Raw genomic sequence first — 57,671 nt, forward strand, 5'->3', positions numbered from 1 at the left:
CACGGATTTTCAGGTGAAGGTGCGGGGGCAGCGGGTGGAGTTGGGTGAGGTGGAGGCGGTGTTGGCTGCTCAGGTGGCGGTGGCTGGTGCGGTGGTGGTGTTGCGGTCGGGTGTGGGTGGGGATTTTTTGGTGGGGTTTGTGGTGGGTGAGGTGGGTGTGGTGGTCGATGAGGTGGTGGTGTTGGAGGGGGTGCGGAGGTCTCTTCCGGGGTTCATGGTGCCGTCGGTGGTGGTGGTGTTGGGGGAGTTTCCGGTGACGGTGCATGGGAAGTTGGACCGTAAAGCCCTCCCGGACACTACTTTTACAGCCGCGGACTATCGGACGCCGAGCACACGAGCCGAAGTTATGGTCGCTCGAGCCATCGCCGAGGTGCTCGATCTCGACCAGGTGGGCGCCGACGACAATTTCTTCGAATTGGGTGGAGACTCGCTCAGCGCCACTCGCGTCGCAGCGCGCATCAGATCCGAATCGAGCACGAATGTCGGTGTGAAGGCCCTGTTCGACACTCCCGTGGTCGCTGATCTGGCGGCATCGATCGATCAGCTACAAGCTGTGCTGCGAGGTTCGGGGCCGGAAGGTTCGGGGCCGGAAGGTTCGAGGATTTCAGAAATCGCGGGTAAGACCCGGCCAGAACATATTCCGCTATCGCTCTCACAGGCGCGCATGTGGTTCGTCAACCAGTTCGACACCTCGTCTCCGCTTTACAACATCCCCGTCGCACTACAACTGGACGGCTTCCTGGATTCGGGTGCGCTCCAAGCCGCACTGGGTGATGTGGTGGAACGGCACGAAACCCTTCGAACGATCTTCCCGACGTCCGCGAACGGGCCTCACCAGGTGATCGCCGAACCAGCGCTCGCTGCTCCTCGAATCCACCCCGTCCCGATTTCCGGTGAGCGGCTTTTTACGGATTTGCACGCGTTCTTCGACGTCGGATTCGATGTGGCCGAAGAGTTCCCGCTGCACGTGAGGTTACTCCGAATCGGGCCGGAGCAGCATGTTCTTGCGATCGTCGTCCACCACATCGCCGCGGACGGTTTCTCGATGGCGCCACTGGCACGTGACCTGATGCGCGCCTATACATCCCGTGCTCAGGAGCAGAATCCGGACTGGGAGCCACTGCCCATCCAGTATGCCGACTACAGCCTGTGGCAGCGGGAGATCCTCGACGCAGAAGTTGGTCCGGGAACGTCGACGTCGGATGAATTCGATTACTGGACAGCGAAGCTGTCGGATATTCCAGAAGTCTTGCCGCTCCCTCTCGATCGACCACGAACGCCGAAACGGTCTACCGAGGGCGCGGTGGTTTCGATGGACTTCTCACCCGAGATCCATCGAGTTTTGACCGACCTCGCACACCAGAATGGTGCGTCCCTGTTCATGGTGATGCATGCGGCGCTCGCGGTGTTGCTGGCACGGCTTTCGGCGTCGGACGACGTAGTGATCGGCACTCCGGTCGCAGGGCGCGGTGCTTCGGTGTTCGACGATGTGGTCGGGATGTTCGTCAATACGCTCGTGCTTCGCACACCCGTCGAATCCGGAGCAACCTTTGCCGAGGTGTTGGCCGCGGTGCGGTCAACGGATCTCGGTGCACTCGACCATGCAGACATTCCCTTCGAGAGGTTGGTGGATCACCTCTCGCCCGACCGTTCCACCGCGCATTCACCCCTCTTTCAAGTACTCCTCGAATTCCAGACCGATACGGGACTGCGCTTCGAATTGCCGGAACTGACGGCTCGCTCGCTCGACATCGATCTCGCGGTTGCGAAATTCGATCTACAACTGAGTGTGATGGAACACGTCGACGAGCACGGTGGGCCGGCCGGTATCAGCGCCGGTTTCCGTTATGCAACAGATATTTTCGATCGAGTATCGGTGACGCGCATCGCGGAGCGCTTCGAGAGAGTGATCGGCGCCGTGATCGAGGATCCGTCGGCAGTCGTCGGCGACATCGACATACTTCTGGCCGGCGAATACAGCGAGATGCTGGTTGCGCCATCGGCCTCGGCCTCAGGCTCGGCCTCGGTCTCGGGCGTCGGAACCCACGAGGGTTCGCTGTCGGATCTCTTCGATCGTGCGGTGCTGACGTCCGGTGATGCCGTGGCGGTGCGCTGCGACGGATTGTCCGTCACCTACCGCGAACTCGACGAGCGAGCAAACCGCCTCGCTCGACTGTTGGTGGCTCAGGGTGTGGTGCCGGAAACCCTGGTGGCAGTCGCGATGACCCGCTCGATCGACCTGGTGGTGGCATTGCTGGCGGTGGTGAAGGCGGGTGGCGGCTACCTACCGGTGGACCTGACTTCTCCGGTCGACCGGGTGGACTTCGTGCTGCGTGACTCCGCGCCGAAGTGTGTGCTGACCACTGGGGCCGACGGCGACGACATACGAGACAGTGACGCAATCGCAGACAACGAGATTCCAGTGATTTCCGTGGACGACCCGGCGATTCTCGAAGCGCTGCGTAGGAGTTCTCCGTTTCCGGTGACCGACCAAGACCGACTGCTACCGCTCCGACCCGATTCGGTGGCCTACGTGATTTACACCTCGGGGTCTACTGGGCGTCCGAAGGGAGTGCAGGTTTCCCACCGCAGTGTCGTGACGTTGCTGGCAAACACCGGAGCGCTCTTCGGCTGCGGCAGCGGCGATGTGTGGACGATGTTCCATTCCGAGGCATTCGACTTCTCGGTCTGGGAAATGTGGGGCGCACTCGCACACGGTGGCCGGCTGGTACTGGTCGACTACTTCACGGCCCGTTCACCAGAGGCATTCCTCGAATTGCTGCGGCACGAACGTGTCACGGTGCTCAATCAAACTCCCACTGCCTTCTATCAATTGGCGGAAGCCGACCGGCGTACCGGGGGTGCGTCCCTGTCATTGCGCTACGTGATCTTCGGTGGAGAAGCCCTCGACTTCGGGCAGTTGACGCGCTGGTACGCCCGCCGCGGGACTTCGTCACCAGATCTGGTCAACATGTACGGCATCACGGAGACCACGGTGCACGTCAGCCACCTACCGCTCGATCGTGAGCTGGCGCGTGACGGATCGGCCTCGGTGATCGGTCGGGCGTTGCCCGGATTGCGTGTGTATGTGTTGGATCAGCGGTTGCACCCGGTGCCGCCCGGTGTGGTGGGTGAACTGTATGTCTGCGGCGATCAGGTGTCACGCGGATACCTCGGCCGGTTCGGTCTGACCTCCGCGCGGTTCATTCCCGACCTCACCGTCAGCGGGGCGCGTATGTATCGATCCGGTGACCTGGGGCGCTGGAACGACAGCGGGCAGCTGGAGTACCTCGGACGAAACGATCTGCAGGTGCAGGTAAAGGGGTACCGAATCGAACTCGGCGAGGTGGAGGCTGCGCTGCTCTCCGGAGTGGGCGTGTCTCAGGCGGCGGTCGTGGCCCGCAGAGACCGGTTGGTGGGCTACGTGGTGCCGGAGGCCGTTGCCACTGTCTCTCCGGCGGCGTTGCTCGAGTATCTCTCACAGAGGTTGGCGGCACACATGGTCCCCGCTGTCGTGACGGTTCTCGAGGCGTTGCCGCTGACGGTGAACGGCAAACTCGACCGGAAAGCGTTGCCTGAACCTGACTTCGGGCTACAGACAACCGTGAGTCGTGGCCCCGCCTCCGAGACGGAAAGCATCCTTGCGGGCCTGTTCGCCGAGGTTCTGGGACTCGACGAGGTGGGGGTCGACGATTCGTTCTTCACTCTCGGCGGTGACTCGATCATGTCCATCCAGTTGGTGACGCGAGCCAAGTCTGCCGGAGTTTTGATCTCACCGCGCGAGGTATTCGAACGCAAAACCGTTGCGGCGCTGTCCGAGACGGCCGGTACGTCTGGCGGTCACGCTGTTCTCGACGAGTTGCCCGGTGGCGGCGTCGGGGAGATCGAGTTGACACCGATCGCGGAATGGATGCTCGATCGCGGCGGAGATTTTCGGCGGTACTCACAATCTGTTCTCCTCGCGGTTCCTGCCACGCTCGACGAGGTCACGCTGACACAGGCGATGCAGGCCGTGCTGGACCACCACGACATCCTCCGCGCGGGCATCCGGGCGACGCTGCATCCTGAATCCGCTCGGCGGATGGACGTTGCGCCAGCAGGTACGGTGCGGGCGGAGACCGTCGTACGCCACGCGAGCCTAGAGGGTGCTGCCGCGGAGACGGTCCCGGCAGAACTCGACGCAGCTCTGGGGCGGCTCGACCCGGAGACAGGTGTGATGGTGCAGGCAGTCCTGCTCGACACCGACGGACAGATTCAAAAGGAAGGACAGCGCCAGAAACGGTTGCTACTGGTAGCGCACCATCTGGTGACGGACGGTGTTTCCTGGCGAATCCTGATCCCCGATCTTGCACTTGCTTGTGCGCAGGTGCAATCAGGCGTCGACCCGTCACTGGCTCCGGTCGGGACCTCGATGCGTCGATGGGCACGTGGCCTCGTCGACGCCGCGCGCGAGCCGGATCGGGTTGCTGAACTCGACTATTGGCGAGAGGTGCTCGAGGGTCCCGATCCGACTCTGGGTGTGCGCGCCCTGACGAAGAGGGACACCGCCTCGGCCACCACCGACATCGAAGTACGAGTTCCCACGGCATTGACCGAGGCCGTGTCGACGACAGTGCCGCAGGCGATTCACGGGAGCGTCGAGGACGGGTTGTTGACGGCTTTGGCACTTGCGATGGTCCGCTGGCGCATGGACCGCGGGATCGACAATCCGGAGACATTGATCAGTCTCGAGGGGCACGGACGCGAGGAACAGGTGGTTCCCGGGGCAGATCTTGCTCGCACGGTGGGATGGTTCACGTCGATCTTCCCGGTGCGGATCGATCTGAGCAGAGTGGATCCGAGCGACGCCTTCGCCGGCGGCCCGGCTGCGGGCGTCGCTGCCAAGGCCGTCAAGGAACAACTCCGGGCGGTGCCGGACCGCGGCATCGGCTTCGGGTTGCTGCGCTATCTGAACCGCGAAACGGCACACACACTTTCGCAACTTCCGGAGCCCCAGATCAGTTTCAACTACCTCGGACGCGTCGGTGGATCCGAGGCCGACGCTACAGCGGGATGGGTACCGATCCGCGACGAGGACTTGCGGACGGTTACGGCCGTCGATCTCCCACTCGCCGGCGTCCTCGAGGTCAACGTGATGACCGTCGACGACAGCTACACCGACAACAGTGACACCGACGACGGCCCGCAGCTCGTTGCCAGCTGGACGTTCCCACCGGACATTCTGGGCGCGGACGATGCTCGGCACCTGGCGCAATGGTGGCTCGACGCATTGGCCGGGCTCGGAGAGTACGCGGCAGGCGGCGGCGGATTCACACCCTCGGACTTCGACCTGGTCGATCTTCGACAGGACGCGGTCGACGACCTCGAAAGTCGGTGCCCCGACCTGACCGACGTCTGGTCGCTCTCTCCATTGCAGGCGGGGTTGTTGTTCCATGCCGAACTGGCCGAACGATCGGTCGACGCATACCTCGTACAAGTGGCTCTCGATCTTGCCGGCGCAGTCGATTCGGAGCGCCTGCGTCGCGCCGCCGACGCGCTGCTCCGCAGGCATGAGAACCTGCGTACCGCCTTCCTTCACGGCGCGGACGGCCGTGCCGTCCAGGTGGTCCGAAGCGCCGTGGCAGCGCCGTGGCAGGAAATCGACCTCACTGGTGCAACAGATCAGGATCTTGATCGAGCACTGGCGGAGGACCGAGCGCGCCCGTTCGACATGGCGCAGGCGCCGTTGATCAGATTCACCCTGATTGCTCTCGCCCCCGAAAAGTTCACGCTGGTGCTCACCAACCATCACATCCTTCTGGACGGCTGGTCCATGCCACTGCTGATCCGGGAGTTGGCGACGCTCTATGCCGCTGGCGGTGAAGTTCCGCCCTTGCCTCACGCGCGCGCGTATCGCGACTATCTGACCTGGATGAGCCGCCGCGATCAGCAAGCTTCTCGAGCTGTATGGGCGAGGACGCTGAGCGGAGTCGAAGGACCGACGCTGTTGGCTCCGGCGGTTCGATCTCGTCGACTCTCCACCATGGCGGCCGAGTGGGTGTTCGATCTGGACGAGGAGTTCACAACCTCACTTCGCGGGATGGCGCGTGAACTCGGGCTGACGATCAACACAATTGTTCAGGCATCGTGGGGGATCGTCCTCGCTGCACTGACCGGGAGAGACGATGTGGTGTTCGGAGCGACGGTGTCGGGTCGACCCCCCGAGCTGACTGGGATCGAAACCATGATCGGGCTTTTCATCAACACAATTCCGGTCCGAATCACTCTGCGCCCGAGAGAAAGTATCGGCACACTCCTCGCGCGGATCCAGGCCGAGCAAGCAGAGCTGTCGGATCATCACTATCTCGGGCTTTCCGAGATCCAAGTAGCCACGGGGCCGGAGACCGGGTTCGACACGTTGACTGTCTTCGAATCGTATCCCGTTGACCGTCAGGGCCTTTCGTCCGATACCGATATTGCGGGGATCCGGATCGCCGATGTCGAAGCCAAGGACGCTGCTCACTACCCGCTCAGCCTGGTGGCATCGGTCGACACCAGACTCCGCCTGAAATTCGAGTACCTACCCGAGGTTTTCGGTGCCGCCGACATCGAAGAGATCGCCGGACGACTGCATCGCGTACTCGAAGCGTGTGCCCAGCCGGATCGCCCCTTGGCTGTGGTGTCGGTGCTCGCCCCGTCCGAACGTGCCGAATTGGTGCCGGCCCGTGGCACGGCTGGTGGGTCGTCGCGCGTCTTCCCGGAGATCTTCGACGCGGCAGCCCAGCGTGATCCGAACGCGCTCGCCGTGGAATCGGCGGACGGCAGCCTGACCTACGGCGAGCTGGACATCCTCTCCAATCGCATTGCTCGCGTGCTTGTCTCGCGAGGACTGGGGACCGAGGACTACGTAGCAGTCGGTGTCCCACGTTCTCTCACGTCCGTGGTGTCGATACTTGCCGTCGCCAAGACGGGCGCTGCATTCGTGCCGATCGATCCCGCCTATCCCGACGAGCGGATCAATCACATGCTGATCGATTCGAAGGTCAGCTTCGGATTGACCACCACCGCGGGCCGAGATCGACTGCCCGATATCGCGGAGTGGCTGATTCTCGACGATCCGCATGTCACGAAGAAGTGCGAGGAATTCTCGGGGAGCCCACTGACCGACAACGACCGACTCCGTCCGATCGGGTTGGATTCAGCTGCCTACGTGGTCTACACCTCGGGGTCGACCGGCGTCCCCAAGGGAGTCGTGGTCACACAGCGAGGGCTCGACAACTTCGCCCGAGACCAGGTCGAACGCTACGGCGCAACTCCACAATCACGCACGCTGCACTTCTCCACTCCGAGTTTCGACGGGTCGCTCTTCGAATATCTGCAGGCTTTCGGTGCCGGGGCGACGATGGTTATCGCTCCACCCGGGATCTACGGGGGCGAGGACCTGGCGCAGCTTCTGGCCGAGCACGCCGTCACGCACGCGTTCATCACCACGGCGGCATTGGCAACGGTGGACCCGGCTGGGCTGGAACAACTTTCGGAAGTCGTATTCGGGGGCGAGGCGTGCCCACCCGATCTCGTTGCTCGCTGGGCACCTGGCCGCCGCCTGTACAACGCGTACGGACCGACCGAAGCAACGATCATGTCGAACGTCAGTCCGCCGATGACCGCCGGGGAGCGCATCACGATCGGTGGACCTGTCAGTGGCGTCAGCGAACTGGTGCTCGACGCTCGACTTCAAGCGGTTCCCGTCGGGGTCCCCGGCGAGCTGTATCTGGCCGGACCAGGCGTGGCGCGGGGATATCACCGAAGGCCGGGGTTGACGGCAGAGCGCTTTGTTGCCAATCCGGCCGACCCAGGAACGCGGATGTACCGCACCGGCGACATCGTGCGATGGACGGCGGACATGTGTGTCGAGTACGTCGGGCGAAGCGACTTCCAGGTCAAGGTTCGAGGCTTCCGTGTCGAACTCGGTGAGATCGACAGTGTGCTGATGGCGGAGCCCAACGTCGGATTTGCCGTTACGGTTGCCGATTCCGCCCCCACCGGAGACACCCGACTCGTGTCGTACGTCGTGCCCACCGCGGGTCGACTGGACACCAGGCTCCTGATTCGCGCCGTGGCCCGGCGCTTGCCTTCGCACATGGTGCCTGCCGTTCTCACGGTGCTGGAGAACATACCATTGACCACTGTCGGAAAAGTTGACCGTTCGGCATTGCCCAGCCCCGAAATCGAGACGACCACAGGGGATTTCCGTCCCCCTGTCGGCCCGGTCCAACAGGCAGTGTCGGACGTGTTCGCCGAGGTGCTCGGCCTCGAACGAGTCGGTACCGACATCAGTTTCTTCGAGCTCGGTGGAAATTCTCTGAGCGCCACTTCGGTCGCGGCGAGGCTACGGGCGGTGCTCGGAGCTACCGTCGGCGTGCGGGACCTGTTCGAGACGCCGACGGTGGCCGAGTTGGCTACGGTGATCGACCAGTCGGTCGCCGAACGGTCGGAGCGACTGGAACCGCGCCCCCGACCCGACAACATCCCCTTGTCGTTTGCTCAGCAGCGGATGTGGTTCGTCAATCAACTCGACACCAGTTCTCCTGCATACAACATTCCGCTCGTGGTGCGGTTGAGCGGTGAACTCGACAAACCGGCCTTGAGATCAGCGATGTCCGATGTCATCGCCCGCCACGAATCGCTGCGAACGATGTTCCCGGTCCACGGCGACGGACCGGTCCAGCACATCGTGCCCACCGAAAGCGCCGCGCTGCCACAACTGGCCGAGACATCGGTGACCGACGAACATCATCTCCGTGACGAGCTTGCCCGAATGGTCTCGGCCGGTTTCGACGTCGCCGCACGAATTCCCCTGCGGGCAGCGTTGTTCACCATCGATGAGCGCGAACACGTACTTGCCGTAGTGGTGCACCACATCTCGGCTGACGGCTTCTCGATGTCTCCACTGACCCGAGACGTGATGATTGCATACGAGGCCCACGCGTACGGCAGGGAACCCCAGTGGACGCCGCTTCCAGTCCAGTACGCCGACTTTGCGCTCTGGCAACGGGAGATTCTGGGCTCCGGCGACGACCCTGGGTCGGTGATCACCGAGCAGTTGGCTTACTGGCGACGCGCACTGTCAGGCGCTCCCGACCTCTTGGAACTTCCCCTCGATCGAGACCGGCCGACACAACAGAGTTTTCACGGCTCGCGGATTCACTTCTCGATCAGCAGTGATCTTCACCGCCGTATCCGAGACGTGTCGAGGCAGCAAGAGTCCACTGCATTCATGACTGTGCATGCAGCGCTCGCGCTCTTGCTGGCACGTTTGGGCAGCACCGACGACATCGTGATCGGAACGCCGATCGCCGGCCGGGGAGATCGTGCCCTCGATGATCTGGTCGGCATGTTCGTCGGCACGCTCGCACTGCGCACACAGGTCGACCCGGCTCAATCGTTCCGGGAGTTGGTTGCGCATTGCCGCGAAGTCGACCTCGCCGCGTTCGCGCATTCCGACGTTCCCTTCGAGCGGGTAGTGGACGCGGTCGGGCCGAAACGGTCGAGCGCCTATGCACCGATTTCCTCGGTGTCGCTGGAATTCCAGAACAACGATCGGCCGATTCTGAAGCTGGCGGGACTGGAAGTCCGCGGGATCGACCCAGAACTCGAGGTAGTGAAGGTAGACCTGGAATTCCTCCTCGCCGAAGAGTACGACGATCGCGGTGCACCGGGAGGAATGAGCGGAGCCGTCGACTTTGCCACCGATCTCTTCGACCCCGGTACGGTCAGCGGGTTTGCCGACATGTTCGTTCGTGTACTCGAGGCCGTGACCCGGAATCCGCAGGTACCGATCGGTGACATCGATCTACTCGGCGATCTTGAACGTCGCGAGTTGACGCCGGCGCATGGGCTCCCCGAAGTACCTCCGAAATTGTGGCCTGAGTTGTTGGCGGACGCCGTGGCGATCGATCCGGACTCGGTGGCCCTGTCGCTCGAGAACCGGCAGCTCAGTTATCGCGACCTGGACGAGTGGTCGAATCGTGTTGCCCGGGAGTTGTGCGGTCGCGGTGTGGGCCCGGAGACCTTCGTGGCACTGGGAATGCCTCGCTCGATCGAATCGGTGGTGGCGATCTGGTCGGTGACCAAAGCCGGAGCGGCTTTTGTGCCTGTCGATCCGGCCTATCCGCGCGAGCGCGTCGAATACATGCTCGCCGATTGCCGAGCCTCGCTCGGTTTGACCGTTCAGTCCAGCCGAACTCACCTACCCGACGTTGTTCCCTGGCTGGAACTCGACGACCCACAATTCGCCCGGCGGGTAGCCGCGCTGTCGCCGGAACCGATCACCGATGACGATCGAACCGGTGAACTGAACCTCGATCATCCGGCCTACCTGATCTACACCTCGGGATCTACGGGGAAACCCAAGGGAGTGAACATTACTCATCGAGGTTTGGCGAGCTTCACGGCCGAAACTCGTGAGAGGTTCGAGGTCACTCACGACTCTCATGTCTCACAGTTGGCATCGCCGAGTTTCGACGCTTCCATCTTCGAGTTGACGATGGCATTCAGCGCCTCGGCGCAAGTCGTGATCGTTCCGCCTGCTGTGTACGGTGGCGCCGAATTGGCCGATGTTTTCCGGCGCGAGCAGGTCACTCATGCCACCATTACACCGACCGCGCTGGCGGCGTTGGGGGACAACGGTTTCGAGGCGCTCCGTGTTCTCGATCTGGTGGGCGAGGCCTGCCCGCCGGAGGTCGTCGCGCAATGGGCGCCGGGTCGGAGGCTGCACAACGGCTACGGCCCGACTGAAACCACCGTGCAGGCGAGTGTCAGCGATTCGATGAAACCCGGTGCGGGAGTGAACATCGGCTCGCCGGCAGTGGGCTTCGGCTTCCTGGTGCTGGACGAGCGTTTGCAGCCCGTACCGGTGGGCGTGCCGGGGGAGTTGTACATCATCGGCCCAGGTATGGCACGTGGGTACCATAATCGGGCGTCGCTCACGTCGGAACGATTTGTCGCTTGCTTGTACGGGTCGCCGGGGCGCCGGATGTACCGCACCGGAGATGTCGTGCGTTGGCGTGAATCCGGCGGTGACAGTGCCAAAATCGTTGGTTCCGGCGATGGAGTGCATCACACACTCGAATACATCGGGCGCAGCGACTTCCAGGTCAAGGTCCGTGGTTTTCGGATCGAACTCGGGGAAATCGATGCAGTTCTCTCACGCCATCCGTCGGTGGACTTCGCCGCAACTGTCGGCTACACGGGACCGTCGGGTGAAACGGTCCTGGTGTCGTACGTGCGTACGTCAGCTGCCGACGCCTCGAACAGCGACGAGATACGGGCGTACGCAGCCGACCGCCTTCCCTCGCACATGGTTCCGTCGGCAGTGGTATTTCTCGAGCGGATTCCGATGACACCGGTGGGCAAGCTCGACCGAAAGGCTCTACCGGAACCCGAATTCAGTTCGGTTGCAGCCGAGTTCCGCGAGCCGGTCACCGACACCGAGCGCGCCGTGGTCGACTCGTTTGTCGAGGTTCTGGGTGTCAGCCGGGTGAGCACTACCGACAGCTTCTTCGACCTGGGCGGGTCCTCCCTGGTAGCCACCCGAATCGTCAGCGCACTGCACTCCCGTTTCCAACGCAGAATTCCGCTTCAGTGGATGTTCCTCGACCCGACACCCGCTGGAATCGCTCGACGCCTCGACATGCCGACAGTGGACGCCGGCATGGAAGAGCTTCTCGCCGTGGTTGTTCCGCTGCGGACAGAAGGAAGTGGGAGACCGCTGTTCTGTGTGCACCCTGGTATCGGCCTGTCACGGGGGTACGCCGGCTTGGTGCGGTATCTGCCCGAGGACCGACCGGTGTACGGACTTCAGCTCCCCGCACTCAGCGACGACGGTGACTATCAGTCGATCGAACAGTTGGCGCATCGCTACGTCGAAGAGATGGAAGCCGTTTCGCCGGACGGGCCGTACGACTTGCTCGGTTGGTCCCTCGGCGGAGTCATCGCGCACGCCATGGCCGTCGAACTGCAATCGTCCGGCCGCGAAGTTGCCACACTGACGATGATGGACAGCTACCCCGACAACGGCGATGCCTCTGCGTCAGCCGCACTCGACGTCCGAGACCTACTGCGAGGACTCGGCCTCGAGATCGAGACCGACCGAGATCTGACCTTCGACGAGGCGGCGGCCGTGCTGGCCCGGAGGCTCGGGCCCGAGACGGGAGTCGACGGTCGGGACCTCGAGCGGATTGCCAGAGGGTACGAGACTTCGCAGAGAATCACGCACCAGTTCGTTCCCCAGATCTACGAGGGAGACCTGCTGATCTTCCCGGCTGACGGAAAAGACGACAGGATTCCGCGGGAGAGGTCGCCACAGGAATGGCGTCCGCTCGTGACAGGCCGGATCGTGGAGGTACCGGTGCGATGCGGACACAACGAGATGATCGAGGCACCGGCCATGGCGGTCATCGGACCGGAGATGGCTCGGGTGCTCTCGATGTTTTCCGGATACTCCGAACGGGCATGACAACTTGAAGCCACCGAGCCGCACGCCCGTGAAGCGAGCGCCACCGAGCTGTTGCCGGGCACCGCAATCGAGCACGAGGAGCGGCAATGAGAAGGATCGGACGTACTCGGGCGATACTGGTCGTCGCCCTCGTCGCATGGACGGGATTGTTCGGTGAAGCGGCGCTTGCCTCGGCTGATCAGGCGCGAACATCCCCTCCAGACAGTTCAGCTCTCGATCACGTCGAGGAAATCAACGCCCGTCAGCTGACGATGTACGTCTACTCCGCTGCAATGGACAAGGTGATCCCACTCGAGGTGATTCGGCCGGCAGACACGAGTGCGCCCCGGCCGACTCTCTACCTGCTCAACGGCGCGGGCGGAGGCGAGGACACGGCGACGTGGCAGACACGCACAGACGTCGTCGACTTCTTCGGCGACAAGAACGTCAACGTCGTCAACCCGATCGGCGGTGCCTACAGCTACTACACCGACTGGGAGAAGCCCGATCCTGTTCTCGGGCTGAACAAGTGGACCACGTTCCTCACCGAGGAGTTGCCACCGATCGTCGATGCCACGCTCGGGACTACGGGTGTGAATGCCGTTGCCGGATTGTCGATGGCAGGTACCTCGGTTCTGAGCCTGGCCGAGGCGGCGCCATCCGTTTACCGTGCCGTCGGTGCTTTCAGCGGGTGCGCCGAGACGAGTACTCAACCCGGTCAGGACTACGTGAGATTCGTGGTCGGATTCCGCGGCGGCAACGTGGACAACATGTGGGGTCCTCCCGGCGGTCCGGGCTGGGTAGCCAACGATCCTGTGGTCAACGCCGAGAGATTGCGGGGGGTCGACCTCTACATCAGCAATGGATCGGGCCTGCCCGGCCCACACGAGAATCTGGGGGGACCGATGGTCAACGGCGACCTCGGCGTTCTGGCGAACCAGGTGATCGTGGGTGGAGTCATCGAGGCCGGGACGAACCAGTGCACCCAGCGTTTGGCCGAGCGGCTCGACTCCCTGGGCATCCCGGCCACCTATGATTTCCGGGCAACTGGCACTCACTCCTGGGGTTATTGGCAGGACGATCTTCACAACTCGTGGTCGATGATTGCCGAGTCGATCGGTGCGCGTTAGCCGGTGAACCCGAGGATCGGCGGCTGAGTTGTTTCTCACTTCGGGGCCCGCTCGCCCCACCTAGCCGACCGAACTGCAGGTCAGCGGCGTTATAGTCGCCCTATGAGTTCAGAAACACTCGCGCCCCTCGACACCGATGTACTTGCGCGCAGGTTTGCGTGCCTTGGTGATCCGACGCGGCTGCGAGTGCTCCGACTCGCTGCCGGCGGTCCGATCGACGTCGACACGATTGCACACGCCGCATCACTCGAGCCGTCGGCGCTGAGTGCTCACCTCGAGGCCTTGATCGAGGTCGGTTTTGTCGAGGCTTCGGTGCGTGAAGGCACTTCGGTTGTCAGTGTTGCCGGAACGGCATACTCCGATCTGATGGCAGCGGCCGCCGTTGTGGCTGCGCGTGGCCCGGTCGAAGACACACTGGGAGTTCTTCCCGACGATGTGGTGCTTCGCCGCATGGAATCCGGCGACTGGGATGCCGTGCGCTCGATCTACCGAGAAGGAATCGACACCGGAACCGCGACGTTCACCACGTCGGTGCCGTCAGCCGAGAAGCTCGACGCGCAATGGTTGCCCGATCATCGATGGGTCGCCGAGATCGACGGCCGAGTCGAAGGCTGGGCGAGCCTGAGCCCGGTGTCCTCGCGTGATTGCTACCGAGGGGTCGCCGAGAACTCCATCTACATCGGTAGCGGTGCTCGCGGGCGCGGCGTAGGCAAGCTGCTGCTTCGCCGACAGGTGCAAGCCGCCGACGCCAGTGAGATCTGGACGGTGCAGTCGTCGATCTTCCCGGAGAACCGGGCGAGTGTCGCCTTGCATCAGGCCGTCGGATTCCGAATCGTCGGCACTCGCTCGCGTATCGCTCAACTCGGTGGCAGGTGGCGTGACACGTTGTTCCTCGAACGTCGCAGCGAGGATGCTGACATTGAGGATGCTGACATTTGATAAGAGACGCTCAGCCCTTGGCAGCGCTGATTCCCGCGCGTCGCCCGTAGAAGCTGCCGTCACCGAGGGACGTTCCGGAGGCGTATCCACCGGCGCAGACGCCGGCGGTGCAGCGTCCAGCGGCAAACAAACCCGGGATCGGTTCGCCGGAGACGTGGATGACCTCCGAGTTGATCGACGTGCGCAGGCCGCCGAGCGTGAATCCGGCGGTGAAATTGCGAAGGTCGAGCGCAGCGACGGGTGAGCCGATCGGCTTGACCCACTCCTTCTTCTTACCGAGTACCGGGTCTTCACCACGGGCGGCGTGCCGGTTGTAGACCTCGACGGTCGACTGAAGGGTGCCTTCCGGCAGGCCCATGTCGGATTCGAGTTCCTCGACGGTCTCGGCCACCCACTTGGGCTGGAATCTGAAGAACGGTGTGGAACTGTCGGCGGCGCAGCCCTCTTCGTAGGAAGCTTCGTCGATGATCAGGTAGGCCTGATTCTCGTTGCGCAGCAGCGTCTCCTGGCCGATTCTTCCCGGGTACGTGTCTTCGTTGACGTAGCGCTGGCCGCGTCCGTTGACCAGGATGCCGCGGATCATCAACTGGGGGTCGCCGAAGAATGCGACCTCGGTTGCGTCCATGTGTGCGAGGTCGGCGCCGAGTGCCTGCGCCATCTGGATGGCCTTGCCGTCGTGCTCTTCGATAGCCGCACCGGGGCGCCCGATCAGCCGTGGGGCGTACGACTGGATCATCGCTTCGTTGTAGGCGAAGCTTCCCGTCGCCAATACGACACCCGTGCGTGCTCGAACTGCCACTTCCTTGCCGTACTGCTTGGCGATGATGCCGACTACTCGATCTCCGTCGACGACCAGGCGCTGGACTCGCATGTCGTATTCTGCTCGTACGCCGAGGATTTCGGCCGTCTCGATCAGTGGCTTCATCAACATGAAACCACCGCCCTTCTCCCCGGTGCGCTTGCCGCTCATCTGCGGCACGTGCCCGCGAGGGGCCGGTGTCGCGATCGTGTTGAACGGTGCCGAGTTCTCGCCGCCGGAATACATGAGTCCGTCGTCGAAGGGTGTTTCCCAGCCGGGTTGGCCGTAGAAACTTTCCTTGAACGGCACACCGTTGTCGACGAGCCAGTTGTAGTGCTCGACGCTGCCTTCGCAGTAGTCGGTGATCTTCTCCTCGTCGGCGCCGGGCCCGAGTGCGGCCATCATGAATGATTTCATGTTGGCGGGGGAGTCCTCGAACCCGAGTGCCTGCTGCAACGGGGTCCCGCCGCCCAGATAGATGAATCCACCTGCCAGCGCCGCAGCGCCGCCCCAGCCGCTCGTGCGCTCGAGCACCAATACGTCGGCGCCCGCTCGCGCGGCCTCGATCGAAGCACTCACTCCGGCAATGCCGTAGCCGGCGACGACGACGTCAGCCTCGAAGTCCCACTGCTCGATGCTTGCGGCGGACTGCGGACGGATTGAGCTGGCCTCGGCCATGAATTCGGATCCTTCGTTCTTCTGGTTGGTTGGTGGGGGAATCGGTGGGTGTGATTGATGCCCTGATGGCAGTATCTCGACCGAAAGTCAGTCGGTGTCCGTTTTCGCGGAATCGGCCGCGGCCTTCTCCTTGGCGCGCGCGGCTTTACGTCTGTCGGCCTTCACGGCGATCAGCGCATTGTTGAGTCCGGTGGCCAGTGGCCAGCCGACGTAGTGGCACAGGAAGATCGCGGCCTCTTCGAACTGCTGCTCGGTCAACTCCTCGTTGTGGAGAGCAGCGTTGATCTGGATCTTTGCCACATCGTTCTGCCCCTGGGCGGTGATGGCACCGATCAGGAGTAGTCGTCGGTCACGCACCGACAGTCCCGGTCGCGTCCAGATGTCGGCAAAGAGGTGGTCGGCGGTGACCGCGAAGAAGTCGCCGGGAACGTCGGCGGGAAGCTCCCAGCCGTACACCTCGTTCATCTTCGCGACGCCACGAGCGCGGGCCTCGGAGATGCGGCTTTCGTCGGTTCCACCGGCATCGGTCATGTGAGTGGTGTCGGTCATGCGTGCTCCCGAGTAGTAGATGCCGAAGACGCCGTTGAAGGTTCGGCCGGCCTGTCTTCGCTGTCATTCCCGACGCCCAGACCGGCACCGAGTCCGGCGAGCGCAAGGTGCGCGAGCGGCAGGTCGAGATTCAGCCGATCACCGAGGTTGATGGCCAAGGCCAAGTCCTTCTCCCCGAGATTGCGAACATGCCGCAGTATCGAGAACCACGGGTCGTCCTCCGAGACCGGTGCGGTGGTGTCACGGAGCATGATCGCGCCCGCGCCACCAGTGATCGCATCGGTGTGCCTGACGACCTTTCCGAGCGTGCGGAGATCGAGTCCTGCTGCTTCGGCGAGTCGCGCGGCCTCGGTCGTGGCGGTGAACGAGACGAAGTGAAGAAGGTTGCGTGCGAGCTTCATTCGCGTTCCCGCGCCGACGTCACCGGCGTGAACCACCAGCTCGGCCCAGGATCCGAAGGGCTCGCGGACGGCTTCGAACGCAGCGTCGGAGCCGCCGATCATCACTGCCAGCCTGCCCTGCGCTGCGCCGCCGGCACCGCCACTGATCGGCGCGTCGACCAGCAGAACACCACGCTGTTGACAGATGTCAGCGAGTTCCACCGCCGTGGTGTCCGAGATAGTGGAGTGAATCGCGACGACAGTGCCTGGCTGTGCGGTCGACAGGATCCCGTGCGGCCCGCACACAACCTCGCGTACCTGCGCGTCGTCGAGCACCGTGACGGAGATGATGCTCGCCTGCGCTGCAACGTCGGCGGGCGTCGATGCCGCGCTCGCGCCCGCAGTGGTGAACGGTTCGAGCGCTTCTGCGCGGGCATCACACACCACCAGTCCTCCCGGCCAGTCCAGGAGGCGCTGCGCCATCGGCGCGCCCATGTTGCCTAGGCCGATGTATCCCAGTCTGGTTTTCGAAGCGCTGGCTTTCGGCGCCGATTCCGTCATGACCGGTACACCTGGCCTCCGTCGACGTTGAAGATCTGCCCGGTCACCCAGCCTGCGTCGTCGGAGAGAAGGAACAGGCACATGCCGACGAGATCCTCCGGCGTTCCCATGCGCTGCAACGGGATTCGCTTCACCATGTCCTTGACGATGTTGCCGGGGGTGACGGTTCGAGTCGCCTCCGTGTCGATGGGACCGGGAGCGATGGCGTTGATCCGGATGTTCGACCAGCCGAGTTCGGTCGCGAGTTGTTGTGTCAGGCTGTTGACGCCGGCTTTCGCGAGTCCGTAGTAATTCGAGTACAGCCAGGCTGCTGTGGAGGACTGGTTGACGATCGAACCGCCCTTCGCGCGCATATGAGGTACGACCGCCCGGCACACGTGCAATGCGCCGTCCATGTTGACGCTCATGAACTTTCGGTAGTAGTCCCAGTCCACCGTCAACAGGGAATCGATCTTCATTCCGCCGTAGATGGCAGCGTTGTTCACCAGATGCTCGATGCTACCGAACTGCTCGATCGTGAAGTCGGCAAGTGCCGCAGTCGACTGCCCGTCGGCGACGTCGACGTCCTTGAACACGGCACTTCCACCGTCCGCCGTGATCTGCTTGGCGACAGCTTCACCGAGTTCGCGATTGAGGTCCGCCACGACCACGTTGGCCCCCTCTGCAGCCAGAGCGCGGGCATATGCCTCTCCGATACCCTGCGCTGCTCCGGTGACTATCGCGGTGCGACCGTCGAAACGTCCCATGTCGACCTACTTTCGTGGTGATGATTCTGTGGTGAAGGTGTGGGGGTGAGGGTGTGGAATGTCAGGAAGGTGAAGCGACGAGCTTGGTTTCGAGGTATTCCTCGAAACCGGCGAGGCCCATTTCGCGGCCGATCCCGGATTGTTTGTAGCCGCCGAACGGTGCGTCGGCCGAATACCAGACGCCGCCGTTGACGCTCAGCGTTCCGGTTCTGACACCGGCAACGACGTGCGCGACGCGATCGGGATCGGCGCCCCACACCGACCCGGACAGGCCGTAGGGGGAATCGTTGGCAATCCGGATAGCGTCGTCGTCGTTGTCGTACGGAATGATCACGAGAACGGGCCCGAAAATCTCCTCCTGCGCTACGCGAGACGAGTTGTCCAGCCCGGCAATGAGAGTGGGTTCGACGAAGAAGCCGCTCTGGTGATCGTCGGGTCGGCCTCCACCCGTCACGATCGTGCCGCCCTCTTCGACCGCGAGGGCGAGGTAGCTCTCCACCCTGGTGCGCTGTCGCGCGGAGATGACCGGACCACACACCGTTCCGCGCGCGCTGGGGTCACCGGCTCGGATACCCGCCATCGCGGCGCAGGCCGCGGCCAGAGCATCTTCGTACCGAGCGCGCGGCACGAGAAGTCTGGTACTGAGTGCGCATCCCTGACCGGCATGAACGCACACGGAGAACGCGGCAACCGAGCATGCACCCTTGATGTCCGCGTCGTCGAGGACGATGAATGCGGACTTGCCCCCGAGTTCGAGGAAGACCTTCTTGAGGGTTTGCGCGGCCGTGGCCATCACCGTGCGTCCGGTGGCGGTGGAACCGGTGAAGGACACGAGATCGACGCGCGGATCGCTGCACAGCTGCGCGCCGAGAGAGTGATCTGTCGACGTCACCACGTTGACGACGCCCGCCGGGATCTCGGTTTCTTCTGCAATCACCTTGGCGACCAGCGCGGCGCACCAGGGCGTGTCCGGCGCGGGTTTGAGAACGATGGTGTTGCCGGCCGCGAGGGCGGGGCCGAGTTTGGCGAAATTGATCTGGTGCGGGAAGTTCCACGGTGTGATTGCGCCGACGACGCCGACCGCTTCCTTGAGCAGTCGGCGATGGGTCGGAATCCCCATGGGTGACGCGTGCCCGAGATCTTGTTCCCACGAATAGGTTTCGATCAGGTCAGCCCAGTAGCGAAGATCTTCGATCGGGCCTTCGAGTTGCGGACCGCTCGTCAGCATGACGGGTGCGCCGACCTCGGCGACGGTGATCTCACGCAACTCCTCGATGTGGGACTGGAGTGCGTCGCACAGTTGGCGCAGGCAGCGAGCGCGAAACCCGTGATCGCGTGCCCATTCGGTCTCGTCGAACGCACGGCGCGCCGCGGCAATGGCCGCGTCCATGTCCGCGGTGGTGCCTTCGGCCGCACGGCCGATCAGTTCCTCGGTGGCCGGGTTGAAAACTTCGAAGGTTCCACCGGATCCGGGAACCAGCTTTCCGTCGACGAGAAGTGCAGAACTGTCTGCGGGTCGAAGCGTCATAACGCGAACCCTCTCTTTCTGGACATGTGTCTGGACTCTAGTTCACACTCGTGGTTGAGGCAATGGTTTCTGGGGCATAAGAGATTTCGAGAGCGTCTCGGGATCTGGTTCGGTGAAAAGCGCCTCGTGTCCGGGGCGGCGCGGCTACGGTTCACCGCACATTCACAACCACGCCTTCACATCCACGCTTTCACATGCACGCCTTCACATACACGCCTTCACGTACACGGGAGAGAGGTCGAAATGAACAGAGTTGACGGAAAAGTGGTGCTGGTGACCGGTGCTGCTCGAGGTCAGGGGCGCAGTCATGCCGTTCATCTCGCACGGGAGGGCGCGCACATCATCGCCTTCGATCTGTGCGCAGACATCGCCAGCAACGAATACCCGCTCGCCAGTCCTGCCGATCTCGAGGAAACGGCTCGACTGGTGAAAGAGACCGGACAGCAGGTGGTGACGGCACGTGTCGACGTCCGCGATCGCGCCGGACTCGAAACGGCACTTGCCGAGGCGGTAGGTCAGTTGGGCGGATTGCATGTCGTCGTGGCGAACGCCGGTATCTGTCCGCTCGGCAAGCACGTGTCGACTGCCGGTTTCGTCGACGCGTTCGATGTGAACTTTCTCGGTGTCGTCAATACAGTGCACGCGTCGATGGAATACCTCGGCGAAGGGGGTTCGATCATCGCGATCGGCTCTGTTGCCGGTCTGGTGCCACAGACCGGATTCAACGGGCAGCAGGCGCTCCAGGGTCCGGGTGGCGACGGATACGGACTGGCCAAGAAGCTGATTCAGGCATATACCAGTTCGTTGGCACTGACTCTCGGGCCGAGTTCCATTCGCGTCAACGCGATTCATCCGACCAACGTGAACACCGACATGTTGCAGAGCATGCCGATGTACCGCACGTTCCGTCCCGACCTCGAGAATCCGACCGCCGAGGATGCGGCAGCGACGTTCCCGTTCATGCAGGCGATGCCGACCCCGTGGGTCGAGCCCGCGGACATCTCGCATGCGGTCGTGTACCTGTCCTCGGACGAGTCGCGATTCGTCACCGGCCAGCAACTGCGCGTGGACGCTGGTGCCGGGATGAAGATCGGTCTGTAGTAGAACTTTTCGCTTCGTGGCTGCCTGTGAGTGGTGAATTTTCGAAGTTTCCCCATTTCGTTGCCCTGGACAGGGTGCTGTAGTAACGTCCAGACACGTGTCCAGCAAACGGGGCGATTCAAGTGGCGGGGGATCGATTGTCTATGAATCCACTCGCAGGCGCCTCACGGGCAAACAGGCGGAAACTGTGGCCAGGCTTGCCGAAGCAACAGTGAAAGTTCTACGCAAACAAGAGTTTTCCGGACTGACTGTCCGTTCGGTTGCGGCCGAAGCGGGTGTAGGAACTGCGACCGCCTACACGTATTTCGCGTCCAAGGAGCATCTGGTCGCAGAGGTTTTCTGGCGAAGACTTCAGAACTCGTCGGCGCCTGATGGCTCAGGGTTGGATCGCACCGCGCACGTGCTGTCTGTACTTCGAAACATCGCGCTGCTTCTCGCGGACGAACCGGAGGTATCGGCCGCCGTGACCAATGCACTGCTCGGATCCGATCCTGAAGTGGAACATCTTCGCGGGCGGATCGGACTCGAGATCCATCAACGACTCGCTTCGGCGCTGGATCCGAATGGCGAACCCGAAGTGTTGGAAGCGCTCGAAATGCTTTATGCCGGGGCGCTTCTGCGAGCAGGGATCGGCTACGGAACCTACGCGCAAATCGCTGGACGCCTCGAGGCCTCAGCTCTACTGATCCTGGAGAAATCATGACAGAAGCTTTGATCGATCCGGTGGTCTTCAATCCGTACGACTACCACTTTCACGACGATCCGTATCCGACGTACAAGCGTCTGCGCGAAGAATCACCGTTGTATCACAATCCGGACGTTGGCTTTTGGGCGTTGTCGCGATATGCGGACGTGGTCGACGGATTCAAGGACAACAAGCGTCTCTCGAGCGCCAACGGGGTATCGCTCGACCCCGCAGCCTACGGTCCACACGCGCATTATGTGATGTCGTTTCTCGCGATGGACGATCCCCGCCATATGCGGTTGCGCCAGTTGGTTTCTCGCGGATTCACGCCGCGACGGGTTGCGGAGCTCGCCGGCCGGATCCTCGAACTCACGAAGCAACATCTGGTACCTGCGTTGGGCGCGGGGGAGTTCGACTGGATTACGGAGGTGGCGGGAAAGCTGCCGATGGACGTCATCTCCGAACTCATGGGGGTCCCCGAACCCGACAGAGCCGAACTGCGGCGCAAGGCGGATCTGGTGGTGCATCGAGAGGCGGGTGTTCTCGACGTGCCGCAACCTGCGGTGGAGGCTTCGATCAGTTTGATGGGCTACTACAAGGAGATGATCGCGCAGCGTCGCCGATCGCGGACGGACGATCTGACCTCGGCCTTGCTCGATGCCGAGATCGACGGAGACAAACTCTCGGACCAGGAGATCCTCGGATTCATGTTTCTGATGGTCGTGGCCGGAAACGAGACCACGACCAAGCTTCTCGGAAACGCTCTGTACTGGGGTTCGCACCACAGGGAGCAGATCACACCGGTTCTCGACGATCCCGAACGAGCCTCGGAATGGGTGGAAGAGACTCTTCGCTACGACACGTCGAGCCAGATCGTGGCTCGGACTTCGGTTGTCGACCTCGAATATCACGGACGCACCATTCCGGCGGGGCAGAAGGTCCTGCTCCTGATCGGATCGGCCAACCGAGACGCCGACGTCTTCGAGGATGCCGACAGCTTCCAGATCGGCCGGAGTTCGTCGGGAAAACTCGCGAGTTTCGGTGGTGGCGTGCACTTCTGTCTCGGTGCCCACCTTGCCAAGCTCGAAGCCAAGATCGCCCTCGCAGAGTTCGGGCGTCGGGTCAGCGACTACGAAGTCGACGAGTCCGGAATCGAGCGTGTTCATTCGACAAACGTCCGGGGCTTTGCGGCCCTGCCGGTGAAAGTGCAGGTGCGCTGATGCCTCGTTTCGAACCCAATCCAGTTTGCCGGCCGGCATTGATCAGTGGTGCATCGTCGGGAATCGGCACCGCTACTGCGTATGCCCTGGCCGAACTCGGCCATCCGGTTGCGCTCGGTGCGCGTCGAGTCACCGAATGCGAAGCCATCGCCGAGAAGATCCGCAGCAATGGTGGTGAAGCGTTTGCCCACTTCCTCGACGTCACGGACGGTGATTCGGTCGACGGATTCGTCTCGGCCGCAGAGGCAGTCCACGGTCCCACCGAAATGGTCGTCTCCGGTGCCGGTGACCTCGAATTCGGGGCTGCGGACGAGATGGATCCAGAGGCGTTTTCACGGCAGATCCAAGTCCACCTCGTTGGTGCGCAGCGATTGGCGCATCGCGTACTCCCCGGCATGAGGCAACGACAGCGCGGTGACTTCGTACTGATCGGCTCGGATTGTGCCGAGCGCCAGCGTCCACTCATGGGTGCTTACGACGCGGCCAAGGCCGGGCTCGAAGCAATGGGGCGCCAGATGCGAATGGAGCTCGAAGGAACAGGCATTCGTGCGTCGATCGTGCGACCCGGGCCGACACTGACCGGCATGGGGATGGACACGACGCCGGAGATCATCGGACCGGTTGGGGAATCGTGGAGTAAGTGGGGGTTCGCCCGCCATGGTTACTTTCTGCGCGCCTCGGACATCGCCAATGCCATTGTCGCCGTTGTGTCGGCGCCGCGAGGAGCACACATCGTGCTCGTCGAAGTTCAGCCCGAGGCACCACTGGACAAACTTCCCACTGCGAACTCACAGGAGACGACATGACGCACGGAGTGCAGGAGACGTCGCGAACACTGCCCGAGCCGCCGCGGGTGTCCGGCGGGGATCTCCCGCACGGGCATCTCGAGGAACTGCGAACCAACCCGATAGCGCTCATGCGCCGGGTGCGTGAGGAATGTGGTGACGTCGGCGCCTTTCAACTTGCCGACCGCACAGTGATCCTGCTGTCCGGAGCTGAGGCAAACGAGTTCTTCTTCCGCTCCACCGACGAGGATCTCGACCAACAAGCGGCTTACCCCTTCATGAAGCCGATATTCGGTGAAGGCGTCGTCTTCGATGCCAGCCCGGAGCGGCGTAAGGAGATGCTCCACAACTCGGCTCTGCGCGGCGAACAGATGCGCGGGCACGCCGCCACGATCGGCCGCGAGGTCGAGGCGATGGTCGCGCAGTGGGGAGACGAAGGCGAGATCGATCTGCTCGACTTCTTCGCCGAGCTGACCATCTACACCTCGTCGGCGTGCCTGATCGGCAAGAAGTTCCGCGACGAACTGGACGATAGCTTCGCCAAGCTGTATCACGAACTCGAACAGGGAACGGATGCATTGGCTTTCGTGGATCCGTACGCGCCGATCGAGAGTTTCCGCCGCCGCGACGAGGCCCGGTTGGCGTTGGTCGCTCTGGTACAGGACATCATGAACGGGCGCATCGCGAATCCTCCGCAGGGCAAGGAGGACCGCGACATGTTGGACGTGTTGGTCTCGGTCAAGGACGAGAACGGCGACCTCCGGTTCAGTGCCGACGAGATCACCGGCATCTTCATCTCGATGATGTTCGCCGGCCACCACACGACTTCCGGCACGGCAGCGTGGTCGCTGATCGAGATGTTGCGGCATCCCGACACCATGACGGACGTCGTCGACGAACTCGACAATCTGTACTCCGACGGCGCCGACATCAGTTTTCATGCCCTGCGCCAGATTCCGGTTCTCGAGGCCGTGGTCAAGGAAACCCTTCGACTGCATCCGCCGTTGATCATCCTGTTGCGGGTGGCACGTGGAGATTTCGAAGTGGGCGGCTTCGAGATCCGAGAGGGCCATCTTGTCGCTGCGACGCCCGCGATCTCCAATCGAATCGCCGAGGACTTCCCCCGACCGGACACCTTCGATCCCGGGAGGTACATCGACCCGAATCAAGAGGACATCGTCAACCGCTGGACGTGGATTCCGTTCGGAGCCGGCCGGCATCGCTGCGTCGGTGCTGCATTCGCCCAGATGCAGCTCAAAGCGATCTTCTCGATCCTGCTGCGGGACTTCGAGTTCGAGATGGCGCAGCCGTCGGAGTCCTACCGAAACGACCACAGCAAGATGGTCGTCCAGTTGCAGCAGCCGTGCGCGGTGAGGTACCGGCGCAGAACACGTCCCGGGCGTGAGGGGTGATCATGCACGTCGAAGTAGACCTCGACCTGTGCCAAGGCCATGCGGCGTGTGAGCTCGAGGCACCGGAGATCTTTGTCGTCCCGAAGCGGGGGAAGGTCAGTCTTCTGGACTCGGACCCACCTGAGTCGCTCCGCGGTGAAGCCGAGCTGGCGGTCAGGTACTGCCCGACCGGCGCCCTGAGAATTGTCGACTGATTACAGCGGATTGTCGATTGATTGCAGCGAATTCAAGTACTCGAGGGAGGAAGTTCAGATGACGGGTTTCGACCGCGCAGAGCTCGACGAGATGGTCCAACGCTGGATCGAGGCGAACAAGAAGGCCGAAGCCGCCGGTGATTGGAAACCGTTGGCGGACATGTACACCGAGGACGCCACGTACGGGTGGAACTACGGTCCCAAGCAGGATTTCATGGCAGTGGGGCGCGAGGAGATTCGCGAAGTCGCGCTCGGCCTCGAGATGAAGGGCCTCGAAGGTTGGGAGTACCCGTATCAAGACTTTGTGATCGACGAACGTAGCGGAAACGTGATCGGCTTGTGGAAGCAGATTTCCGATGCCAAGCGTGAGGACGGGAGCAACTACTCCGTCTACGGTATCGGCGGTAGTTGGTTCCGTTACGGCGGGGACTTCCAATGGTCCTGGCAGCGTGACTTCTTCGACTTCGGGAACGTGTCGGCACTGTTCATGGAGATGATCGGCAACAACGCTCTCTCGAAGGGGATGCAGGGCCGGATCCAGCGATCGATCTCGGGCGACCCGCTACCGGGCTGGTATCCGGTGGGCACCGCGCCGGTCCCGCTGTGGTGAGTCCGATGACGGTACGCGATTCCTTCGAGACACTCTCGCAGCGCGACCTTGCCGTGTTGGTGCCCGAGTTGCTCCTGTGTGGGCAGCTGATCGATCGCTCGGGCATGGCGCATCTGATCGTCGAATTCGGACGCGAGGGTATGGCGCAGGTGGCCGTCGAGGAGTGGGAATCGGCCAGCCCCTGGTACACCCGCCGCATGCAGAAGGCTCTCGGATACGAGGGCGACGACGTCGTGACGATCTTCAAAGGGTTACAACTCGACATCGGCGCTCCGCCACAGTTCATGGACTTTCGATACCGGGTCGACGATCCGCTGCACGGTGAATTCTGGCTCGATCATTGCGGAGCACTCATGGACGTCGAGCCGTTGGGCGATGAGTTCGTGACCTCGATGTGTCACGACATCGAGGATCCGACTTTCGATGCGACGGCCATCGCGACCAACCCGCACGCCCAGATCCGGCCGATTCACCGACCACCGCGCAGGCCCGCGGACCGACATCCGCACTGCGCCTGGACCGTTTCCATCGACCCGTCGCACACGCCTCCCGTGATGACCGCGCACACCGAGCAGATCGGACGCACCGCCGCGGTGACGGTCGAGCTGAGCCCGATCGATCACGGTGGGGACGGTAAGGCGGACTACTCGGGTCCGTTGTTGTCCGACCTGAGATTTTCCGACTTCTCGCGATCGGCCTTGGTTCGTATCGCAGAGGAGATCTGCGTGCAGCATCATCTGTTGGCGTTGGGCTTTCTGGCAGCGGTTCGCCGCCGTGCCGACGAAGACAAGGCGCGCGAGATCACGCGAAAGCAATTGACCGGAATCGCGGGAGTTGCGGCACAGCGTATTCGAGATGCGCTCGGGCTTCCTTCGACTCTGGAATCGTTGGCATTGGTCCTGTCCGTGCATCCCTTGCTGAATCCGAAGCAGTATGTGGAGAGTGAGATCCGACCGGACGGCGGTGCTCTGGAGCTGTGGATCTCGCGAGACGCTCTTGTCGACCGTGACGGCGGTTGGCCGACCTTGCTCGGCAGCGAGCACCTCGATCCCCTCCAGGCTTTGGTCCGCGGCGTGAATCCGCACTTCACCGTGAGAGTGGTGGCCGAAGATGCCGCGGGGCTCCTTCTGGCCGTCGACATCACCGAAGCTCCCGCTCCGGAATGCGTCGAAGTCGCCATTACGAAGGTCAGTACCGGCGCGGCATTCGTATTCGAAGATCGCGGAATCCCTTTGCCTCTCTTCGTCGTCTGACCGGCCGAACCCGAAGGACTCAACCTATGGCGTACACGTTTGCAGACCTGTTCGAGCATTCCGTCGATGTGATGCCCGATCGCCTCGCGCTGATCGTTTCCGGCGAGGAGGTGACATACCGTGAGCTCGACGAGCGGGCCAACCGATTGGCGCATTACTTCCAGTCCGTCGGGTTGGGTGTCGGTTCGCACATCGGTATTCAACTGCACAACTCGATCGAGGCGATGGTTGCTGTCCTCGCGGCCTTCAAGATCCGCGGCGTTCCCGTCACGGTGAACTACCGCTACACGAGCGACGAATTGGTTTACCTGTACGAGAATGCGGATCTCACGGCGTTGGTTTTCCATCGTGGTTTCGCTGAGCGGGTCGCCGAGGCGTTGGTGTCCGCGCCGCGGGTCAAGTACGTGATCGAGGCGGCGGACGAACTCGCTCTCGGGAACGAACCGTCGATTCCGGGGGCAGTGGCGTACGAGGATGCGCTCGGCAACCAATCCCCGCTGCGCGTAGGTGAACATGCTTTTCCCGAGCGTTCCGGCGATGACGTCTACGTTCTCTACACCGGCGGAACAACCGGACGACCGAAAGGCGTCGTCTGGCGGCAGGAAGACATCTGGCGCGTGTTGGCCGGCGGTTACGACTTCTATTCGGGTGAGCCGATCGCCGACGAGTACCAGCAGTCGCGCGGTGGCGCCGCGGCAGCCGAACCGATGCGGTGGTGCATGCTTCCACCGCTGATCCACACCTCGGCACTGATGCCGACGTTCAACGCTCTGTTCTCCGGAAACACCGTCATCTTCGAACCGAAGTTCGATGCGGCACAGGTCTGGAAAGTCGTCGCCGAATATCGCCCGCAGGTCATGGTCATCACCGGCGACGCCATGGGCCGTCCACTGGTCGAAGCCCATCACGAATTGCAACCGGATGCGTCGAGCCTGGCCGTGCTCGCCTCCGGCGCTGCGCTCTTCTCCGGATCGGTCAAAGACGCGTTCTTCGACGTCTTTCCGAATCTGATGATCTCCGATTCGGTTGGATCGTCCGAAACAGGCTTCGGCGGAATCGGATTCGCAACCAAAGGGCTCGAGCAGCGTGGCGGACCCAAAGTGGGCGCCAACAGATTCACGGTCGTCGTCGACGACGACAACCGTGTGTTGGAGCCGGGTTCGGGGGCCGAAGGATGGTTGGCGAAACTCGGCAACGTCCCACTGGGCTACTACAACGATCCGGTGAAGTCGGCGGAGATATTCCGAGAGGTGAACGGCGCGCGGGCAGTGGTGACCGGAGACCGAGCGCGGATCGAGGACGACGGCTCGGTCACTCTCCTCGGCCGGGGAAACATGGTGGTCAACACCGGCGGTGAGAAAGTCTTCGTGGAAGAGGTCGAAGCCGTGGTGAAGGCCCATCCCGACATCTACGACGCAACAGTGATCGGCATTGCCGACGAGCGGTGGGGCAATCGGGTGGCGGCGGTGCTCCGCGTCCGCGATGGTGTGGAACCGGATTTCGATTCCATCGAAAAACACACCCGCACTCAGCTTGCCGGCTACAAGATTCCGCGTTCCTTCTGGATCGCCGACGAGGTCGTTCGAGCGCCGAGCGGCAAGCCGGACTACCGCTGGGCCAAGGAGTTCTCACAGAACAGCGACCCGGTCCACCGGATCGAATAGCGCTCACACGCAACACCCGGCACCCGGCACCCATCCGTAAAGGAGCATCTGCAATGCCTGAGATCGACCTTCCCGACGGGTTCGACGTGACCGACCCGCATCTGTACGGCGAGCGCGTCCCGCTTGCCGAGTTCGCCGAACTACGACGATGCGCTCCGGTCTGGTGGAACGCCCAGGAACCGGGTACCGGCGGATTTCACGACGGTGGTTGTTGGGTTGTCTCCCGCCACGCAGACGTCCGCGACGTCTCGTTGCGCAGCGAGGAGTTCTCGAGCAACGTCAACGGCTGCATTCCGCGGCATGAAGACAACATCTCGGCGGAGGAGTTGGAGGCGACAAAACACGTCCTCATCAACAAGGACGCCCCTGAGCACACACAGCTGCGCAAGTTGGTGGCGCGCTTGTTCACTCCGCGGTCGGTGGAAGCGATGCGGGCCGGGCTGGAAGCGCGGGCAGAAGACATAGCGTCGGCTGCCGTGGCGGAAGGTAGCGGTGATTTTGTCAGCCAGGTCGCCAGCGAGTTACCGATGCAGGCGATCTCGGATCTGATCGGTGTACCGCAGGACGGGCGCCGTCAGCTGTACGAATGGTCGAATCAGATGACGGGATACGACGACGAGTCGCTCGCCGGCGAGTCTCGGATGGCGTCGGCGCAGATCCTGGGCTACGCCTATCAACTGGCCGAGGCGAGACGGGAGGAACCGCTCGACGACATCATCTCGCGCTTGGTGCATGCCGACATCGACGGACAGAAACTCACCCCGGAACAGTTCGGTTTCTTCGTCATCATGTTGGCTGTCGCGGGCAACGAAACGACGCGCAACGCAACGACACTCGGCATGATGGCATTTCTCGAGCATCCGGATCAGTGGGAACTGTACAAGCGTGAGCGTCCGCGCACCGCCGCGGACGAGATCATCCGCTGGGCTTCGCCACTGACGTCCATGCAACGAACAGCATTGGTGGACACACAGATTGCCGGCACTGCGATTGCGAAGGGGCAGCGTGTCGTACTGCTCTACGGCTCGGCGAACTTCGACGAAACCGTCTTCGAGAACCCCGACGTCTTCGACATCACCCGAGACCCGAACCCGCACCTCGCGTTCGGAGGAACCGGACCGCACTACTGCGTCGGCGCCAACCTGGCCAGAATGGAGGTCGATCTGATCTTCGGCAAGATCGCCGATCACATGCCCGACATCAGCAAGCTCGGCGATCCGAGCAGGCTCTCGTCCGGTTGGCTCAATGGGATCAAGGAATTCAAGGTCGACTACGGCAACTCCACGTCATGTCCTTCGGGGCATTGACGTGTACAGCGGAAGAGTTGCACTTGCGGGCCCGATGCGCGAACTCGGCCAGTTCTACCGGATGGGCGCCGATGTCGCAGTGGGCTTGTTCCGCACCCGCTTTCAGGTGCAGGAGTTTCTCGAGCAGAGTTGGATGATCGCCCGGGTGTCGATCGTGCCGACAGTGTTGGTAGCCGTGCCGTTCACGGTCCTGGTGAGTTTCACCCTCAACATCCTTCTCCGCGAGATCGGTGCCGCCGACCTCAGCGGCGCCGGGGCCGCGCTCGGTGCCGTGACTCAGGTCGGTCCGGTGGTGACGGTGCTGATCGTGGCAGGTGCGGGCGCGACAGCCATCGCCGCCGATCTGGGATCGAGAACGATTCGTGAAGAGATCGACGCCATGGAGGTGCTCGGGATCGATCCGATCAATCGGTTGGTGATTCCGCGGGTGGTCGCGTCGACCGTGGTGGCTTTGCTGCTCAACGGACTCGTCTGCGTCATCGGCATCGCCGGCGGTTACGCCTTCTCGGTGTTTCTCCAGGGCGTGAACCCTGGCGCCTTCGTCGAGGGAATCACGTTGCTGACCGGCCTGCCCGAGGTGGCGTTGTCGATGGTCAAAGCTGCACTGTTCGGGATGCTGGCGGGATTGGTGGCCTGCTATCGCGGACTGTCGGTACGGGGTGGGCCGAAAGGCGTGGGGGAGGCCGTCAACGAAACGGTGGTGTACGCATTCATGGCGTTGTTCGTCGTCAACACCATCGTCACCGCGGTAGGCATCCGATTGACGGCGGGGTGATCGAGGTGACGCTGTCGGATTCGCTGGCACAAATCGGCAAGTTCGGACGCACGCGGGCGCGGGTGGCTCGAACGTCACGCTCGATCGACGATGTCGGGCGACAAGCTGTCTTCTTCGCGCGCGCCATCGCTCACATCCCGTGGGCAATTCGCAAACACCCGAAAGAAGTGTTGAGGCTGGTAGCCGAGATCAGCATGGGCACCGGAGCTTTGGCAGTGATCGGCGGCACGGTTGCGGTCGTAGGTTTTCTGACTCTAGCCTCGGGCGGCACCATTGCGATCCAAGGCTTCAGCTCGCTGGGAAATATCGGAGTCGAAGCGCTCACCGGATTCTTCTCCGCCTTCATCAACGTTCGTATCGCTGCGCCGGTCATCGCGGGAATCGGCCTGTCGGCCACGATCGGAGCAGGTTCGACCGCGCAGATCGGTGCCATGCGCATCAGTGAGGAAATCGACGCCCTCGAATCGATGGCGATCAGTTCGGTCCCGTACGTCGTCAGCACCCGCGTCACCGCAGGGATGATCGCGATCTTGCCGCTGTACTCACTGGCGCTCGTAGGATCATTTCTGGCCGGACGATTCACCACGGTCGTGCTGTTCGGTCAGTCCTCCGGTCTTTACGACCACTACTTCACGACGTTCCTCGATCCGGTCGACGTCGCATGGTCCTTCGTTCAAGTGCTCGTGATGGCACTACTGGTGATGCTGATCCACACGTACTACGGATACAACGCGTCCGGGGGACCGTCGGGCGTGGGAACTGCAGTGGGCCGCGGGGTTCGGCTCTCGCTGATCTGCGTCGTGGCGGTGACCCTGCTCGTCTCACTCGCGCTCTACGGCGGTTCCGGCAACTTCAATCTGTCCGGTTAGGGGGACTGCGTGCACAGATACGGCTACAAGTTGGCTGCTCTGGGCTTGGCTGCGGCGATCGTCGGGGTCATCGCTTTGTCGGTCGCGTCTTTCAACCAGGTGTTTGTCGCTCGCGTCCCGATCACGGTGATCGCGGAGCGCGCGGGGCTCGTGATGGATCCGGGCGCGCGGGTGAAGATGGCCGGGGTGACCGTGGGCTCGGTGGAGTCCATCACGCCGACTGACGACGCTACCGCACAACTGTCGTTGTCGATCGATCCCGAAGCGCTCGAATCGATTCCGTCAAACGTGGATGTGGCGATCACGTCGAACACGGCCTTCGGCGCGAAGTTCGTCAGCCTGTCCTCGCCGGAGCAGCCGAGCAGCGCGCGACTTGCCGCCGGGGCGACGATCGACGCATCCCGGGTGACTGTCGAGCTGAACACGGTGTTCGAGAAACTCACCACCGTGCTCCGGACGGTGGACCCGGGCAAGCTCGATTCGACATTGGGTGCCCTCTCGACTGCTCTGCAAGGACGCGGCGGACGGCTCGGGGTCGCACTCGAACAAGCAGATTCCTCGTTGCTCGAATTCAACACTGCACGTGAGGCTCTCGATCATGTGTTGACTGATTTACCAGCCGTCACACAGACCTACCGCGACGCTGTTCTCGACTTGATGGACACCCTCGACTCGCTCACGACGACGGGAACAACTGTTCTCGACGAGCAGCAGAATCTTGATCTCCTCTTGCTCAACGTGATCGGGGTCGCCCGCACCGGAGAAGATGTACTGGGAGCCAACGCCGACGGTATCGACACCGTTCTGTCGTTACTGCGGCCGACCACCGCACTGCTCGAGGAATACTCCCCGGTGATTCCCTGCATGTTCCACGGACTGCAGGAGAGCAAGAAGATCGGCGACGGCGCCTACAACGGACAACCAGGAATCAAGATGTCGATCGGTCTGATCGCCGGAACCGAACCGTACCGATATCCCGACGACCTTCCGAAGGTCGCGGCAACAGGTGGCCCGCAGTGTATGGGTCTTCCACTGCGCGACCCGAACGTCAATGCTCCGTACCTGGTGACCGATACCGGGGTGAATCCGTTTGCGCCCGAGCGTCAGCCGAATGGTGGGCAACCGATGAACACGGTCCCGGATCTGATGAGCTACCTGTTCGGGACGGAGATCCGATGAAAGTTCGTGGGTACACCGTCAAGTTCGGAATTTTTGTTCTGGTGATGATCCTCGTCAACGCCGGGCTGATCCTCGTGTTCGGCCAGATGCGAGGTGGCGACGCGAGGTCGTACTCGGCGGAGTTCGTCAACGCCTCCGGGCTCAGAGCCGGCGACAAGGTGCGCATCGCGGGTGTGCCGGTCGGTTCTGTCGGCTCCGTCGAATTCGGTGGGAATCACCGTGCCCACGTGAGTTTCAGTGTGGATACGGGTGACACCGTGACTGTATCGACCAGAGCCGCTGTTCGATATCAGGATCTGGTGGGTAATCGATACCTCGAACTGCTCGACGATCCGGGGATCGCGGAACCGCAGCCACAGGGCGAGAGCATTCCCGTCGATCGCACCGCGCCGGCACTCGACCTCGATGCGCTACTCGGTGGTTTCAAGCCGCTGTTTCAAGCCCTGGACCCGGAGCAGGTCAACGCGTTGTCGATGTCCTTGCTCGAGGTGTTTCAAGGCCAGTCCGGAACTGTGGCATCGGTGCTGGCGCACACCGGATCGATCACGAACACTCTCGCAGACCGCGACCAACTGATCGGTCGAGTGATCGGCAACCTCGACGGTGTGCTCAGTGAATTGCGCAGCCGCGGTGGTCAGTTCAGTGACACTCTCGATCACCTACAACAGCTGGTCAGCGGGCTCGCGGCGGACAGGGAGATGATCGGGACTGCCGTCGAGAGTGTGAACACCGCATCAGGCACCTTCGCCGATCTCCTCGCCGGAGTTCGCCCGGACATCGCGGGAAACCTGTCGAAGCTGGACGCAAGCCTGAATCCGCTGATCGAGCAACAAAGTGAGCTCGATCGGATTCTCGCGTCCATGCCCTCGAACTACAAGCAGCTGATCCGAGTCGGCTCGTACGGGTCGTTCTTCAACTTCTATCTGTGCGGAATCGCATTGAAGGTCGACGGTGCCGACGGTACGCCGCTCACTGTCGACCTGGTGGATCAGACGACCGGAAGGTGCGCACCACGATGAGAGAGATGGCACAGAGCCAGGCCGTACGCGTGGGGGTCGTGGGATTGGTCGTCACGGCCGCCGTCGTATTGGCATCGCTCCAGTATCAGAATCTGCAGTTCCTGAAATCGGGTGTCGGGTACAGCGCGGTGTTCGCCGACGCCAGCGGTCTCGCGCCGGGAGACGAAGTCAACGCCGCCGGAGTGAAGATCGGAACGGTGGATCGGATCGAGGTCGAGCACGGACTCGCGCGCGTGGATTTCACACTGGAAGGCTCGATCGGTTTGGGAGAAAGCACGTCGGCAGCCGTCACCACGATGTCGTTGCTCGGCAAGCGAGCGGTATCGCTCGATCTGGACGGTCCGGGAAGGATCGCGGTCGGCGGCGAGATCCCGGTCGAGCGAACAAGATCGGCGTACTCGCTGCCCGACGTGCTCGGTGACCTCACCACGACGGTCGAGGACATCGATCTCGACCAACTCTCCGAATCACTCGACGCAGTGGGGCAGGTGATGTCCGACAGTGCGCCGAACCTGAGGCCGGCGCTGGACGGTGTCGCACGGATCTCCGACAGCGTCAATAGACGCGACGACATGTTGCGCACCTTGCTGTCCGATGCAAACGACGTCGCCGGGACGCTGGCCGAGCGTGGACCACAGGTCAACGCGCTACTCGTCGACGGCAACGCCTTGTTAGGAGAACTGGATCGGCGACAGGCGGCGCTGGGGGAAGTGATCACGAACATCTCGGCGTTGTCGACCCAGCTGAGCGGACTCGTCCACGACAACGAGGCGCAATTGCAACCGGTCCTCGGCAAACTCGACACGGTTGTCGGCATTCTGCAGAACAACAAGGACAACCTTTCTCAGGGAATCGACGGTCTCGGTACGTACGTGGGCACGCTCGGCGACACCGTGGCCAGCGGTCCCTTCTATTACGCCTACGTCCAGAACCTGGTACCGGCGCAATACACCCAACCGTTGATCAACGCGATGTTCGGGCTACCACCTGCGCCGCTACCGATTCCGGAGGTTCGATGATGGGTGCCTTACGAGTTCGCAAACCCGTGAACTGGCGTCGAATCGCCGTCGTCGGTGGAAGCGTCGTCGGCGCGGCGATCGTCGTCGCGTCGGGATACCTTGCGGTGCAACATCTGCGCTACTACAACGTGACCGCCTACTTCACCTCGACGACTGGTCTGTATGTCGGTGACGACGTTCGTGTCGTGGGAGTCGACGTCGGCCGCGTCACCGAGATCACCCCACAGGGAGATCGAATGCGCGTCGAACTGAAATTGGCGCGCGAGGTTCCCGTCGCCGAGGACGCGAAAGCGGTGATCGTTGCCCAGTCACTGGTCTCGGCCCGCTTCGTGCAGTTGACGCCGGCGGTGACGGACGGCGCCGACGCACTGAATGACGGTGCGGAGATCGGGCTCGAGCGAACAGCCGTCCCGGTCGAGTGGGACCAGATCAAGGAACAGCTGGGCCGGGCTGCCGATGCTTTGGGTCCCGACGGGGACGATCGCGGTCCCGCCGCCAACTTCCTCGACGGTGCCGGATCCGCACTGGCCGGCAACGGGGAAGCGCTGGGGCGCTCGGTGACCGAACTCTCGGAGGCTATGAGCACACTCGACGAAGGCGGAGCCGATCTGTTCGGCACCATCCGCGGCCTGCAGACCTTCACGACCGCACTCGCCGCAAGCGACGAACAGATCGTTCAGTTCCAAGGACGACTGGCAAATGTCTCGAGTGTGCTCGCCGAGAGCCGGACGCAATTGGCTCCGGCTCTCGCCGATCTGGACGCCGCCGTCGTCGACGTACAGCGGTTTGTCGAACAGAACCGAACCGGCTTGACGGAGCAGATCGCGAAGTTGGCCGACGTGTCCCAGGTATTGGTCGACAAGCGCGCGGGTCTCGAGAAGGTACTGCATCTGGCTCCGACAGCGTTGTCGAACTACTACAACGTCTACCGGCCGGCCCAAGGAGCGATGGTGGGTGTGCCCGCATTCCAGAACGTCGGCAACCCGATCGACTTGATCTGCGGCGGAATCGCCGGCCTGGCCAACGACACCTCGAAGAAGGGCGCGGATTTGTGCATCGAATACCTCGGCCCGTTGCTCAACACGATCAAAGCGAACTACCCGGACCTGAGCATCAATCCGACCCGGGCGCTCGGGGCTCTTCCGGACCAACTGGTGTACAGCGAGCCTGATCTGGAACCGACTGGCGCCTTGAGCTTTCCGACGGTGCCGGTGGCGTCTGATCTGACCGGCTTGCTCATGCCGTCGACAGGATCACGATGACTGGCCGCCGGTGGGGAACAGTGTGTGTGGCGGCGAGCGCCGTGCTCGTTCTGACGGGTTGTCAATGGAGCGGGCTGAATTCGGTGTCGCTGCTGGGCGCGGCCGGCCGCGGTGAGGGAAGTTTCTCGGTCGTGATCGAGATGCCGGACGTCACGTCGATCAGTCCCAATTCTCCGGTCATGGTCAACGACGTGACAGTCGGAAGTATCAGTGCGATCGAGACCGACAACTGGCACGCACGGGTGACGGTTGCGCTCGACGGTTCGGTGTCGCTGCCCGCCAACGCGACTGCCAAGATCGGCCAAACCAGTCTGCTCGGATCCAAACACGTCGCGCTCGCGCCGCCCACCGAGGTGGCGCCGGAAGGGCGGTTGTCGGAGGGATCCGTGATTCCCCTTGCATCGGCCAGTGTCTATCCCACCACCGAGGAAGCGTTGACGGCACTGTCCTTGGTGCTCAACGGCGGTGGGCTGGCCCAGATTCACAGCATCACCACGGAACTGAACACTGCTCTCGGCGGACGGACCGATGCGGCGCGCGACCTGCTGAGCCAGATGGACACCGTGACCGAGACACTCGACCGTCAACGCGAGGCGATAGTCACGACCATGGAGAATCTAGACGTGTTCGCCGGCGAGATCACGGCTCAGCGAGACGTTCTCGGTGAGGCGTTGGAGACCCTTGATCCGGCCTTGGCGGAACTGAGCGCCCAACGCGTCGACCTGACCACCGCCCTCGATGCGGTCGGCAGGTTCGGGGACGTCGGGACCGATCTGGTCGACCGGACCCGCGACGATTTGAAAGCCAATTTGAGCGCCTTGGAATCGACGCTGCAGAAGGTGGTCGAAACAGGACCGGACCTGATCAACAATTTGGGCAATCTGAGTACCTTCCCCTTCCCCCAGACGACCATCGACGACGGAATGCGCGGTGATTACACCAATTTGTGGGCGCTGATCGACCTCACGAGTAATCGCCTTCAGTCAGGTCTGGGCTTCGGTACTCCGTTCGGGGCGCCGCAAACTCCGGTGGAGAACGGAATACTGGTCGATCCTTTGACCGCGCCTCTGGGTACCGGGCGGGCCGCCCCAAGTGACACCGGGCGGGCCGCCCCAAGTGGTACAGGGCGGACCGACCAGGACGGTGGACGATGATTCTCACGAAGTTGGTGCGAAGGCAATTGACGATCTTCGCGATCCTGGCGGTGATAGGCATGAGCGCAGCGGCTATCTCGTACCTGAGAGTTCCGACCATGCTCGGCATCGGGCGCTATTCGGTGACAGTCGAACTGCCCGACGCCGGCGGCCTGTATCGGAACGCGAACGTGACCTATCGCGGCGACACCATCGGTCAGGTCAGGTCGGTGCGTCTCTCTCCGGGAGTGGTACGCGCCGAATTATCCTTGGAGAGTGCGGTTCCCGTTCCCTCCAGCGGGCTCACAGTAGCGGTGCGAAGCGTGTCGGCAATCGGTGAGCAATACGTCGACATGCAACCGAGCACCGCGGACGGACCCTTTCTGGCCGACGGAGACGTGATCGGCCCCGACGCTGTCACGATCCCGACCGAGATCGGACCGGTCCTCGATCAGGCGCAGGCGATGCTCGCATCCGTACCGCAGGACAAGTTGCGATCGGTGATCGACGAGTCCGCGGCAGCTTTCGGAGGCAGGGGAGAGGATCTGGCTCGTCTGCTGGATTCGACCACCTCGTTCGTCGATCAGATGGCCGCTGCCACAACGCCGGCTACGACGCTCGTACAGCAGTTGGATCCGCTCCTGCAGACACAGGTGGTGACGGGCGATCAGATTCGCCAGTGGGCGTCCAGTGTCGCTCAGCTCAGTGGACAGTTGGAGGTCGCCGACGGGTCCGTGCGCAATATCCTCGAGACCGGACCGGGCTTCGCGACTGAAGCCGACCTGCTGTTTCAAGGCCTCAAACCCACTTTGCCTGTGCTGCTTGCCAATTTCACCAGCACCGCTCAGGTGGCTTTGACGTACAACGCCGGGTTGGAACAGGTGCTCGTCATCTTGCCGCCACTGGTCGCGGCACAGGAAACCGTCGTACAACGCGGGCAGGTGGACGGCGCCGCGAACGTCAACTTCCACCTCCAAGCGCAGGACCCTGCGGCGTGCTCGACCGGTTACCTTCCTGCGGATCAGCGACGGGACCCGACCCAGACGAGTGTGCCGGACACCCCGGCTGATCTGTACTGCAAAGTGCCACAGAACTCGGTCTTCGCCGTTCGTGGATCTCGGAACATTCCCTGCATGGAGGTACCGGGCAAACGAGCACCGAGCCCGGAGATCTGCCGGAGCCCCGAAGCGTACGTGCCGTCGGGGACCAATGCGCCCGGCGAGTTGTACACCGGGCCTGACGGAGTCGACTATCAACACACGGAGTTGGCTCCGGCTGACTCCGGTCCGGGGGAGGGGGAGCCGTGGCAACAGTTGCTGACGCCGACGAATCGCTGAGAGGTGAGGTGCTGGATCCGGTCCGAGGGAAGCGCGGTGTACTCACTGCCCTGGTCTGGATTGCACTCGCGGCTCTGAGCGTCGTTGTCGTCTTCGGTTGTCTGGCAGTTCGATCGGACCGCGTGCGAGAGTCCCAGCGTCAAGGGTTCGTCGACGGTGCTGTCGCAGGAACCCTTGCTCTGATCGACGTTCACTCTGCCACGCTCGACGAGGATCTCGCGGAGCTGAAGTCGCTGACTACGGGAACTTTTGCAGACGAACTGAAGTCCGGTGAATCTGCGTTCGTCGCATCGATCCGTGATTTCGCCGTCGATTCCGACGGTCATGTCGACACCGCCGCCCTGGCATCGGAATCCGGAACCTCGGGGGTGGTACTGATCGCGGCATCGGCTCAGGTCGGCAATTCGGCGGGAGAGTCTTCGGCGCGAACCTACCGTCTTCGCGTCGGTGTCGAGGAGGTCGACGGTCGGGTACTGATGTCGAGTGTGGAGTTCGTCCCGTGAAGCGCGTGGTCTTGGCGTTTGCAGCGCTGATCTTGGTGGGAGCCGGCGGGACTCTGCTCTGGAGTCACCACCGTTCGGCAGCCGCTGAAACCGCACGTGTCGAGGTGATCGGTGTGGCGCCGATGCTCGTCGAGAATCTCTTGACCTACAACAGCGACACGGTGGACGAGGATCTTGCACATGCTGCCGAGGGCGCAAGTGGAACATTTCAGGACCGCTTCGCCGAATTCGGATCGAAAACCGTTGCACCCCAGTCGAAGGAGCAAGGAATCAGCACGAAGGCGCGAGTAGTCGACGTCGGAGTGCTCTCCGCTGCTGCAGACCGAGCAGAATTGCTCCTGTTCGTCGATCAGATCACGACGAGTATCGCGCGGCCGGCACCAGCGTCGACGTCGAGCCGAGTCGAGGTGACACTCGATCGAGTCGACGGCACATGGCTGGTGAGTGCCATGACCCCCGTCTAGTGAAGGTTGTCGCGGCCCGCCATGATCAGCCTGGCAGTGACTTCGAGCCGGTCTGCGATCTGCGAATAGGACTCGTAACCCATGCCGGCTCGGACAAGCGCTCCGGACCAGGAGATTTCGAGTGCTTCGAGTACGTCGGGATCGTATGACGGCCCCAGCGCCTCGATGAGCCGCTCGCGGATGTTCTTGCCGATACGTCCCCGAAGGTGTTCGACGTCGGGATCATTGCCCATCATCGCCGTGGTCACGGCCGCGGCCAGCTCCGGTTCGTCGGAAACGAGGAGTGCGACGCTTCGAAGGACCGAGCAGACCTGCGCTTCTCGTTCCGCCTCGGGGGAGGGCTCGTGCGGTACCGCGTCGAGTCGGCGCCAGAACAGTTCTGCCACAAGGTGACTCTTGGACGAAAAATAGGTGTACGCCGTGGCTGCGGCGACACCGGCTTCCGCTGCCACCATTCGCACAGTCAGATCGGCAAACCCTTTGTCGCGCAGGACCGTGATCGCTGCCGCGGTCAATCGATCGACGGTTTCGGCTTGCTGCTGTGTGAGCCGTCGACGAGTGGACTCGAACTTGGTCTTACCAGACATGTGTCCAGACACTACGGGATCAGACCCATGCGAGCAAAGTGTGCGCTATCGCCGCTCATTCTCGCTCCCCGCTCGGTGTCATGTCTCGCTCCCGCTCGGCGTCATGTCTCGCTCCCGCTCGGTGGGACAGAATTTCGATCCCCCGCGATCGCTAAGTCCATGTGTTAGAACGATTTCTAGAACACGTTCGGAAATGTGCCCAGGATCGGAGAGGCTGATTATGACGAAGTGGGACGAGACATGCGACGTACTCGCTGTGGGATCGGGCGGCGGACTCGCCGGCGCGTACACGGCAGCACGCGAAGGCCTCGACGTCATTGTGATCGAAGCGACCGACAAGTACGGCGGAACAACGGCGTACTCGGGCGGCGGCGGAATGTGGTTCCCGTGCAACGCCGTTCTTCGCCGGGGTGGGGACGACGACACCATCGAAGATGCGCTGGAGTACTACCGTTCGGTGGTGGGTGATCGGACACCTGCCGACGTCCAGGAGGCATACGTTCGAGGCGGCGCCGGGTTGATCGACTATCTCGAAGAGGACTCGAATTTCGAGTTCCAGATACTGCCGTGGCCCGACTACTTCGGGGAAAAACCCAAGGCTCGCGCGAGCGGTCGACACATCGTTCCCAAACCGATGAACGCTAAGAAGCTTGGTGTGCTTCGTGATTCACTTCGATCGCCGCTCGCGACGGAGCGGTTGGGAGAAGAGTTGCCGGCGTACCTCGTCGGCGGGCAGTCGTTGATCGGTCGATTCTTGCTGGCACTTTCGACATTCGCCAACGCCGCCATGCACCTGAACACCACTCTCGAAGAATTGGTCGTCGAGGACGGATCGGTCGTCGGCGCGGTCGTCGAACAAGGTGGTCGGCGTCGAACCATCCGAGCCCGCAGAGGAGTGATTCTGGCCGCGGGCGGATTCGAACAGAACGAGACCCTGCGTGCCGAATTCGGTGTTCCCGGCTCTGCGCTCGACACGATGGGTTGTCCCGGCAATCTCGGCAAGGCGCATCAGGCGGCTATCGCCGTGGGCGCCGATACCGACCTCATGGGGGAGGCCTGGTGGTCGCCGGGGCTCACCCATCCGGATGGCCGCTCCGCGTTTGCGCTGTGGTTCACCGGCGGAATCTTCGTGGACGACAACGGTCGTCGATTCGTCAACGAGTCTGCGCCGTACGACCGCTTGGGTCGCTCCGTCATAGAACACATGCGGGCACGAAAAGTAACCACACCGTATTGGATGATCTACGACAACAGGGAAGGTGCAGTGCCGCCGGTGAAGGCGCCCAACGTGCCCATGGCGCAGACGGAGCAGTATGTGGATGCTGGGTTGTGGAAGAGTGCCCAGACGCTCGAAGACCTCGCCGCCCAGATCGATGTTCCCGCAGCGGAACTGGTGCAGACCGTGAAGCGATTCAACGAGTCTGCGGCGACCGGCGTCGACACGGACTTCGGCCGAGGAGACACTGCGTACGACCGTGCCTTTTCGGAGGGGGCTTCACCGCTCGTACCGATCGACCAAGGACCGTTTCACGCTGCCGCTTTCGGTATCTCCGACCTCGGGACCAAAGGTGGTCTACGTACCGACGCAACCGGGCGGGTGCTCAAAGCCGACGGTACGGCGATTGCCGGATTGTACGCGGCGGGCAACACGATGGCAGCGGCCAGCGGGACTACGTATCCCGGCGGTGGAAACCCGATCGGAGCGAGCATGCTGTTCAGTCACCTGGCTGCACTCGACCTCACGAAGCCGCCGTCGTAAGGATCAGACCGCTGGTGTCGGGAAAGGGGTCAGGCCTTGCCGAGTCCGGCGGCGATTCCCTTGTCCAGTTGGCTGAGCATTGCAGTCCCCAAGGACGAAAGCTGGGCGACCTGGCGATCATCGAGGCCCTCGAAGAGGAGACCTTGAACCGAGGCGACGTGTGGCGGCGCGGCCGCGACGACCTTTGTCATTCCTTCGTCGGTGAGTACTGCGTTGGAGCCGCGGCTGCCGCGAATGACTTCCCGTTTCACCCAGCCGGCTTTCTCCATCTTCGTGACGACGTGCGAGAGGCGGGACAGGGAAGCGTTCGCGCGCTGGGCCAGTACCGACAACTGGAGCTTGTGGTCGGGGGCGTCCGAGAGTGCGGCGAGCACGAAATATTCGAAGTGGGTGAGTGCCGAATCGCGTTGCAGTTGAGTGTCGAGTGCGGCAGGCAACCGTGTCACGAGAGCGATCAGTGTCAGCCAGGCTTCCTGCTGCTCGGCTGTGAGCCACTTCGTCTGAGACTGCGCGTCGGGCTGCGCGGTCGGTTCACTCATCGGTGACTTCTCCTTCGGGTCGAGCATTCTTCGTGCACGGAGCGTGCTGGTGTACAGCGTCTCAGACGCATGTCCAGAAGAATATTGCGGGGAATAGTTGCGGGACGCAAGTGTTGAGTCCTATATTAGGTTGAACCTTCAACTTAACGACGAATGTCTATCCCGAGGAGCCCATATGTCCACCACAACCATGCCTGCGCTGTATCTCAGCCACGGTGCTCCGCCGCTGGTGGACAGCGCGTTGTGGGTCGACCAATTGGGGGCGTGGGCCGGCGATCTTCCGCGGCCGACGGCAATCCTCGTCGTCTCGGCGCACTGGGAATCAGCACCGCTGACGATCGGTTCGACGACCACGGGCACCCCGCTCATCTACGACTTCGGTGGTTTTCCCGAGAGGTTCTACCGCGCGAAGTACAACTCTCCCGGCGCTCCGGAACTCGCCGCTCAGGTCGCCGCGTTGATGCCGGACAACGAACGAGTGGTTCAGCAGCCGAATCGAGGACTGGATCACGGTGCCTACGTGCCGCTCACGGTGATGTACCCGGACGCAGACATCCCGGTACTGCAAATTTCGCTGCCAACCCTCGATCCCGAGCGTTTGCTCCATCTCGGAGAACGCCTACGGCCACTCCGTGAGCAAGGTGTGCTGATCGTGGGATCCGGATTCACCACGCACGGGCTGCCGTTCCTGCGCGATCCGTCACCGGAGGCGCAGGCCCCGGGATGGTCGGCGGAATTCGACGCGTGGGCAGGGGAGAGGTTCGCTGCCGGAGACGTCGATTCGTTGATCGACTTCCGCGCCCAAGCTCCCGGGATGCCGTACGCGCATCCGACCATCGAGCACTTCGCCCCTTTGTTCGTCACGCTCGGTGCGTCGTCCGATCCGGAGCAGGTGCCCACCCAGGTGATCGACGGATTCTGGATGGGACTTGCGAAGCGCTCGATTCAGGTCGCCTAGAGAATCAGGTTGCTCAGAGAATCATTTCGCCCAGGTGAGTCAGCTTCGATTGCGAAGGAACTCGAGTGCCTGGTCGCCGTGCGTGTTGGCGCGAAGTTCACTCGAGATGACTTTGAGAACGGTGCGGTCGGTGTCGATCACGAAGGTCGAGCGTTTGACCGGAGCCAGCTTGCCCAGGAGTCCGCGCTTGACGCCGAACTGTTCGGCTACCTTGCCGTCGGTGTCGGCGAGCAGGGGGTAGTCGAAGGATTGTGCGGTGGCAAAGGTGGACTGAGCTTCGACCGTATCGGTGCTGATACCTGCCCGCGAAGCGCCCACCGCGGCGAATTCGCTGCCCAGGTCACGGAAGTGGCACGCCTCGGCGGTGCACACCGGCGTCGAGGCTGCCGGGTAGAAGAAGAGGACCAAGGGGCCGTTCGCGAGCAGGCTCGTCAGCGAGCGCGGAGTTCCGTCCTGGTCGGGCAGCGAGAAATCGGGGGCGAGTTGGCCTGGTTTCATTCGGTCGAGGTTACCCGCGCACGACGACCGTGTGGGGGAGCCTGGGATGATGGAGGCATGCACGGCGAGCCCACCTCCATGTCCGCACGGTCGTCCGACACCGCGATCGTCGGTGACGCGTCCGATTCCACCACCACTCGGGAGCAGTTCCGTGCCCTCGCAGCTGAGCACCGGGTCGTTCCGGTCACTCGGAAAGTGTTGGCGGACTCCGAAACTCCGCTCTCGGCGTACGAGAAGTTGGCCGGCAATCGTCCAGGCACCTTCTTGCTCGAGTCGGCCGAGAACGGTCGTTCGTGGTCGCGGTGGTCGTTCATCGGCGTCGGGAGTCCGGCTGCACTGACCGTCGTGGACGGAGAGGCGGCTTGGTACGGCAATGTTCCGGCCGGTGCTCCGGCCGGCGGTGACCCGATCGATGCACTCGGTGCCACCCTCGAACTACTTCGTTCGGAGCGACTTCCCGACCTACCCCCGCTGACCGGCGGAATGGTCGGGTTCCTCGGTTACGACGCGGTGCGGCGCCTCGAGAGATTGGGTGACTCCGCGGTCGACGACCTGCAGATACCCGAGATGGTCATGCTGCTTGCTGCCGACATCGCCGCTGTCGATCACCACGAAGGGGCGATCACCCTCATCGCCAATGCGGTCAACTGGGACGGCACCGACGAGCGTGTCGACACGGCGTACGACGACGCGGTCGCCAGGTTGGACGCGATGACTCGCGCTCTCGCGGCGCCGGCGAAATCGACGGTGTCGACATTCTCGAAAGCGACTCCGAACTACCGTCGTCAACGCACCACCGAGAGCTTCGGTGTCGACGTCAAAAAGTTGATCGGCGACATCGAAGCGGGCGAGGCATTCCAGGTAGTTCTCTCGCAGCGATTCGAGATCGATTGCACTGCAGCACCGATCGACGTGTACCGGATGCTGCGCGCGTCGAACCCCAGTCCGTACATGTATCTGCTCAACGTGCCGAACGGTGATGGAGAGACGGCGTTTTCGATTGTCGGTTCGAGCCCTGAGGCACTGGTCACCGTCGCCGAGGGCGTCGCGACAACACACCCGATCGCTGGAACCAGATGGCGCGGTGCCACAGAGGAGGACGACATCCTGCTCGAGAAGGACCTCCTCGCCGACGAGAAGGAGAACTCCGAGCACCTCATGCTCGTCGATCTGGGGCGAAACGATCTGGGTCGTGTCTGTCGCCCGGGCACGGTGAAGGTGCACGACTACCGGCACATCGAGCGGTACAGCCACGTGATGCATCTCGTATCGACTGTCACCGGTCATCTGGCCGAGGGAAAGCACGCTCTCGACGCGGTCACCGCATGCTTCCCCGCTGGAACCCTGTCAGGGGCACCCAAGGTGCGTGCGATGCAGCTGATCGAAGAACTCGAGCCCACCAGGCGGGGTATCTACGGCGGCATCGTCGGCTACCTCGACTTCGCCGGCGACGCCGACACCGCGATCGCGATCCGAACGGCATTGATCAAGGACGGGATCGGATATGTCCAGGCGGGCGCCGGCGTCGTCGCCGACTCGGATCCGGTCTACGAGGACACCGAGGCCCGCAACAAGGCGATGGCAGTGCTGAGCGCCATCGCGTCGGCGCACACCCTGCGCACCATCGGAGGTGACGATCAGTGAGTGAGAACGAGTCGATTGCAGCGGAGCAGCCTACAAGGGCTTCTCGTGGCACCGCTGTGCCGAGAACGCTTTTGCTTGCACTGTCGGCAGCAGCTCTGTGGGGCAGCTCACGAATGACGTGGGTTCATCTGACCTCGAGCGACGGCAAGACGCTGGAGCGGACGACGGACCTCGACGGCAGCACCTGGGCGGCGGCGATGACTCCGCTCGCGCTCGCGCTTCTGGCGGCGATCGCGGCGTCGTTCGCGGTGCGAGGTTGGGCGCTTCGTGTGGTCGGACTGTTGGTGGCACTCGTCGCCGTCGCGGTAGCGGTTCCGGCGGTGCAGTTGTTGGTGTCCGGAGCCTCTGCGGACCGAGCGGTGGAGTTGGCCGAGTTGTCCGGTCACCCGGAAGATCTCTCGACGACTGTTTCGGTACTGCCTGCCTTGCTTGCGTTGCTCGGAGCGGTGGCGGCGCTCGGCGCAGCAGTACTTCTGATGCGCAAACCTCCAGTGCGAGGCGGGTTGTCGTCGAAGTACGACAACCCGGCCGCGCGCCGCGAAGCTGCAGCCAAGCTCGGTCAGGGAGACACGCCCGCGTCGGACGAGCCTGTGACACAACGGATGTTGTGGGACGCGCTCGATGCCGGAGAGGACCCGACAGTGGCTGACGGGGACGACGGAGCTGGGGGAGGCAACGGTGCGAAACCGGGGTCGTCGCACTGAGTAAGACTGAACCCTCACCTGCGTGGGTACCCCGGCGGAGTAGCAAAATTTCGTCCCACTAGGCTGAGACCACCCTGATGACGTATCTCACATCGGGCTCTTGCCCAGAAAGGATTCGGGCCACGATGACCGTACTCGACTCGATTCTCGACGGGGTGCGCGCTGATGTCGCCGCCCGCGAAGCCGTACTCGACTTCGCTGCAGTCAAGGCTGCTGCGGCCGCTGCACCGCCTGCACTCGATGCTGCAGCAGCACTTCTGGAATCGAGCATCGGCGTCATCGCCGAGGTCAAGCGAGCGAGCCCCTCAAAGGGTGCGCTGGCCGACATTGCCGATCCCGCAGAGCTTGCCGCGGCTTACCAAGCCGGTGGCGCACGCATCATCAGTGTTCTCACCGAAGAGCGCCGTTTTCACGGCTCGTTGGCCGACCTCGACGCAGTCCGTAAAGCGGTCACCATTCCGGTGCTGCGCAAGGACTTCATCGTGGGGCCGTACCAGATTCACGAAGCTCGCGCTCACGGCGCCGACGTCATCTTGCTGATCGTCGCGGCACTCGAACAGCAGGCGCTCGCCTCGCTGATCGATCGCACCGAATCTCTGGGAATGACTGCCCTCGTCGAGGTGCACACCGAGGAAGAAGCCAACCGCGCGCTCGAAGCCGGCGCCAAGGTGATCGGTGTCAACGCGCGCAATCTCAAAACCCTCGAGGTGGACAAGAACACCTTCGGTCGCATTGCTCCCGGTCTGCCGACCGAGACGATCAAGATCGCCGAATCGGGTGTTCGCGGAACTGCCGATCTGTTGGCGTACGCCGGTGCGGGCGCCGACGCAGTGCTCGTCGGTGAAGGCCTCGTGACCAGCGGCGACCCTCGCAAGGCCGTCGCAGATCTGGTCAATGCCGGTGCACACCCGTCCTGCCCCAAACCGTCTCGATAAAAGCGCTTCACCCGCCCGGCGTGCTTTGATGCACCCGGGCGGTGACCAGCGACACCGTTGGGGCAGACTGGTGGGGTGACTTCACGTACTCAGGAACCAGGCTCCGGTGCAGTATTCAAGGGCGGCAATCTGCCGCCGGCCAGCGCGGGACTCACCGAGCGCTCTCACGACCCCGATGCCGGAGGGCATTTCGGCGTCTATGGCGGACGGCATGTGCCGGAAGCTCTCATGGCGGTTATCGAGGAAGTCACTGCGGAGTACGAAAAGGCTCGCGCGGACGACACGTTCTTGAACGAACTCGATCGCTTGCAGCGCGATTACACCGGGCGTCCGTCGCCGATTTTCGAGGCAACGCGAATGAGCGAGTTCGCCGGCGGCGCGCGCATCATTCTCAAGCGTGAAGATCTGAACCACACCGGTTCTCACAAGATCAACAACGTTCTCGGTCAGGTTCTGCTGGCGAAGCGTATGGGCAAGACCCGCATCATCGCCGAGACCGGAGCGGGCCAGCACGGTGTGGCATCGGCCACCGCCTGTGCACTGCTCGGTCTCGAGTGCGTCATCTACATGGGTGCTGTCGACACCGAACGTCAAGCACTGAACGTCGCGCGCATGCGCCTGCTCGGCGCGGAGGTCGTCTCGGTCGAGACCGGTTCGCGCACGCTCAAGGACGCGATCAACGAAGCCTTGCGCGACTGGGTTTCCCACGCGGACAACACCTATTACTGCTTCGGTACCGCGGCAGGTCCGCACCCGTTCCCCACCATCGTTCGCGACTTCCAGCGAGTGGTCGGCCTCGAAACACGAGTCCAGGTTCAGGCACTGACCGGCCGCCTCCCCGATGCAGTCACAGCCTGCGTCGGAGGCGGCTCCAACGCAATCGGAATCTTCCACCCGTTCATCGACGATCTGTCGGTACGGCTGGTTGGCTACGAAGCAGCCGGCGACGGTGTCGAAACCGGAAGGCATGCAGCAACGTTCGCCGGCGGTACCCCTGGCGCATTCCAGGGTGCCTACTCCTACCTGCTCCAGGACGAAGACGGTCAGACCATCGAATCGCACTCGATCTCTGCTGGTCTGGACTACCCGGGCGTAGGACCCGAGCACGCTTACCTGAGCGATATCGGGCGTGCCACCTACGAACCCGTCACCGACAGCGAAGCGATGGATGCTCTACTGCTGCTCTCGCGCCGCGAAGGCATCATCCCGGCCATCGAATCCGCCCACGCCGTTGCCGGCGCGCTCCGACTGGGCAAGGAACTCGGCGAGGGCGCGATCATCGTCGTCAATCTCTCCGGTCGCGGTGACAAGGACATGGACACCGCCGCAAGCTGGTTCGGTCTCTTCGACGGCGCGTCGAGTCAGGCAACCGCTCCGGCTGATGCAGCAGACCAGAACGACAACACGGAAGGCTCGGACAAGTGAGCGAACGACCATCACGCCTCGCACCCACCTTTGCAGCGTGCAAGGCTGACAAGCGTGCCGCCCTCGTCGGTTACCTGCCTGCCGGTTATCCGACCGTTCCCGAATCGATCGACGTGTTCAAGGCGATGGTCGACGGTGGCTGCGACATCATCGAAGTCGGTGTCGCGTATTCCGATCCGGTCATGGACGGTCCGACCATCCAGCGTGCAGCCGAAACTGCACTCACCAACGGCGTTCGCCTTCGCGACATCTTCACCGTGATCGAGCAGATCAGTTCGGTGGGCGGCAAGGCCGTCGTGATGACCTACTGGAACCCGGTACTGCAGTACGGCGTCGACAAGTTCGCACGAGACCTCGCTTCCGCCGGCGGGCTCGGACTCATCACCCCCAACCTCATTCCGGAAGAAGCAGGCGCCTGGATGGAAGCATCCGAGGAGCACCACCTCGACCGGATCTTCCTTGTCGCCCCGTCCTCGACGGAAGAACGGCTCGCGATGACACTCGACGCGAGTAGTGGATTCATCTACGCGGCCTCGACAATGGGTGTCACCGGCGCTCGCGACGCCGTGTCTTCGATGGCTCCGGAACTGACCGCACGAATCCGCGCGCATTCCGACATTCCCGTCGGCGTCGGATTGGGTGTTCGGTCCGGCGCACAAGCTGCCGAAATCGCGGCATACGCCGATGCCGTCATCGTCGGCTCGGCTCTGGTCTCCGCGGTCGAGAACGGCTTGGGAGCGGTTCGCTCGCTCACCGAAGAACTCGCCGAGGGCGTCCGCTCGGCTACCGTGGCGTCGTGACCTCAACTGTGGACCTACTGGCCTATATCCCCAGCCCGCCCCAAGGCGTCTGGTACGTCGGACCGGTAGCGCTGCGCGCCTACGCGCTCTTCATCATCCTCGGCATCATCGTCGCGATCGTGTGGGGAGATCGTCGTTGGGTCGCCCGCGGCGGCGAGAAGGGGACCGTTCTCGACATCGCGATCTGGGCTGTTCCGTTCGGTCTGATCGGTGGCAGGCTCTATCACGTTTTGACCGACTGGCCCGCCTATTTCGGCGAGAACGGCCAGCCTCTCGATGCACTCAAGGTGTGGCAGGGAGGCCTCGGAATCTGGGGAGCTGTGTTCCTCGGCGGCATCGGTGCGTGGATCGGCTGCCGTCGACGCGGCATTCCGGTGTCCGCGCTCGGTGATGCGATTGCGCCCGGAATCCTGCTCGCGCAGGCCATCGGTCGTATCGGCAACTACTTCAACCAGGAGTTGTACGGTCGCGAGACCGCCGTCCCATGGGGCCTCGAGATCTTCGAGCGTGTGAACTCTTCCGGCCAGCTCGATCAACTGGCAGGTGTCTCCAACGGAGAAGTCATTCGGGTCGTTCACCCGACGTTCCTCTACGAAGCTGTGTGGAACGTCCTGATCGTGATCCTGCTGGTCCTCGTCGACCGCCGATTCAAGATCGGTCACGGACGCCTGTTTGCTCTGTACGTCGCGGGTTATTGCCTGGGCCGGTTTGTCGTCGAACTGATGCGCGACGATTTCGCATACGAGATCGCCGGCATTCGAGTCAACACATTCACTTCGGGGATCGTGTTCTTCGCCGCACTGGCCTACTTCTTCCTGGCGAAGAAGGGTCGTGAGGATCCGGCTGATTTGAAGTCGAAGAACTACGTCGCTGCGGTAGCTGCCGGCGAAGCAGGAGTCGCGGCGCCAGTTACCGAAACTGATTCGGCGAAGGCCGACGCGCAAGGCGCCGACGCTGAAGATTCTGAATCCGATGCTGCTGAATCCGCTTCCAGTGAGGCAAGCGCCTCCACGGCAGCGTCGGATGAGTCGTCGGACGCGGTGAAGCTGTCGAAGAAAGACAAGCCGTGACAGGTCCCTATTCGCAAGGGGGACTCCCCGAGGATCAGGGACCGGTCTACGGCGCGCCCAATCCGTACGGATATCAGCAGCCACTGCCCGCTCCATCGATGTACGGGTTCGGAGATCCCTATGCGCCGTACGGTCGGCACCCGGTAACGGGGGAACCGTATTCCGACAAGTCGAAAGCCACAGCTGGACTGTTGCAGATCTTGCTGGGCTTCTTCGGAATCTGTGGAGTCGGTCGTCTTTACATCGGGAGCGTCGGCATCGGACTGTGCCAACTGCTCGGCATGTTCTTCGCGCTGTTCATGTCCGCGTTCCTCATCGGAATTCCATTTGCCATCGGAATTTGGATCTGGGCGTTCGTCGACGGCATCGTGATACTTTCGGGCAATGCGCGGGACGGTGTTCGCCGGCCGTTACGAGGATGAACCGCGAGGATGAACCGCGAAGACAGATGTGTGGGGGACCGGCCACGCGAAGGCCGAACCCTTCTCGTGGCCCGATAACAAAAGCTATTACGTACCGTCGTCGAATCGAAGGAAAGTACGTTGCCTAACTTGAACAAGAATCCGGAACCGTCCGAGTCGGGGGACTCGTCAGGATCGCAGCCGCCGGTTCCACCCCAGTTCGGGTCGCCGTTCGACTACGACGCGACGGCGGATGCGTCGTTGACGGAAACCTCGGCGCCAACGGAAAAGACTCCGTCGACGGAGACCACCGGCACCGGTCCAGGCTGGGACACGTATTCGGGAGTCGGGAACGGCCCGGGCTGGGGAAACCACCCCATCTACCCGCCGCCGACCGGAACCGAATCGACTACAGCGTTCCCCACTGCCGATTCTGATTCCACCCCGAATCAGCCCACGGCGCCTTACACGTCGCAGGAAAGCTACGCCGCCCAGAACTATCCGGCGACCGACCATCCGGCGCCGGACTACTCGAGGCCGACCCAAACCCCGACGGACGGTCCCGTCTACGGTGCGCCGGCAGATCAAACTCCGAATCCCTACGCGGCTCCGCCGCAGGGCTACCCCGCCGCTCCGCCGCAGGGAAGCCAGAATTACGGTCAGCAGCAGGGCTACCCCCAGCCTGGATATTCGCAGCCCGGTTACGGTCAGCCTCAGGGGTACCCGCAAGGTCAGGGTTATCCTCAGCCTGGTTTCGGCCTTGTCGATCCGTCCGCACCCTACGGACGTGACCCGATGACCGGCGAACCGTATTCGGACAAGTCGAAGACGACCGCCGGATTGCTGGGCATTCTGCTCGGCGGTTTCGGAGCAGGACGTTTTTACCTCAACCAGCCCGGCATGGCTGTCGCACAGATCGCGGTCACTTGGTTGACGTGTGGAATCGGTGGCATCTGGCCGCTCATCGACGGAATCATGATGTTGACCGGCAGTGTGCGCGATCAGTACAACCGACCTTTGCGTAGCTGATCGAAAACGATGTTCGGAACTGTGGCCCCCTGACGCTCGTCGTCAGGGGGTCACACTTTTCTCTCGCGACCTGCGGTTATGTGCTGATAAACTAACGAACGTCGGCTGCATGACCGTGTGGAGGTCGCCGAGTGCCGTTTTCTCGAATACCTGATCCTCGAGGCCTGTACGACCCCGATCAGGAAACCGATTCATGTGGTGTAGCCGTGGTAGCAGACACCTCTGGACGTCACCTGCATTCCATTGTCGACGAGGCGCTCGCGGTCCTGGCCAATCTCACCCATCGTGGCGCAGTCGGGCGCGAGTGCAACAGTGGTGACGGTGCGGGCATCCTTCTTCAGCTGCCGACGGAATTCTTCGACGCGGTGACCGCGTTCGAGCTTCCACCACCCAACGCGATGGGTGAGAACACCTACGCAGCCGGAAACTGCTTTCTCCCGGTGGATCAGGAAGCACGTCGGCGGGCGGTAGTTCGGATACACCGGTACGCAGCGGCAGAAGGACTGCGGATTATCGGGTGGCGGGAGGTCCCAGTCGACCGTGACTGCGTCGGAACCGTTGCCGCGCAGTGCGCTCCGTACATCAGTCAATGTTTTGTGACGTGCGCCGAGCCAAGAGATCGCAGTGTGGGCGGAATTGCCTTGGACCGACGAGTGTTCGCGCTCAGGAGACAAGTCGAGCGGATTCATTCGGCCGATGATGCGGTGTATTTCCCCTCGTTGTCCGCCCGAACCATCGTGTACAAGGGCATGCTCACGCCGACGCAGTTACCCGGTTACTTCACCGACCTATGCGACGCCCGAATGCGAACTGCCTTGGCGGTCGTGCACAGTCGGTACTCCACGAACACTTTTCCGTCGTGGTCACTTGCTCAGCCGTATCGCTGCATCGCTCACAACGGCGAGATCAATACGATTGTGGGAAACAGGAATTGGATGCGCGCTCGCGAGCCGATGTTGCGGAGCGCACTTTTAGGTGGGGACATCGATCGCATGTTTCCGATCTGTACCCCGGGTGGATCCGACTCTTCGTCGTTCGACGAAGTGCTCGAGTTTCTGACGCTCGGGGGCCGCACTATGCAGCACGCCATCGCGATGATGATTCCCGGTGCATGGGAGAACGATTCTTCGATGCCAGACGAGATGAGGGCCTTCTACCAATTTCACGCTTGCCTGATGGAACCATGGGACGGTCCGGCGTCGGTGACGTTCAGCGACGGCACTGTTGTCGGGGCGGTGTTGGATCGCAACGGTCTTCGCCCAGGGCGATGGTGGCGGATGAGGAACGGCCGTATCGTGTTGGCGAGTGAGAGCGGTGTGTTCGACGCTCCGACGTCCGAGGTGTTGGAGAAGGGGCGCCTCGAACCGGGTCGAATGTTCCTCGTCGACACCGCTCGCCGTGGCATCGTTTCCGATGCGGAGATCAAATCCGAACTCGCGAGCACAGCCCCCTACCGGGAATGGGTCGACGGGGGATTGGTCGATCTCGAGGAAATCCCGGAGTCGGCGCCTGCCCGAGGCGATCCGGCTCCGCTGTTGCAAAGGCAGCTGCTCTTCGGATACCAGGCAGAGGACTTGCAGGAAGTTCTCCTTCCAATGGCTCGCTCAGGATCGGAGCCGTTGGGATCGATGGGAGTCGACACACCTATCGCCGTTCTCTCGGATCGGCCGAAGGTGTTGTACGACTACTTCGTCCAGCTCTTTGCTCAGGTGACGAACCCGCCTTTGGACGCGATTCGCGAGGAAGTCGTCACTACGCTTGGTGTCACCCTCGGCGCTGAGCAGAACTTGTTCGAAGCGTCGGCGCTGTCGTGCCGAAGGATTGTTCTCGATAAACCGGTGATCGGACCGGGGAAGATGGCGAAGGTCGCCGAACTATGCGACGCAAGAACTCCGAGAAGCGCTGTCCTACGGGGAGGTTTCGATCCGAGAGGCAGTCTCGCCGAAGGCGTCGAGAGGCTTCGTGAGTGCGCCCGAACGGCCGCCGCAGCCGGAATCGAGATTCTGGTGATCTCCGACCGTGGATCGGGCCCTGAGCAGGCTCCCATTCCGTCATTGCTCGCAGTATCTGCCGTGCACCACGATCTGGTTCGGCATGGCCTGCGAACCAAGGTTTCCCTCGTCGTCGAGTCGGGTGACGCGCGCGAAGTTCATCACATCGCGCTGCTGATCGGCTACGGTGCGGCGGCTGTCCACCCGTATCTTGCTCTCGAATCGGTAGAAGCACTCAGCGAGCAAGACGAACTTCCCGGGATAGATTCGAAAATGGCATCGGACAACTATCTGAGAGCGGCAAATTCCGGCGTGCTCAAAGTGATGTCGAAGATGGGAATCGCTACGGTTCACTCCTACACGGGCGCACAGGTATTCGAGGCCGTGGGCTTGGGCCGAGGATTGGTCGACGAATACTTCTGCAACACACGAAGCCGGATCGGCGGGATCGGTATCACCGAAGTCGCGCGAGAAGTTCTGATGCGTCACGCGGCCACGTATCGTACGGTGCGGCATCGTCAGTTGAGCAGCAGTGGAGAGTTCCGGTATCGCCGCGGTGGTGAATTGCATGTGTTCACACCCGAGTCCGTGTTCTTCCTTCAGCATGCGACCCGGACGGGGCGAAGTGAGATGTTTCGTCGCTACAGCGATGAAGTCGATCGACTGAGTGCGCAGGGCGGAACACTTCGGGGGCTGTTTCGATTTCGGCGTGGGATTCGTCCGCCGATTCCGCTCCGTCAGGTCGAACCCGTCGAGTTGATTCTCGCTCGATTCAACACCGGTGCGATGAGCTACGGCTCCCTCTCTGCCGAGGCTCACGAGACGATGGCAGTCGCGATGAATGCTCTCGGCGGACGTTCCAACACCGGTGAGGGTGGAGAGTCACCGGAGCGGTTGCGCGACAACAAGCGTCGAAGCGCAGTCAAGCAGGTCGCGAGTGGGCGCTTCGGGGTGACCAGCGATTACCTGGTCAACGCCACCGACATTCAGATCAAGATGGCCCAGGGTGCCAAGCCCGGTGAAGGAGGGCAGCTTCCGGGGTCCAAGGTGTACCCGTGGATCGCGGAAACCCGGTACTCGACACCTGGAGTCGGGCTCATTTCTCCGCCCCCGCACCACGACATCTATTCGATCGAGGATCTCGCCCAATTGATCTACGACCTCAGATGCGCAAACGATCGTGCGCGGATACACGTGAAGTTGGTCAGCGCAGTCGGAGTCGGGACTGTTGCGGCAGGTGTGGCCAAAGCGCACGCCGACGTGGTGCTGATCTCCGGTCACGACGGCGGGACGGGGGCGGCGGCACTCTCGTCCATCCACCACGCTGGTACGCCCTGGGAGATCGGGCTGGCCGAAACTCAGCAGACCTTGGTGCTCAACGGGTTACGCGATCGGATCGTCGTCCAGTGTGACGGGGGTTTGCGCACGGCGCGGGACGTCGTCGTCGCCGCGTTACTGGGGGCGCAGGAGTACGGGTTTTCCACGGCGCCACTCATCGCGGCCGGCTGCGTCATGATGCGGGTATGTCACCTCGACACCTGCCCCGTCGGAGTAGCAACGCAGAATCCCGAACTGCGCGAGCGATTCACCGGCCGGCCGGAGTACGTCGAGAACTTCTTCCGCTTCATCGCCGACGACGTACGACGTTTGTTGGCAGAACTGGGGTTTCGAAGTATCGACGACGCTCTGGGCCACGCAGACGTATTGGAAATGTCTCCGGCGGTGGCGCATTGGAAGAGTCGCACGTTGGACCTCTCACCACTCTTCGACGTTCCGGCCGCGCCGACCGGCGCGGCCTACCCGCCGTGTGTCCCTGTTTCGAGCGAACTCGAACGCACCCTGATCGAGTGCGCCGCGAACTCACTCGAGGACGCTCGACCCGTGCATATAGAACTGCCAGTACACAATACGGATCGGGCGGTGGGGACGAGGCTGGGCGCAGAGGTGACCAGACGCTACGGCGCCGTCGGGCTACCTCAAGGCACCATCGACGTCGTGCTCAGTGGAACGGCAGGCCAGTCACTCGGTGCGTTCCTGCCGCCCGGCATCTCGCTGGTCGTCGTCGGCGATGCAAACGATTACGTGGGGAAGGGGCTCTCCGGTGGACGAATCGCGCTTCGGCCGAGTGAGGACGCGCCCTTCGTGGCGGAGGATCAGGTGATTGCCGGCAATACGCTGCTGTACGGCGCTACGAGCGGTGCGCTCTATGCCAGGGGGCGTGTCGGGGAACGATTCGCGGTGCGCAACTCGGGCGCGGTCGCTGTGGTGGAAGGCGTCGGAGACCATGCGTGCGAGTACATGACCGGGGGTCGCGTCGTCATCATCGGCCCAACTGGTAGGAACCTTGCTGCGGGAATGTCGGGCGGAATTGCCTTCGTACTCGACGTGAAGGCAGAGAAGGTCAACGGCGACATGGTCGTTCTGGAGCGGCCTTCGGCGGAAGACTGCAGTCAGCTGGTCGAAATTCTCGGCGAGCATTTGGCTGCGACCGGCTCGCCGGTGGCGGCAAAACTTCTCGACGACTGGGTTGGCCAGAGTCCGAGATTCACCAAAGTTTTGCCTGTCGACTACCGGAAGGTCGTGGAAGAGAACGAACTGGTGGAACCGGCTCATGCCTGACGCACGCGGGTTCCTCAACGTGAAACGATCCGGCTCACCGACCAGATCGACCGATGTGCGTGTCGGCGACTGGGCGTCGGTATACGAGTCGCTGGATCCCGTCGTGCGAAATCGAGACGTATCTGCACAGGCCTCGCGTTGCATGGACTGCGCTGTGCCGTACTGCCATTCGGCCGACGTGGGGTGTCCGCTCGGCAATCTCATTCCGGAATGGAACGACCTGGTTCGGCGTGGACGGTGGTCCGAAGCCTCGGAGAATCTGCATTCCACCAACAATTTCCCCGAGTTCACCGGACATCTGTGCCCCGCACCGTGCGAAACGGCGTGCGTTCTCGCACTCGACGACGAGCACACGTCGGGGGGTGTCACCATCAAGCGCATCGAACAGGCAATCGTCGACAACGCCTGGGAGTCGGGTTGGTTGGGGCCGCAGGCACCGGTAGTTCACAGTGGAAACCGTGTTGCGGTTGTCGGTTCGGGACCGGCGGGACTGGCCGCGGCTCAACAACTGACACGAGCCGGACACAGTGTCACGGTGTTCGAGCGGAGCGATCGGATCGGGGGACTGCTTCGCTACGGAATTCCGGAATTCAAGTTGCCCAAGGCCCTCATCAACCGGCGGCTGGACCAACTGACCGCCGAGGGGACCAGATTCGTCACCGACTGCGCCGTCGGAGTGAACGTGAGCGCGCACGACCTCTCGACGGAATTCGAGGCGGTAGTCCTGGCGGTCGGGGCTGATCGTGCCAGAGACACAGACGTACCGGGTCGTAGTCTTCGCGGAATCCATCGTGCGATGACGTACCTGCGTGCGGCCAACCACGAATGCGAGGGTGACGGTGCGTCGAGCATCTCGGCGCGAGGTAAGAACGTCGTGATCATCGGTGGCGGCGACACGGCCGCCGACTGCCTCGGCACGGTGCACCGCCAAGGCGCCCTCTCGGTGACGGAATTGGATTACCACGTCCCACCTCCGGCACGCCGCGATCGAGATCGCGACCCATGGCCGTTGTGGCCGCGGGTCCTACGCAGCTCGCCGGCAGACGAGGAGGGCAGTGACAAACGATTCCGATGGGCGGCGCAGGAATTTCTCGACGACGGTGGGGGTGCGGTCCGCGCAATCCGGATGGTTCCGG

Annotated in this window: 43 protein-coding genes (1 of these 43 running past the window's edge); 35 read left to right on the forward strand and 8 right to left on the reverse strand. The window is 62.7% G+C overall.

Annotated features, from left to right (window positions below):
• The 3 genes from R4P70_RS26910 to R4P70_RS26920 form a co-directional block, all read left to right on the forward strand.
• Nucleotides 1–12,496 (forward strand): non-ribosomal peptide synthetase (locus tag R4P70_RS26910; protein WP_317832662.1); only part of this gene is annotated, 12,496 nt, incomplete at its 5' end.
• Nucleotides 12,497–12,582: 86 nt separating this feature from the next.
• Nucleotides 12,583–13,605 carry an alpha/beta hydrolase gene (locus R4P70_RS26915; RefSeq protein WP_046378652.1) on the forward strand — a complete coding sequence of 341 codons (1,023 nt, stop codon included), beginning with the start codon at nt 12,583–12,585 and terminating at the stop codon, nt 13,603–13,605.
• A 102-nt stretch (nt 13,606–13,707) separates the two neighbouring features.
• Nucleotides 13,708–14,544 (forward strand): helix-turn-helix domain-containing GNAT family N-acetyltransferase, encoded by an 837-nt coding sequence (locus R4P70_RS26920; protein WP_019748689.1) that lies wholly within the window; start codon nt 13,708–13,710, stop codon nt 14,542–14,544.
• 10 nt (nt 14,545–14,554) lie between these two features.
• On the opposite strand, the gene R4P70_RS26925 is transcribed toward R4P70_RS26920, so the two are convergent.
• From R4P70_RS26925 to R4P70_RS26945, 5 genes are all read right to left on the reverse strand, one after another.
• Nucleotides 14,555–16,021 (reverse strand): FAD-dependent oxidoreductase, encoded by a 1,467-nt coding sequence (locus tag R4P70_RS26925; RefSeq protein WP_069147166.1) that lies wholly within the window; start codon nt 16,019–16,021, stop codon nt 14,555–14,557.
• Between the two features lie 87 nt (nt 16,022–16,108).
• Nucleotides 16,109–16,570 (reverse strand): carboxymuconolactone decarboxylase family protein, encoded by a 462-nt coding sequence (locus R4P70_RS26930; RefSeq protein WP_003944075.1) that lies wholly within the window; start codon nt 16,568–16,570, stop codon nt 16,109–16,111.
• Nucleotides 16,567–17,511 carry an NAD(P)-dependent oxidoreductase gene (locus tag R4P70_RS26935; protein WP_317832665.1) on the reverse strand — a complete coding sequence of 315 codons (945 nt, stop codon included), beginning with the start codon at nt 17,509–17,511 and terminating at the stop codon, nt 16,567–16,569. The genes R4P70_RS26930 and R4P70_RS26935 overlap by 4 nt, the downstream gene beginning before the upstream one ends.
• Nucleotides 17,508–18,257, reverse strand: coding sequence for an SDR family oxidoreductase (locus tag R4P70_RS26940; protein ID WP_317832667.1), 750 nt, complete (start codon nt 18,255–18,257; stop codon nt 17,508–17,510). Before R4P70_RS26940 ends, R4P70_RS26935 begins: the two co-directional genes overlap by 4 nt.
• 61 nt (nt 18,258–18,318) lie before the next feature.
• Entirely contained in the window at nt 18,319–19,785 is a 1,467-nt protein-coding gene (locus tag R4P70_RS26945) for an aldehyde dehydrogenase (RefSeq protein ID WP_317832669.1), read from the reverse strand.
• Nucleotides 19,786–20,028: 243 nt separating this feature from the next.
• Between R4P70_RS26945 and R4P70_RS26950 the strand changes: the two genes are divergently transcribed.
• From R4P70_RS26950 to R4P70_RS27045, 20 genes are all read left to right on the forward strand, one after another.
• Entirely contained in the window at nt 20,029–20,886 is an 858-nt protein-coding gene (locus tag R4P70_RS26950) for a mycofactocin-coupled SDR family oxidoreductase (protein ID WP_317832671.1), read from the forward strand.
• Between the two features lie 136 nt (nt 20,887–21,022).
• Nucleotides 21,023–21,589, forward strand: a complete 567-nt coding sequence (locus tag R4P70_RS26955) for a TetR/AcrR family transcriptional regulator (RefSeq protein ID WP_024487471.1) — start codon at nt 21,023–21,025, stop codon at nt 21,587–21,589.
• Nucleotides 21,586–22,791 carry a cytochrome P450 gene (locus R4P70_RS26960; RefSeq protein WP_317832673.1) on the forward strand — a complete coding sequence of 402 codons (1,206 nt, stop codon included), beginning with the start codon at nt 21,586–21,588 and terminating at the stop codon, nt 22,789–22,791. The genes R4P70_RS26955 and R4P70_RS26960 overlap by 4 nt, the downstream gene beginning before the upstream one ends.
• On the forward strand, nt 22,791–23,597 hold the full coding sequence (locus tag R4P70_RS26965; RefSeq protein ID WP_317832675.1) for an SDR family oxidoreductase: 807 nt from the start codon (nt 22,791–22,793) through the stop codon (nt 23,595–23,597). Before R4P70_RS26960 ends, R4P70_RS26965 begins: the two co-directional genes overlap by 1 nt.
• The gene (locus R4P70_RS26970) at nt 23,594–24,988 is read left to right on the forward strand and encodes a cytochrome P450 (RefSeq protein WP_317832677.1); all 1,395 of its coding nucleotides are present in this window, start codon (nt 23,594–23,596) and stop codon (nt 24,986–24,988) included. Before R4P70_RS26965 ends, R4P70_RS26970 begins: the two co-directional genes overlap by 4 nt.
• A 2-nt stretch (nt 24,989–24,990) precedes the next feature.
• Nucleotides 24,991–25,182 (forward strand): ferredoxin, encoded by a 192-nt coding sequence (locus R4P70_RS26975; protein ID WP_029255487.1) that lies wholly within the window; start codon nt 24,991–24,993, stop codon nt 25,180–25,182.
• Between the two features lie 58 nt (nt 25,183–25,240).
• Nucleotides 25,241–25,792, forward strand: coding sequence for a hypothetical protein (locus R4P70_RS26980; RefSeq protein ID WP_020907944.1), 552 nt, complete (start codon nt 25,241–25,243; stop codon nt 25,790–25,792).
• Nucleotides 25,793–25,797: 5 nt separating this feature from the next.
• Nucleotides 25,798–27,045, forward strand: a complete 1,248-nt coding sequence (locus R4P70_RS26985; RefSeq protein WP_042952026.1) for a hypothetical protein — start codon at nt 25,798–25,800, stop codon at nt 27,043–27,045.
• A 26-nt stretch (nt 27,046–27,071) separates the two neighbouring features.
• On the forward strand, nt 27,072–28,709 hold the full coding sequence (locus R4P70_RS26990) for an acyl-CoA synthetase (protein ID WP_290287027.1): 1,638 nt from the start codon (nt 27,072–27,074) through the stop codon (nt 28,707–28,709).
• Between the two features lie 53 nt (nt 28,710–28,762).
• On the forward strand, nt 28,763–30,016 hold the full coding sequence (locus R4P70_RS26995) for a cytochrome P450 (protein ID WP_046378646.1): 1,254 nt from the start codon (nt 28,763–28,765) through the stop codon (nt 30,014–30,016).
• Between the two features lie 34 nt (nt 30,017–30,050).
• Nucleotides 30,051–30,791, forward strand: a complete 741-nt coding sequence (locus R4P70_RS27000) for an MlaE family ABC transporter permease (protein ID WP_021344419.1) — start codon at nt 30,051–30,053, stop codon at nt 30,789–30,791.
• Nucleotides 30,788–31,660 (forward strand): MlaE family ABC transporter permease, encoded by an 873-nt coding sequence (locus R4P70_RS27005; RefSeq protein WP_003944051.1) that lies wholly within the window; start codon nt 30,788–30,790, stop codon nt 31,658–31,660. The genes R4P70_RS27000 and R4P70_RS27005 overlap by 4 nt, the downstream gene beginning before the upstream one ends.
• Before the next feature lie 9 nt (nt 31,661–31,669).
• On the forward strand, nt 31,670–32,839 hold the full coding sequence (locus R4P70_RS27010; RefSeq protein WP_019748673.1) for an MCE family protein: 1,170 nt from the start codon (nt 31,670–31,672) through the stop codon (nt 32,837–32,839).
• Nucleotides 32,836–33,858 carry an MCE family protein gene (locus R4P70_RS27015; RefSeq protein ID WP_020907939.1) on the forward strand — a complete coding sequence of 341 codons (1,023 nt, stop codon included), beginning with the start codon at nt 32,836–32,838 and terminating at the stop codon, nt 33,856–33,858. Before R4P70_RS27010 ends, R4P70_RS27015 begins: the two co-directional genes overlap by 4 nt.
• A gap of 5 nt (nt 33,859–33,863) precedes the next feature.
• The gene (locus tag R4P70_RS27020; RefSeq protein WP_050794052.1) at nt 33,864–34,877 is read left to right on the forward strand and encodes an MCE family protein; all 1,014 of its coding nucleotides are present in this window, start codon (nt 33,864–33,866) and stop codon (nt 34,875–34,877) included.
• Nucleotides 34,877–36,139: an MCE family protein gene (locus R4P70_RS27025; RefSeq protein WP_394855723.1), complete on the forward strand. Its 1,263-nt coding sequence runs from the start codon at nt 34,877–34,879 to the stop codon at nt 36,137–36,139. The genes R4P70_RS27020 and R4P70_RS27025 overlap by 1 nt, the downstream gene beginning before the upstream one ends.
• Nucleotides 36,136–37,293 (forward strand): MCE family protein, encoded by a 1,158-nt coding sequence (locus tag R4P70_RS27030; protein ID WP_317832686.1) that lies wholly within the window; start codon nt 36,136–36,138, stop codon nt 37,291–37,293. Before R4P70_RS27025 ends, R4P70_RS27030 begins: the two co-directional genes overlap by 4 nt.
• Complete coding sequence (locus tag R4P70_RS27035; protein WP_029255478.1) at nt 37,290–38,609, forward strand: MCE family protein; 1,320 nt, start codon at nt 37,290–37,292, stop codon at nt 38,607–38,609. Before R4P70_RS27030 ends, R4P70_RS27035 begins: the two co-directional genes overlap by 4 nt.
• A complete protein-coding gene (locus tag R4P70_RS27040; RefSeq protein WP_020907934.1) occupies nt 38,576–39,112 on the forward strand; it encodes a hypothetical protein in 537 nt (178 codons plus the stop codon). Before R4P70_RS27035 ends, R4P70_RS27040 begins: the two co-directional genes overlap by 34 nt.
• Nucleotides 39,109–39,576, forward strand: a complete 468-nt coding sequence (locus R4P70_RS27045; protein ID WP_029255477.1) for a hypothetical protein — start codon at nt 39,109–39,111, stop codon at nt 39,574–39,576. The genes R4P70_RS27040 and R4P70_RS27045 overlap by 4 nt, the downstream gene beginning before the upstream one ends.
• Here the strand turns inward: R4P70_RS27045 and R4P70_RS27050 are convergent.
• Nucleotides 39,573–40,163: a TetR/AcrR family transcriptional regulator gene (locus R4P70_RS27050; protein ID WP_003943994.1), complete on the reverse strand. Its 591-nt coding sequence runs from the start codon at nt 40,161–40,163 to the stop codon at nt 39,573–39,575. The two genes, R4P70_RS27045 and R4P70_RS27050, sit on opposite strands and share 4 nt — an antisense overlap.
• A 220-nt stretch (nt 40,164–40,383) precedes the next feature.
• Between R4P70_RS27050 and R4P70_RS27055 the strand changes: the two genes are divergently transcribed.
• Entirely contained in the window at nt 40,384–41,922 is a 1,539-nt protein-coding gene (locus tag R4P70_RS27055) for an FAD-binding protein (RefSeq protein WP_046378642.1), read from the forward strand.
• Between the two features lie 29 nt (nt 41,923–41,951).
• On the opposite strand, the gene R4P70_RS27060 is transcribed toward R4P70_RS27055, so the two are convergent.
• Nucleotides 41,952–42,461: a MarR family winged helix-turn-helix transcriptional regulator gene (locus R4P70_RS27060; RefSeq protein WP_020969752.1), complete on the reverse strand. Its 510-nt coding sequence runs from the start codon at nt 42,459–42,461 to the stop codon at nt 41,952–41,954.
• A gap of 175 nt (nt 42,462–42,636) precedes the next feature.
• Here R4P70_RS27060 and R4P70_RS27065 point away from each other — a divergent pair, with 175 nt between their 5' ends.
• Nucleotides 42,637–43,419, forward strand: coding sequence for a dioxygenase (locus R4P70_RS27065; RefSeq protein ID WP_019748662.1), 783 nt, complete (start codon nt 42,637–42,639; stop codon nt 43,417–43,419).
• Nucleotides 43,420–43,458: 39 nt separating this feature from the next.
• Here R4P70_RS27065 and R4P70_RS27070 read toward each other — a convergent pair whose 3' ends face one another.
• Nucleotides 43,459–43,917 carry a peroxiredoxin gene (locus R4P70_RS27070; RefSeq protein ID WP_020907928.1) on the reverse strand — a complete coding sequence of 153 codons (459 nt, stop codon included), beginning with the start codon at nt 43,915–43,917 and terminating at the stop codon, nt 43,459–43,461.
• Between the two features lie 57 nt (nt 43,918–43,974).
• Here R4P70_RS27070 and R4P70_RS27075 point away from each other — a divergent pair, with 57 nt between their 5' ends.
• The 10 genes from R4P70_RS27075 to R4P70_RS27120 all read left to right on the forward strand — a co-directional run.
• Nucleotides 43,975–45,561 carry an anthranilate synthase component I gene (locus tag R4P70_RS27075; RefSeq protein WP_019748660.1) on the forward strand — a complete coding sequence of 529 codons (1,587 nt, stop codon included), beginning with the start codon at nt 43,975–43,977 and terminating at the stop codon, nt 45,559–45,561.
• Nucleotides 45,558–46,265 (forward strand): TIGR02234 family membrane protein, encoded by a 708-nt coding sequence (locus tag R4P70_RS27080; RefSeq protein ID WP_019748659.1) that lies wholly within the window; start codon nt 45,558–45,560, stop codon nt 46,263–46,265. Before R4P70_RS27075 ends, R4P70_RS27080 begins: the two co-directional genes overlap by 4 nt.
• Before the next feature lie 125 nt (nt 46,266–46,390).
• Nucleotides 46,391–47,200 (forward strand): indole-3-glycerol phosphate synthase TrpC, encoded by an 810-nt coding sequence (trpC, locus tag R4P70_RS27085; RefSeq protein WP_003944016.1) that lies wholly within the window; start codon nt 46,391–46,393, stop codon nt 47,198–47,200.
• A 75-nt stretch (nt 47,201–47,275) separates the two neighbouring features.
• Nucleotides 47,276–48,625: a tryptophan synthase subunit beta gene (gene trpB, locus R4P70_RS27090; protein WP_019748657.1), complete on the forward strand. Its 1,350-nt coding sequence runs from the start codon at nt 47,276–47,278 to the stop codon at nt 48,623–48,625.
• Entirely contained in the window at nt 48,622–49,425 is an 804-nt protein-coding gene (gene trpA, locus R4P70_RS27095) for a tryptophan synthase subunit alpha (protein WP_003944010.1), read from the forward strand. The genes trpB and trpA overlap by 4 nt, the downstream gene beginning before the upstream one ends.
• Nucleotides 49,422–50,495 (forward strand): prolipoprotein diacylglyceryl transferase, encoded by a 1,074-nt coding sequence (gene lgt, locus R4P70_RS27100; protein WP_317832692.1) that lies wholly within the window; start codon nt 49,422–49,424, stop codon nt 50,493–50,495. The genes trpA and lgt overlap by 4 nt, the downstream gene beginning before the upstream one ends.
• The gene (locus R4P70_RS27105) at nt 50,492–50,917 is read left to right on the forward strand and encodes a TM2 domain-containing protein (RefSeq protein WP_046378641.1); all 426 of its coding nucleotides are present in this window, start codon (nt 50,492–50,494) and stop codon (nt 50,915–50,917) included. The genes lgt and R4P70_RS27105 overlap by 4 nt, the downstream gene beginning before the upstream one ends.
• A 129-nt stretch (nt 50,918–51,046) precedes the next feature.
• Nucleotides 51,047–51,925, forward strand: a complete 879-nt coding sequence (locus tag R4P70_RS27110; RefSeq protein WP_021344404.1) for a TM2 domain-containing protein — start codon at nt 51,047–51,049, stop codon at nt 51,923–51,925.
• 131 nt (nt 51,926–52,056) lie between these two features.
• Complete coding sequence (gene gltB / locus R4P70_RS27115) at nt 52,057–56,535, forward strand: glutamate synthase large subunit (protein WP_317832693.1); 4,479 nt, start codon at nt 52,057–52,059, stop codon at nt 56,533–56,535.
• Nucleotides 56,528–57,671, forward strand: the 5' portion of a protein-coding gene (locus tag R4P70_RS27120; RefSeq protein WP_020969747.1) for a glutamate synthase subunit beta. The gene runs 359 nt beyond the window's last position; 1,144 of the gene's 1,503 nt are visible here — the first part of the coding sequence; its start codon is at nt 56,528–56,530; the stop codon falls past the right edge of the window. Before gltB ends, R4P70_RS27120 begins: the two co-directional genes overlap by 8 nt.

Origin of the sequence: Rhodococcus sp. IEGM 1241, assembly GCF_033142365.1 — a bacterium.
Taxonomy (GTDB): domain Bacteria; phylum Actinomycetota; class Actinomycetes; order Mycobacteriales; family Mycobacteriaceae; genus Rhodococcus_F; species Rhodococcus_F erythropolis.

Coding starts and splice junctions, on each gene's coding strand:
- R4P70_RS26915 (WP_046378652.1), top strand. CDS start 12,583: ATGAGAAGGATCGGACGTACTCGGGCGATACTGGTCGTCGCCCTCGTC.
- R4P70_RS26920 (WP_019748689.1), top strand. CDS start 13,708: ATGAGTTCAGAAACACTCGCGCCCCTCGACACCGATGTACTTGCGCGC.
- R4P70_RS26925 (WP_069147166.1), bottom strand. CDS start 16,021: ATGGCCGAGGCCAGCTCAATCCGTCCGCAGTCCGCCGCAAGCATCGAG.
- R4P70_RS26930 (WP_003944075.1), bottom strand. CDS start 16,570: ATGACCGACACCACTCACATGACCGATGCCGGTGGAACCGACGAAAGC.
- R4P70_RS26935 (WP_317832665.1), bottom strand. CDS start 17,511: ATGACGGAATCGGCGCCGAAAGCCAGCGCTTCGAAAACCAGACTGGGA.
- R4P70_RS26940 (WP_317832667.1), bottom strand. CDS start 18,257: ATGGGACGTTTCGACGGTCGCACCGCGATAGTCACCGGAGCAGCGCAG.
- R4P70_RS26945 (WP_317832669.1), bottom strand. CDS start 19,785: ATGACGCTTCGACCCGCAGACAGTTCTGCACTTCTCGTCGACGGAAAG.
- R4P70_RS26950 (WP_317832671.1), top strand. CDS start 20,029: ATGAACAGAGTTGACGGAAAAGTGGTGCTGGTGACCGGTGCTGCTCGA.
- R4P70_RS26960 (WP_317832673.1), top strand. CDS start 21,586: ATGACAGAAGCTTTGATCGATCCGGTGGTCTTCAATCCGTACGACTAC.
- R4P70_RS26965 (WP_317832675.1), top strand. CDS start 22,791: ATGCCTCGTTTCGAACCCAATCCAGTTTGCCGGCCGGCATTGATCAGT.
- R4P70_RS26970 (WP_317832677.1), top strand. CDS start 23,594: ATGACGCACGGAGTGCAGGAGACGTCGCGAACACTGCCCGAGCCGCCG.
- R4P70_RS26975 (WP_029255487.1), top strand. CDS start 24,991: ATGCACGTCGAAGTAGACCTCGACCTGTGCCAAGGCCATGCGGCGTGT.
- R4P70_RS26980 (WP_020907944.1), top strand. CDS start 25,241: ATGACGGGTTTCGACCGCGCAGAGCTCGACGAGATGGTCCAACGCTGG.
- R4P70_RS26985 (WP_042952026.1), top strand. CDS start 25,798: ATGACGGTACGCGATTCCTTCGAGACACTCTCGCAGCGCGACCTTGCC.
- R4P70_RS26990 (WP_290287027.1), top strand. CDS start 27,072: ATGGCGTACACGTTTGCAGACCTGTTCGAGCATTCCGTCGATGTGATG.
- R4P70_RS26995 (WP_046378646.1), top strand. CDS start 28,763: ATGCCTGAGATCGACCTTCCCGACGGGTTCGACGTGACCGACCCGCAT.
- R4P70_RS27000 (WP_021344419.1), top strand. CDS start 30,051: ATGCGCGAACTCGGCCAGTTCTACCGGATGGGCGCCGATGTCGCAGTG.
- R4P70_RS27015 (WP_020907939.1), top strand. CDS start 32,836: ATGAAAGTTCGTGGGTACACCGTCAAGTTCGGAATTTTTGTTCTGGTG.
- R4P70_RS27020 (WP_050794052.1), top strand. CDS start 33,864: ATGGCACAGAGCCAGGCCGTACGCGTGGGGGTCGTGGGATTGGTCGTC.
- R4P70_RS27025 (WP_394855723.1), top strand. CDS start 34,877: ATGGGTGCCTTACGAGTTCGCAAACCCGTGAACTGGCGTCGAATCGCC.
- R4P70_RS27030 (WP_317832686.1), top strand. CDS start 36,136: ATGACTGGCCGCCGGTGGGGAACAGTGTGTGTGGCGGCGAGCGCCGTG.
- R4P70_RS27035 (WP_029255478.1), top strand. CDS start 37,290: ATGATTCTCACGAAGTTGGTGCGAAGGCAATTGACGATCTTCGCGATC.
- R4P70_RS27050 (WP_003943994.1), bottom strand. CDS start 40,163: ATGTCTGGTAAGACCAAGTTCGAGTCCACTCGTCGACGGCTCACACAG.
- R4P70_RS27055 (WP_046378642.1), top strand. CDS start 40,384: ATGACGAAGTGGGACGAGACATGCGACGTACTCGCTGTGGGATCGGGC.
- R4P70_RS27060 (WP_020969752.1), bottom strand. CDS start 42,461: ATGAGTGAACCGACCGCGCAGCCCGACGCGCAGTCTCAGACGAAGTGG.
- R4P70_RS27065 (WP_019748662.1), top strand. CDS start 42,637: ATGTCCACCACAACCATGCCTGCGCTGTATCTCAGCCACGGTGCTCCG.
- R4P70_RS27070 (WP_020907928.1), bottom strand. CDS start 43,917: ATGAAACCAGGCCAACTCGCCCCCGATTTCTCGCTGCCCGACCAGGAC.
- R4P70_RS27075 (WP_019748660.1), top strand. CDS start 43,975: ATGCACGGCGAGCCCACCTCCATGTCCGCACGGTCGTCCGACACCGCG.
- trpC (WP_003944016.1), top strand. CDS start 46,391: ATGACCGTACTCGACTCGATTCTCGACGGGGTGCGCGCTGATGTCGCC.